The organism is Streptomyces sp. NBC_00670, assembly GCF_036226765.1.
In the GTDB taxonomy this organism is placed as follows: Bacteria; Actinomycetota; Actinomycetes; order Streptomycetales; family Streptomycetaceae; genus Streptomyces.
This window is the reverse complement of the sequence record NZ_CP109017.1, coordinates 6,493,422-6,551,092: the sequence shown is the minus strand read 5'-3', so window position 1 is coordinate 6,551,092 and position 57,671 is coordinate 6,493,422. Positions and strand designations below refer to the sequence as shown.

Here is a 57,671-nt window from a genome sequence, read left to right as displayed (position 1 = left end):
GACGTGATCGAGTACATGACGATGATGATCGGCGTGGTCTACGCCATCGTCCTCGGTCTGGCCATCGCCGGCGTCTGGGAGGCCCGCAGCGCCGCCGAGGACCACGTCCAGGCGGAGGCCCAGGCGCTGCACGAGGTCACGGAGCGGGTGCAGAACTACCCGGCGGACGTGCGCGAGAAGGTGCGGGCGGACGTCGACACCTATGTGCGGTACGTCGTCCACACCGAGTGGCGCACGATGGCGGACGACGGAGAGGTGACCGCCCGGGGCGGCAAACTCCTGCAACGCGTGCGCGACGACGTCACGCGGTACGAGCCGAAGTCGGACTACGAGGCACAGGCCTACCAGCCGCTGGTCGACCAGGTGGCCGCCGCCGACGCCGCCCGCGCCGCCCGCGCGGACTCGACGGGGGCGACGATGCCGGGGGTGGTGTGGTTCGGACTGCTCACCGGCGCGGTGGTGACCATCGGCATGGTCTTCGCGCTGCAGATCCGGCGCACCACCCGGGAGCTGATCCTCGCCGGGCTGTTCTCGGCGCTGATCGCCTTCCTGCTCTTCCTCATCTGGGACTTCGACGCCCCGTACAGCCGGGGCCTGTCGGCGTCCACGGACCCGTTCCTGGCGCTGTTCCCGCATACGTGACCCCGGCCGGCGGGAGGCGGCACGGCCACCGTGCCGGCGCGTTTCCCGCCCGAACGGCCGAGCCGCGTGACCCGTTCGTCGCACTGCGATCGCGCGGCCGGACACCCTTTCCTAGCGTTTCGGGCGACGAGGTGCATTTCTGGTGCAAGCGGAAAAGGTCCGCAGCAAGGCTCCTCGGGGACGTGGAGATTCATCATGCGCGCGATACGCGTTGCGTCGGCCGCACTGCTGGGCCTGAGCGCCCTGACCTTCACCGCTCCCGCCGCCGTCGCCTACGGCGGCGGTGAGGGCGAGGGCGAAGGGGGCCACGGGACCGGCGAGTCGGCCCACCTCAGCATCGGTGTCATGCCCGAGGAGGTCGCCCCCGGCGGCCACGTCACGCTGACGGTACGGGGCTGCGACGAGACCGCCCGGGTCTCCTCCGGCGTCTTCGACACGGTGACGGTTCCGAAGGGGCAGAAGTCGGCCTCGGCCACGGTCGACTGGGACGCCCGCCCGGGCGCCACCTACACGGTGACCGTCCGCTGCGGCCGGGAGACGGAACAGGCCGAACTGACCGTCAGCGAGCGTGCGCAGGGCGGTGGCGGCCACACCGGCTCCCACGAGATGCCGCCCGGCAACCCGGAACACGGGGTGCGCGCCGGCATCGGCGGCAGCATCGGCGGCTTCGACCTCAAGGAGATCGGCCTCGGCACCGCGCTCGTCACGGGCTCGGTGGGCGTCGCCTGGTACCGCGCCCGCCGCCGCGCCGCGGCCGGCACGGCCGCCTGACCCCTCCCGCGGCCCCACCCCTCGCCCCGGAACCCGCCCACGGGTTCCGGGGCGAGGCGCGTGTCCGGCGAACGGCGTGACGGTTGTCCGAGGAGCGGCGTGACGGCTGTCCGGCGAGCGGCGTGACGGCGCCGGCCCCCTCGCCACGGTGGTGGACGAGGGGGCCGGCCCGTTCGGCCCGCGGCGGCCGCTCAGCCCTTGTGCTCCGAGCGGCGCCGCATCCAGAACACCCCGCCGCCGACCAGCGCCCCGGCCACCAGCGTGCCGCCGATCGCCATGTCGGCCGGGGTGGCGCCGACGGTGCTGGCACCGCCGAGGCCGCCGCGGACCCCGCCGATGACGGTGAACGCGCGGGTCCGGGTGAGGACCTGCGGATCGCGGCCGTCACCGCAGCGCACCGTGACGTCGTAGCGGCCGGGCCGGGCGTTGACGTCGACGCTGACCGTGGCGGTCGCCGTCGCGTTGTTGCCCACCGGCCGCAGCCGGGTGGTGGGGAAGACCGGTGCGGAGACGCTGCCGTTGTGCCGGCAGCGGCTGCCGTCGACCGTGATGGTCAGCCGGCCGCCCCGGGAGACGACGCCCGGCCGGACGACGATGTTGCGCAGGGTGTCGTCACCCCGGCCGCCCTGGCCGTCACCGCCACGGCCGCCCTGGCCGCCGTCGCCGCCCCGGCCGCCGCCGTCACCGCCCTGGGCATCCTGACCGTCCTGACGGCCGTCACCGCCCTGGCCGTTCTGGTTGCCTTGGCCGTTCTGGTTGCCCTGGCCACCCTGGTCGTCGCGGCCGCCCTGGTTGTTCGGGTCGTTCTGGTCGGCGCGGCCGTTCCCGCCGTCCGTGGTCTCGGTGTAGCTGCTGACGCTGGTGCCGTTGACACCGCCGCCGGGATCATCGCCCGGATCGTTCCAGGCCGCCGCCGTGGGCGCGGCCAGCCCCACGGCCAGGGCCGCGGCGGCACCGGCCGCCAGGGCACGAGTGGTACGCATGTCACCTCCGCGGAAGGCGCCCCGGGACCCGGTCCCCGGTCGATCGGCGAGCAAGCACCTCCCAGACAGACCCTCAGTTGCGGTGCGGAAAGCCGCATGTCGACGCTGGTCCGTTCCGGTGGGACGACACGCCGGAGGATCTTCGCGCCGGGGAAGTCACCGCAGGTCACGCCCTGTCGGTACGCCCCGCCGCGCGGCAACTCGGATGGCGCACGGCCGTGCGGGGCACCACCCGTTCGTCCGCTCCCCCGTCGCCCGCCGCCCACGCCGCGCTTAGCGTGCTGCCATGCGCGAGTGACACGGCGACGGCCGTGCCGAGAGGGGATGGCGAATGTCTGCGTCCGTGGTTCCCACCGAGCCCGAAGCGGAGGAGAAGCCGAAGAAGCGCGCCCCGTGGGGCGTGATAGCGCTTGTCCTGCTGACCGGCCTCGCCCTCATCCGCAACGGCTCGGGCGAGTTCGACTCCGGCCCCCCGCAGCCCGCGACGGCCGCGGCCGCGCAGGACAGCGCGAGCCCGCGCCCCAGCGCCTCCGCCCCTGTCACCGGCTCCACGCCCGCCCCGCTGCCGTACTCCGCGGTCGACCGGGTGCGCATCCCGATGATCCAGGTCGACGCCCCCGTGATGCCGGTGGGTCTGGACTCCGACGGCTGGGTGGCCGCGCCGCCGCCCGACGACCCCAACCTCGCCGGCTGGTTCACCGGCGCCGTCTCCCCCGGCGAGAACGGCACGGCGGTCGTCGTCGGCCACGTGGACAACACCAAGGGCCCGGCCGTGTTCTACGGGCTCGGCGCGCTGAAGAAGGGCAATCACGTCGAGGTGCGGCGCAAGGACGGGAAGACGGCCGTGTTCGAGATCTACGGCATCGAGGTCTTCGACAAGGCGAACTTCCCCGGCGACCGGGTGTACGGCTCCACGGGCCGGCCGGAGCTGCGCGTCATCACCTGCGGCGGGGGCTTCACCAAGCGAGACGGCTACTCGGGCAACGTCGTCGTCTTCGCCCGCCTGACCGGGGTGCGCTGAGTACCCCGGCCGGGGGGCGGGCGCCTCGGTCTAGGCGAACGCGCGCCGGGGCAGCATGAGGTGGTACCCGGAGTCGAGCAGCCACGGCAGATACCGGCGCAGTGCGCGGACGCTCTGCGAGCGGTTGCCGCCGGCGTCGTGGGAGAGGACGACCACCCCCGCGGCGGCGCCCTCCTCGACCCGGTCGACGATGACGTCCGTGCCCGGCGTGGTCCAGTCCCGGGTGTCGACGGTCCAGGCCAGCGGTTCCATGCCCATGTCGGAGCCGAGCCGGAACGTGGTGCGGTTCCAGGCGCCGTAGGGGGCGCGGAACCACAGGGGGCGTTCGCCGTACGCGTTCTTGATGACCTTGCTGGTGCGGGTCATCTCCGAGCGGATCCCGTCCCGGCTCATCCGCGTGAGCAGCGGGTGGGACCAGGTGTGGTTGCCGACGAGGTGGCCCTCGTCCGCCATCCTGGCCAGCAGGTCCTTGTACTCGACGGCCATCTCGCCGCAGACGAAGAACGTGGCGCGGACGTCGTACTCGCGCAGGGTGTCCAGGATTTGCGGGGTGTAGCGGGGGTGGGGGCCGTCGTCGAAGGTCAGCACCATGCTGCGGCCGTGTCCGGGCATGCTCAGCAGCGGCTCGTGCCGGACGGGGGTGCGGGGCGGGCCCGCGGGCCCCGCCGCGTAGCCGGTCAGGGGTCGCAGCCGGTAGGCGGAGGGCCCCGGCGGACGGCTCGCGGGGGCGCCGGCGAGGGGCGCGCGCGAGGCGGAGGCGCCGGCGGCGGCGTCCTCGTTGTCCTTGTCGTCCGTGCCGAGCAGCGCGGCCGTGCCCGCCGCACCGGCCGCCCCCAGAGCGGCGGCGCCGGCCAGCAGGACCCGGCGTCGGGTGAACAGCTGATCCTTTTTCATGACTCATCAGTCGCGCAACGGCGGGGCGACACCGCTGAGCAACACCGCCGCGGCGCCGGGAAAGCACTCGCCCGGGGGAGCGGCGCGGGACCGGACCCGGCGGCGCCCGCTCCCCCGTCCGGCCCGTGGACTCCCGCCCGGGTACGGGACCTGCGGGTTCCGATAACCTCCAGCCGTGACTGATCAGCATCCCCCACAGTTCGAACGCGGTACCGACGGCCCCAAGGTCATCGTGGTCGGCGTGGACGGCTCCGAGTCCTCGCTGCGCGCCGCGGCGTACGCCGGGGGCCTGGCCCGTCGCCAGCACGCCCTCCTGGCGGTGGTGTACGTGCAGCCGGTCATGGCGGCGGGCGCGGCGATGGGAGTGCCGGTCGCCGAGACGACGGACGAGATCGCCGAGGGCATCGCGGCTCAGATCCGGCAGGAGACGGAACGGGTCAAGGACACCTTCGAGGTCCGCTGGCAGTTCCACACCTTCCGCGGCGACCCGTACGGCGGACTGGTCAAGGCCGCCGACGAACTCAAGGCGGACGCGGTGGTGGTCGGCGCCTCCGAACAGGCCGGCCACCGGTTCATCGGCTCGGTGGCGATCCGACTGGTCAAGGCGGGCCGGTGGCCCGTGACGGTGGTGCCGTAGGGCACCGGCCCGACCGTTCACCGAACCGTTCGCCGACGACTTCGACCGTCCACCGCACCGCCCCGCCCCCACCCTGTCCGAAGGACATTCCACACGCTGGCATACGGCCATGACGGCCGTAACCACCCGTACCCACCGCACGACGACCGCCGAGCACGAGTTGGCCGCGCTGCAGCGCGAGCACGGTCGGCCGCTCTTCGCCCTGCTGTTGCGGCTGTGCGACGGGGACCGGCAACGGGCCGAGGACCTGGTGCAGGAGACGCTGCTGCGGGCCTGGCAGCACCCCGAGGCCTTGCGTGCGCACGACTTCACCTCCGTGCGCCCCTGGCTGCTCACCGTCGCCCGGCGGCTGGCCATCGACGCGCGCCGGGCACGCCAGGCACGCCCGGCCGAGGTCGGCGACGCCGTGCTGGCGCACGCCCCGGTGTGCGCGGACCACGCGGAGCGCTCCGCCGCCACGCTCGACGTACGCGAGGCTGTGAAGACACTCACACCCGAGCACCGCGAAGTCCTGGTGCAGGTGTACTTCCGCGGGGCGAGTGTGGCGGAGGCCGCCGAGGCCCTCGGCATTCCCCCCGGTACCGTGAAGTCCCGCGCGTACTACGCGCTGCGTGCCCTGCGCAGAGTGCTACCGGGATACGCGGCCGACCTGCACTGAAACCGAAGAACGGGTCAAGGCTTCGCAAAGCGCCTTGCCGCTGACCATGGTTGGGCAATGGGCTGTCCTCATCGGTGACGCGCACGCACCGGAGGAAGGCGGGGAAGGATGTTGCACAGGGGCCAAGAGAGCACGGACGGCGACGACGGCGGAGATCTGGCCGTTCCCATGGCATGGATGTACGCGGAGTACATCGCCGACGAACTGCTGCGCACCGGCGACCTCATGCCGCCGACGTCCTTCGAGTTCAAGGCGGGCCGCGACGCCCTGGCGCTGACCATCTTCCTCTCCGACAGCGACCGCGAGCTCTCCGGGATCAGAGTCGTCACCCAGCTGGAGACCTGGCTGTCGCTGACGGCGTACGACCAGCCGTGGCAGGACTGGGTGAGCGAGCGGCTGGCCGATCTGTCCGCCGTGGCCGCCGAGTCCGGACGCCCGGACCCCGATCTGGAGCTGGCCGAGGCGGCCTGGCGGTGGCTGGAGGAGACCGAACTGCTCGCCCCCGACCTGGACGCGGTCCCCGGCGGCGCGGCCGCGGCGGCCGGCGAGGACGACGGCCCGAAGGTGTGGACACCCGCCTGGCAGCTGGGCCTGCCGCTGGGGCACCTGGCCATCCACCTCTTCTAGACCCTGCCCTGTCATGCCGGTGCCCCGGCACTCCCGGTGGGCGGGAGTGCCGGGGCGGTGGCGCGGGACGGGTCGGCCCTAGCCGCAGTAGTCGACCCAGCGGTGCGAGGAGATGTTGTTGTTGACGCTGGCCCCGTACTGTTCCAGCCCGGCACCGAAGCTGAAGTAGTACTCGCCGGTGGTGGTGTCGTACCAGCGGTCGCCCTGGCCGATGCACGCCCAGGCGCCGCCGGCGTTGGGAGCCGTGTACAGGTTGACGGAGTCCAGGCCGCCCGCGTAGCCGTTGTTCCAGATGTCGGAGGTCAGGTTCCGGCAGGAGCCCCAGTTGTCGGAGTTGCCCACCCACTTGCACTCCCGGCCGCCCCCGTAGGGCTGGGTGTAGACGTGCAGGTAGCCGTCGGCGGCGACGCGCGCGGGCGACTGGGCGCCCGACTCCAGCGCGGACGCGCCGGACACCGGGGAGAAGAGGGTGGCCACGGCGGCGGCCGAGGCGGCGAGGGTGAGAACACGCTTGAGGGACATGGGATTTCCTCGTTTCGTCAGTTCCATCGGTTCTGTCGGCGATGGGGCTTGGTGCGACCACGGCCCGGCGGCCGTGGTGGTCCGTGTGCGGCGGGCCCGGGTGCGGGCCGGGGTCAGTCGCCGCGGGCGACGATCGCGCGGGCCCGGGGCAGCGCCTCGCGCCTGAGGCGGGAGAGATCGGCCGTCTCCCTCGGATGACGGCGGCTCAGTTCCGCCCGGTACTCGGCGTCCAGGGTCTTCGTCACGTCCGGCAGTCCGCCGGCGACGGCGCAGGCGGCCTCGGCGGAGGCCAGCCGCACCTCCTTCGCGTGCGGCCACGGACGGCCCGGCCGCATGGCGGCGGCGCGGGACGCGGCGGGGTCGGCGTAGGTGTATCCGTGGCCGCGCATGCAGCGCGCCCAGGGTTCGACGGCCGCCTTGTAGCGCTTGTCACCGGTCACCAGGCCGAGGCGCATGCCGGCCAGGGTGTCGGTGACCCGGGTGGCGCGGAACCACGCCTGGAGGTCGCCGTACAGCTCGCGCTGCGCGGCGGCCTGGCAGCCCTGGTCGCTGTGGGTGACCCGGACGCCGTTCGGCAGCCGGGCCGACAGGCCCTGGGGCCGGGTTCCGTTGAGGTCGGCGACCAGGGCGGCCCGGGTCGCGGCGGGCGCGGAGCGGAGGTACGTCTGGTTGGGGTCGGCGCGGACCTCGGCCTCCCGGGCGCGGCGCAGATCGGTTCCGTAGCCGTGCTTCCGGGCCCATGCCGGGTCGTCGATGACGTAGGGGAAGCGGACGGAGACGTCGTCGGGCGGTGGTGGTTCGATCCAGTACTTGTGTCCCTTCTTCTCCATGCACTCCTTGATGAGGAGCTGTTCCGCCAGTCGCAGCGTCTCCTTGGCGCCGGCCGGGGCCCGGTGGGTGCCGGGCCGTCCGGCGGCCGGTGCCGACGTCCCGTGCGCGCAGCCGGTGACCGTCGTCGCCAGCAGGCCGGCGGTCAGCAGGGCCAAGGTCCAGCGGTGCATCGGGCGACTCCCTGGGCGCGGATCGGACGGGCTCGTTGCTCTCGAGTCGTTGACGGTCCGCGGGCGGCGCCCGTATGACGTCGGGCCCGGGAAAAACTTCTCGCGGCCGTTGTCATACGAGAGGCCCCCGCCGGCCGTCTTGCGTACGAGGGACCCCTGACGCTCCGATCAGGCCAAGTGACCCTCGCGGCCGGCCCCCTGAGCCGCACCGCCACCGGCCCGGATACCGAGCCCACCCCGGGTGCGGGCCGTCCCGGGCGGGGGCCGGATCCGGACACGGCGGTCCGGGCACCGGCCTGTGCGCACGCGGCCGTCGATATCGTTGCCAGGCTCCGCGGAGCGGGCGCGGCACGGCGATCGGGAGATCATGCTGGACATACGGCTACTCGGTCCGGTGGAGGTGTGGGCGGGTGGCCGGCACGCCCCGCTGGGCGGGACCAGACCCCTGGCGGTGCTGTCCGCGCTCGTCGTCCACCTCGGTGAGGTGCTCGTCACCGAGCGGCTCGTGGACTGCGTCTGGGACGAGGAGGCGCCCGCCACCGCCGGTGCCCTCGTCGCCACCCATGTCTCCGCCGTCCGCCGCGCGCTCGCCAAGGTCGGCGCGGAGGGGGTGATCCGGACCCGGCCGCCGGGGTACGTCGCCGAACTCGCGCCCTCCTCGATCGACTCCCGCCGTTTCGAGGAACTGCTCGCCTCGGGCCGGGCGGCGGCGGGCGGGGGCCGCCCGGAGGAGGCCGCGGAGCTGCTGTCGGAGGCGCTGGGTCTGTGGCGGGGCCGGGCGGCGCTGGAGGGGCTGGGCCAGTCCTTCGCCCGGATCGAGGCGGCCCGGCTGGCCGAGCTGCGGCTGGTGGCCCAGGAGGACTCCTTTGCCCTGGAGTTGACGCTCGGCCGCGCGGACCGCACGATCGCTCCCCTGCTCACGCATGTCGCCGACCATCCGCTCCGGGAGCGGCCGCGCGGCCAGCTCATAACCGCGCTGTTCCGCACCGGCCGGATCTCCGACGCCCTGCGCACCTACCAGGAGGCGCGCGAGATCCTCCGGGACGAACTGGGCGTGGACCCCGGTCCGGAGCTGCGGGCGCTGCACCAGGCGGTGCTGACCAACGACGCCGCACTGCTCGGCAAGGCGTCACGGACGGACACGGAGCGGCCGGCCGCGCCACGACAGGGGCGGGGCGGGGCGGGCCGCCCCGGACCGGGCACCGCGCGGCGGCAGGCCGCCGAGCCCGTCCCCTCCCATCTCCCGCCCGACATCTCCGACTTCGTGGGCCGCTCGGCCGAGATCGACTGGGCGGTGTCGTTGCTGGGCCGGGTCGACGACGCCGGCCGCACCGCCCCTCCGATCGGCGTCGTCTCCGGCCGCTCGGGCAGCGGCAAGACCGCTCTCGCCGTGCACGTCGGCCACCGCACCGCCGGACTCTTCCCGGACGGGCGCCTGTTCGTGGACCTGCGGGCCGCCGACGCCACCCCGGTACGGCCCGCCGACGCGCTCACCCGGCTGCTGCGCGCCATGGGCGCGGCGCCGGAGACCCTGCCTGCCTCGGTGGAGGAGCTGACCGGGCTCTACCGGACGCACATCGGCCGCCGGCGCACCCTGCTCATCCTCGACAACGCGGCCGGTGAGGCGCATGTGCGGCCGTTGCTGCCGCCCGGCGGCGGTTCGGCCGTGCTCGTCACCAGCCGCCGCCGGCTGGTCGCGCTGGAGGGCGCGGCCCATCTGGACCTGGCCGTGCCCGACGAGGCGGAGGCGCTGGAGCTCCTCGGGAGGGTGGCGGGGAAGGACCGCGTCGGTGCCGAGCCGGAGCGGGCCGCCGAGATCGTCGCGCTGTGCGGGCGGCTGCCGCTGGCCGTGCGCATCGCCGGGGCGCGGCTCGCGTCGCGGCCGCACTGGGGGCCGGGCCGGCTCGCGGGACGCCTGCGCGACGAGCGGCGCCGGCTGAACGAACTGCGGGCCGGGGACCTGGAGTTGCGCTCCAGCCTGGAGCTCGGTTACGCCGACCTCGACGCGCACGAGCGGGCGGCGCTGCGCCGGCTGGCGCTGCTCGACCTGCCCGACTTCGCCGGCTGGATCGCCGCTCCGCTCCTCGGCATCGCGGTGGAGGAGGCGGAGGAGACGGTGGAGCGGCTGGTCGACTGTCACTTCCTCCACGTCGTCGGCCGGGACGGCACCGGCCGCACCCGCTACCGCATCCACGACCTGGCCCGTGAGCACGCCCGCGAACGCTGTCTGTCCGAGGAGGTGGCCGAGGACCGCGAGGCGGCGGTGCTGCGTCTGGTGGCCTGCTGGCTGGGGCTCGCCAAACAGGCCGCCGCCCGTGGCCCCGGCGGTGTGACCAGGTACTTCCCTCAACCGGCGACCGTGCTCTCCCTCGACGCGGAGACGGAGGAGGAGCTCCTGTCCCGGCCCGCGGCCTGGTTCGCCACCGAACAGGCCTGCCTGCTGGCGGCGGTGGAGTACTGCGCCGACCACGGCGCGGCCCGGGCCGCCCGCGATCTCGCCGGGGCGCTGGCCGCCAGTTCGGCCGCGCTGTACAACCGGTTCGACGCCTGGTCCACCTCTCACGCTGCCGCCATGGCGGCGGTGCGCCGCAGCGGGGACGCCGAGGGCGAGGCCTGGCTGCTCACCGGGCTGGGGCAACTGGCCTACGAGCAGGACAAGTTCGAGGAGTCCTACGGCTGCTTCGAGCGGGCCCTGCGGCGCTTCGGGGAGTACGGGGACGTACCGCAGGGGGAGGCGGTGGCGCTCGACGGCATGGCCACGGTCCGGCGCGAGCAGGCCGGGCACGCCGAGGCGCTGGAGCTGCTCCGGGGCGCGCTGGAGCGGTACGAGCGGACGGGCGACCTCGGGGGCCGGGCCCGGACGCTGTACGGCATGGGGTACGTGCACCGGGAGCAGGGGCGCGGTGGGCCGGCCCGCGAGGCCCTGTCCCGGGCCCTGGAGCTGTATCGCGCCGTGCCCGATCCGCACGGCGAGGCGCTCACCCTGCGGGCGGTGGCGCTGTGTCACCGGGCGGAGGGGGACCTCGCGGAGGCCGAGCGGCTGCTGCGGGAGGCGCTGCGGATCTTCACCGGTCTGCTGGACGACTTCGGGGTGATGTACACGGAGCAGTCGCTGGCCAAGGTGGAGCTGCGCACGGGCCGCACGGGCAGGGCCCGCGAGCGGCTCGGCCGGTGTCTCGCGGTGGCCCGTGAGCGCCAGGACCGGTTCGGTGTGGCGCTGGTCCTGCGCACCCTGGGCGAGTGCCGGCTCGCGAGCGGCGACACCGACGGCGCCCGGGAGCCGCTGGAGCTGGCCCTGGCCGGCTGGGAGGCGTTGGGCCTTCCGGTCTGGCGGGCGCGTACGGCCTGGGACCTGGCCGAGGTGTGGTCGGCGGACGGCCGGGAGGAGGAGGCGCGGGCCGCGCGGGCGGATGCGCTCGCGGTCTTCCGGGAGCTGGACTGCCGGGAGGCGCGGGAGCGCGCGTAGCCCACGAGGGACGGCGGGCGCGGGGCACTAGGGACGGCGGGCGCGGGGCGCGGCCACCGGGGGCGCCGTGGAGCACGGGGCCGGTGGCTTGCAGAGCATCTGCAGAGGTTCTGCATCGGGTACGGCGACGCTGTCGTCCGTGACAGACATCATCACGCTCGCCGACCCCCGGGTCGCCGCGACGGCCGTGGCCGAATGCGGTGAGCCGCTGGTGGATCTGCGCGACGGCGGCCGGCTGCGGCTCGACCACCGGCAGACCGACGACGACGGCAGCTTCGCCCGCCTGCGGGCGGGAGCCCGGGAGCGGCTGCTCCGGGCGCAGCGGCTGCTGCCGACCGGCCTGCGGTTCCTGGTGGTGGAGGGCTACCGGCCGCCGGAGCTGCAACGGCGTTACTTCGAGCGGTACGCGGCGACGCTGCGCCGGGCGCACCCGGCGGCGTCGCCCGAGCGGATCCGCGAACTGGCGAGCGCGTACATCTCCCCGCCCGAGGTAGCGCCTCATGTCTCGGGCGGGGCGGTGGACCTGACACTGTGCGACACGGAAGGACGTGAGCTGCCGCTCGGCACGGACGTCAACGCGACCCCGGAGGAGAGCGACGGCGCCTGCCGCACCGCGGCGCCGGGCATCACGGCCGAGGCCCGTGAGAACCGGGCCCTGCTGGGCCGGGCGCTGTCCTCGGCCGGCTTCGTCAACTACCCGACGGAATGGTGGCACTGGTCGTACGGCGACCGGTACTGGGCCCTGCTGTCCGGGGCACCGGCCGCCCGGTACGGCCCCGCCGACCCGTTCCCGCCCACGGACTGACCACCGCGCGCGGGACCCACCGGACAACCGAACGACCGAACGACCGAGGGGGAAGAGAAGTGGCCATCAGCGACGTCACCTGTCCACCACCACCGCCGGCGCACGCCGACGAGGAGGAGATGAGTCCCAAGGAGTTCGACGCGTCCTTCATCGCGGACATCCCACGGCTGCGCAGACGGCTGGTGGCGCTGACGGGCAATCCGCACGACGCCGACGACCTGCTCCAGGAGACCTATCTGCGGCTCTCCCGCCGGGCCCACGGCCGCGGCCTGGCGCGGCAGCGGCATCCGTACGCCTACACCTGCGCCGTCGCCCTCAACCTGCTGCGCGACTCGTGGGTGCACTCCTCCCGCCGTGAGCAGACCACCGACCGGCTGCCGGAGGCCGGCTGGGACGGGGGCATGGGCTCCTACGAGGCCGCCGCGACCGCGCTCTCGCTGCTCCGCGTGCTCTCCGAGCGGGAGGCGGCCGCGGTCATCCTGGTGGATCTGGAGGGGCTCAGCCACGACACGGCGGGCGAGCGGCTGGGCGCCCACCGCGGCACCGTGCAGCGCAACCGTATGCGCGGGCTGGCGAAGATGCGTGCCGCACTCGGCCGCTGATCCCCGCCCGCCGGCCGCCGCCCGCCGGCGGTCGGCCACCGGTGCGCCCGGTGACGCCGACGTCGACATTGTGAGGAAGAGTTCCGTGCGCAAGAGTTCCCCGAGCAAGAGTTCCGTGCACACGAGTTACCTGACGAACGGCGGCACGCGCCGCCGGACCACCGGCGCGCTCCTGGGCGCCTCGGTCCTCGGCCTGTCCGCCTTCGTGTCCGTCCCGGCCCACGCCGCCCCGGCCGAAGCCGCCTCCGGCCAGGCCACCACGGCCGCCGCCGACTGCGCGGTGCTGAGCCCCGGGGCCTCGGCCACCGCGCAGGCCGCCGTGAGCGCCGCCTGCTCCCAGATCGGCGTCTGGTACAGCTGGGGCGGCGGCCACGGCGCGACGCCCGGTGCCACCTACGGCTACTACGACGGTTCCGACCCGGACAGTCTGCACGACAACGAGCGCAAGGGCTTCGACTGCTCGGGCCTGGTGCGTTACGCGTACTGGCGGGCGACCGGCAAGGACCTGCTCAACGGCACCTCCGACGACCAGTTCCACAGCTCGCAGGCCACCGCCCGGTTCTCCGCCGCGCAGGGCACGGCCCCGCTGCTGCCGGGCGACCTGATGTTCTGGGGCAACGGCCACATCCACCACGTCGCCATGTACCTGGGCGGCGGACAGATGGTCGAGGCCTACGAGTCGGGCACGCACATCCGGGTCGCGCCCGTGCGCACCGGCGGCGACTACGCGGGTGCCATCCGGGTCAACGGCTCCGGCACGCCCGTCCCCCCGCCCGCGGACGGCGGCACGGTCTTCGAGACCTGGGGCACCGGGGTGCGCACGCACTCCTCGCCGAGCACGTCGGCCTCCGTCGTGGACACCTTCGCCGGTCCCACGCAGGTGTCGGTGCAGTGCCAGGAGCACGCGGAGACCGTCACGGCCGAGGGCTACACCAACGACATCTGGTCCAAGCTCTCCGACGGCTCGTGGATGACGAACATCTACATCAAGGGCCCGGCCTCGCTGCCCGGCGTCCCGGACTGCGGCGGCAGCAGCGCCCCGCCGCCCAGCGGGGGCAGCACGGCGTTCCAGACCTGGGGCACCGGGGTGCGCACGCACAGTGAACCGAACGTCAACGCCGCCGTGGTGGACTATTTCCCGCAGCCCACCACCGTGAACGTGGTCTGCCAGGCCCACGCCCAGCCGGTGACTGCCGACGGCTACACCAACGACGCCTGGGCGAAGCTGACCGACGGTTCCTGGATGACCGTCATCTACGTCAAGGGCCCGGAGTGGCTGCCGGGAGTGGCCACCTGCTGACCGCACGCGCCGGAATCCGCCCGTCCGGGGGCCCGCTCCGCCTCCGGACGGCGCCGGAACCCGGCAAAGGAACGGCCGACCAATCCGGCGGCCCGGCCGCTCCGAATGTCTGCACCGTTTCTTCCGTTGCTTGAGTGATTCGGCGGTCAGGTCCGTACCGGTGGGCAACAGCGACACACCCCCACCCGCTCCACCGGCATGAGGATTTGGTATGAGGTCCCTGGAACGCCATCGCGACGTCGGAGCCTACGCGCTCGGCGTGCTGGACGAGGCGGAGGCATTCCGCTTCGAGGACCACCTCATGGAGTGCGCCAGCTGCACCGCGCATGTGAGCGAGTTCCGGCCCGCCGCGCGGCAGTTGATGCTCTACCGGGAGGCCACCCCGCGCTCCGTGCACCCCGCGGCGGCGCCCGGGCCGCGGCTGTTGGAGCGGCTGCTCGACGAGGTGGCCGGACGGCACCGGACCGGCCGCAGGCGGTGGCTGGTCGCGGTGGCGGCGGCCGTCGTCCTCGCGGTGGGCGGCCCGGCGGCGGCCCTGCTGGCCGACGACGACGCGGCCGCGCACCAGGTGACGGCGACGGACGCCGGCACCGGGGTGTGGGCGCGGGTCACGGCGCAGGACCGGGAGTGGGGCAGCGACATCGGCGTCACCGTCAAGGACGCCTCGGGCCCGCACTCCTGCCGGCTGGTGGCGGTCGGCCGGGACGGCTCCGAGGAGACCGTGACCAGCTGGATGGTGCCCTCCGACGACGGCGCGGCCCTCACCGTGGAGGGCGGGGCCGCGCTCGCGACCGGGCAGATCGACCGCTACGAGATCCGCACGGACGACGGCGAGCGGCTGCTGACGCTCGACTCGCGCTGAGGACGGTGTGGCGCGGGTTCACTTCAGCAGCCGGGACATCCGGCGGTCCGCCAGCGGCTTCCCGCCCGTCTGACAGGTCGGGCAGTACTGCAACGAGGAGTCGCTGAAGGACACCTCGCGGACGGTGTCGCCGCACACCGGGCAGGGCTCGCCGGTACGGCCGTGGACACGCAGTCCGCTCTTCTTCTCCGCCTTCAGCCGCCCGGCGGCCACCCCGCGCGAGCGCTCCACCGCCTCGGTGAGGATCCCGCGCAGCGCCTCGTACAGGCGGTGGACCTCCTCCGGGGTGAGGGAGGCGGTGGGCTTGAACGGGGACATCCGGGCGGCGTGCAGGATCTCGTCGCTGTAGGCGTTGCCCACGCCGGCGAGCAGCCCCTGGTCGCGCAGGGCGCCCTTGAGCCGGCGCCGCTCCCCCGCGAGCAGCCCGGCCAGCCGCTCCTCGTCGAAGCCGTCGTCGAGGGGGTCGGGGCCGAGCCGGGCGATGCCGGGGACCTCCTGCGGGTCCCGTACGACGTACACGGCGAGCCGTTTCTGCGTACCGGCCTCGGTGAGGTCGAAGCCGGCGCCGGTGTCGAGCGCGACCCGGAGGGCGAGCGGGCCCTTGCCGGGGCGGGGCGGGGTGTCGGGGAGCCGGTCGCGCCAGTGCAGCCAGCCGGCCCGCGCGAGGTGGGTGACCAGGTGCGGCCCGTCGGCGTCCAGGTCGAGGAACTTGCCGTGCCGGTGGACGGCGGTGACGGTACGGCCCTGAAGCGCGGTGAGCGGCGGGTCGTACGTCTTCAGCACGCTGACGGCCAGCGGCAGGACGCGGGTGATCTCGTGGCCGACGAGATGGCCGGTGAGGAAGTCGCGCAGCGCCTCGACCTCGGGCAGTTCGGGCATCCTCCCAGCGTGCCACGGCATGGGGCCGACTGCCCGGCGCCTCTACGGGCCCTCGTCTCCCGGCACCGCGAACTCGCACCACACCACCTTGCCGCCGCCCCGCGCCTCGACGCCCCAGACGTCGGCCAGCCGGTCGACGAGGAGCAGTCCGCGCCCGGAGACCCCGGAGGCGCCGGCCTCGCGGCGGCGCGGGAGCGCGCTGGAGGAGTCCTCGACCTCCGTGCGCAGCCGGCGGTCGGGGCCGGGGAACGAGCGCAGGGTGAGGACCGCCGCCCCCTCGGTGTGCATCAGCGCGTTGGTGATCAGTTCGTCGGTGACGAGTTCGATCTCGTCGGCGCGGTCCCGTGCGCCCCAGGCGCGGACGGCCGCGCGGACCATATGCCGGGCCTCGCGCAGTGCCTCCGGGTCGCCGGGCGCCACGTGCGCGCGGAGCCGGCCGCCCGCGCCGCGCGGCCGCGCCCGGCGGCGCAGGAGGAGCAGGGCGACGTCGTCAGCGGCGTCGCGCGCGGCGGCCCGGGCGATGAGCCGGTCGGCGAGGTCGTCCACGTCCTCGGGTCCGGCGGCGACCTGCTCCGCGAGCCCGCGCATGCCGTCGTCGGGGTCGAGCCCGGGCTGTTCGACCAGGCCGTCGGTGCACAGCACCAGCGTCTGGCCGGGGTCCAGCTCCAGGGTCTGTACGGGGTACTCCAGGCTGTCGAACAGCGCGGACAGCCCGAGCGGGAGGCCGCCCTCGACCGGGACGCGGCGGCAGCCGCCGTCGGCGTGCCGGACGAGCGGGTCGACGTGTCCGGCGCGGACGAACTGCACGACACCGGTGGCCGGGTCGAGCTCGGCGTACAGGCAGGTCGCGAAGCGGTGGGTGTCGAGCTCGTGCAGGAAGACGGAGGCGCGGGCGACGACCGTGGCCGGAGTGTGCCCCTCGGCGGCGTAGGCGCGCAGCACGATCCGGAGCTGGCCCATGACGGCTGCTGCCTGGGTGTCGTGCCCCTGGACGTCGCCGACGACGGCGCCGACCCGGCCGCCGGGCAGCGGGATCAGGTCGTACCAGTCGCCGCCGATGTTCCGGCCGGGCGAGCCGCCCAGCACGGCGGCGCGGTAGCGCACGGCCACGTCGGCGTCGGGCACCCGGGGCAGGGAGCGGGGCAGCATGGCCTGCTGGAGCTCCTGGGCGAGGTCGCTCTCCTGTTCGTAGAGCATGGCGCGCTGCAGGCTCTGCGCGATGGTGCTGCCGAGTGCGACGAGGATGTCGCGTTCCTCGGCGGTGAAGCCGTGCCGGTCGCCGTAGAGGAGGCCGATGCCGCCGATCGGGCGGGCCTGCGCGACCAGCGGCAGATAGGCGGCCGAGGTGATGCGCAGATGGCTCAGGTGCGGCCACAGGATCGGATAGCGCGCGGCGAACTCCCCCGGCGACTCGATGAACTGGGGGCTGAGGGTGCGTACGGCGTCGCTCATCGGGTACGGCTCGTCGATGCCGGTGATCTGGGTGCCGGGGATGAAGTCGCCGGTGGGTCCTTCGGCGACCAGGCGGATGCGGCCGCCCTCGACGAGTCCCATGACGAGGCTGGCGGCGCCCATCCGGGTCAGCCCCTCGCTCTCCCGCAGCACGTCGATGACGTCCTGCACGGTACGGGCGTGGGCGAGCGCGGCCATGGTGGTCTGGGCGACGTCGGCCTGCCGGCGCCGGGCGCTGTCCCGGGCGGCCTGTTCGCTGCGGGCCCGGCTGTCGCGCAGCTCCTGGGTGGCGTCGCGGACGATGCCGATGATCCGGCGGGCCCGGCCGGTGTCGTCGCGGCGGAGGTAGCCCTGGGTGTGGGTCCAGCGCAGGCTGCCGTCGCGGCGGCGGATGCGGAAGTAGGCGCCGTAGTTCTCGCCGCCCTCCTTCAGCGCGCGGCCGACCACCTCGTCCAGGCGGGGGATGTCCGGTGGGTGCAGCCGGGTGGCCAGGGTCTCGACGTGGTCGTCGAACTCGTCGGGGCGCAGGTCGAACAGGGCGAGGGCCTGCGCGTCCATCTGGGTGAGGCCGGTGTCCAGGTCCCAGTCGAAGCTGCCCATGCGGTTGAGCGCCAGGATCGGGTCCGGGCGGTCGGGCCAGTCGTCCGGGAGCGACGGGGCGCTCACTCCCCGATCAGCCATGAGGCCCACCTTGCCAGCGTTCGTCCGGATGTCGGGTGCGGGGCGGAACCGGTCCGGGCGGCGCGCCCGGAAAACGGTTGATCACTATTGTCTGCACCGGCCGTACGGGGCCCGCAAGCGGAGGCCGCGGGCGGGGCTCCGCGCGGAGGTCGCGTCGGCACCGGGTGCGGGTACCCGGGTACGGCACCGGAACCCGGCGGGACGAGAGGAGACCGGCCGCGATGGAGTGGTTCACGGCACCGGACTACTGGCTGAGCCGGCTGGTCTTCCAGCGCGCCCTGGCCGTGGTGTACCTCGTCGCCTTCCTGGGCGCGGCGCTGCAGTTCCGCGCGCTGATCGGGGAGCGCGGGATGCTGCCGGTGCCCCGGTTCACCGCGCGGGTGCCGTTCCGGCGGGCGCCGAGCGTCTTCCACCGGCACTACTCCGACCGCTTCTTCGCCGGCTGGGCATGGACGGGGTGCGCGGTGTCGGCGGCGCTGGTGGCGGGGGTGGACGGGTGGCTGCCGCTGTGGGCGGCGATGTCGCTGTGGCTGGTGCCGTGGGTGATGTACCTGTCGATCGTCAACGTCGGGCAGACCTGGTACGGCTTCGGCTGGGAGTCCCTGCTCCTTGAGACCGGGTTCCTCGCGGTGTTCCTCGGCAACGACGAGGTGGCGCCGCCGGTCGTGGTGCTGTTCCTGCTGCGCTGGCTGCTGTTCCGGCTGGAGTTCGGCGCGGGGCTGATCAAGATGCGCGGCGACGCGTGCTGGCGGAAGCTGACGTGCCTGGACTTCCACCACGAGACGCAGCCGATGCCGGGGCCGCTGAGCTGGTTCTTCCACCGGCTGCCGAAGCCGGTGCACCGGGTGGAGGTGGCCGCCAACCACGTCACGCAGCTGGTGGTGCCGTTCCTGCTGTTCACCCCGCGCCCGGTGGCGACGGCGGCCGCCGCCCTCATGATCCTCACCCAGCTGTGGCTGGTGCTGTCGGGCAACTTCGCCTGGCTGAACTGGCTCGCCATCGTGATCGCCCTGTCGGCGATCCCCTTCCCCGCCTCGCCGCCGCACACGGCTCCGGCGCCGCTCTGGTACGAGGTGGTCGTCCTCGCCGTCGCGGCGGGGCTGGGAGCGCTCAGCCTCCGGCCGGTGCGCAACATGCTCTCCCGGCGCCAGGTGATGAACCGCTCCTTCGACCCGCTGCACCTGGTCAACTCCTACGGCGCGTTCGGGTCCGTCAGCCGGGTGCGGCAGGAGGTGGTGATCGAGGGCACGGCGGACGAGGTGCCGCGGGAGTCGTCCGAGTGGCGGGAGTACGAGTTCCGGGGCAAGCCGGGGGATCCGCGGCGGTGGCCGCGGCAGTTCGCGCCGTACCATCTGCGGCTGGACTGGATGATGTGGTTCGCCGCGCTGTCGCCGGCGTACGCCGGGGCGTGGTTCGGGGGGCTGCTGGAGCGGCTCCTGGCGGGCGACCGGGACACGTTGCGGCTGCTGCGCCGCTCCCCGTTCCCGGCGGAGGCGCCGCCGCGGGCCGTGCGGGCGAGCCTGTACCGGTACCGGTTCACGACATGGCGCGAACGCCGGGAGACGGGGGCGTGCTGGGTGCGGACGTACGTCCGCGAATTCGTGCCCCGGAGGTGGTAGCGGGGGGTCCTGCGAGAGTGTCCTCACCCCGGACCCCCGAAAGATCGCGCAGTTCCCCGCGCCCCTTGAGGGGCGCGGGGAACTGCGCGAAACGGGGCGAAGCCCCGTGCCGGGGTCCAAGGGGCGGAGCCCCTTGAGGATGGGACGGGTAGGGGCGGCGGGGGCGAAAACCCTCAGTCCACGCTCGGCAGGATGTGCGGCTCCGCCAGGTCGTCCTCGTAGCCGGCCAGCCGGATGGGGGCCGACCTCGCCCACACCTCCAGACTGCCGAGCTTCTCCTCCGCAACGGCCGTCCGCCCCGTAGGACGCTCCTCGAGATTCGTCTTCTCCGGTGTCACCGCGCACTCCTTATGTGTCGGATCACCCTCGGGGGCGTCGGCCCGGCCTGACCTCTGTGCGGCCGCCGCCCGCCTCGGGACTGAGGGAACAGTTCTGACGCGGTGGCGTCGGCGTCTTGTGCGAGAGCAGACCGTGGTGACCGGCTTGTCCCGGGACGGACCGTTGGGTGTGGGTAGGACCCGTGCTGCTGTCCGTCCCGTACAGGTTAACCAAATGAGCGCCCGCCTGCTCGATAGGGAGGCAAACACTGTGTAACTTCCATGAAAGGCCGAACGGCAGGAGAACGCGTCCCGAACGGCCGAAGGGCGCACCCGCACGGGTGGAAACCCGGTGGATGCGCCCTTCGACAGGGGTGGGAAGCGACGGCCGCTCAGGGGAAGAACCAGATGCCCGCGAAGATCACCACGATGACGGCGATGACGATCAGCGCGGTGGACCAGGTCGCCCGGTGCTGCACGGCGTCCCGCGGCTCACCTCCGCGCGGGCGGTCCTCCGGCAGGGCCGGGTTCTCGGGACGGTCGCTCGCGTAGAACTCCTCGTCGGTCGGGCGGACATCGCGCCGACCGGCGTTTCGGGGATCGATGTCGTGATGGCTGGCCATGTGAACTCCTTGCGCGGTGCTCGGCACAGTCCGGGTTCCCCCGGGTCGGCCGGACATGCGCCGGGCCCCGCGGGCGTCACCACTTGCCGGGCGCGTAGTCCTTCAGGAAGACGCCGTACAGGTCCTCGCCCTGCTCGCCGCGGACGATGGGGTCGTAGACCCGGGCGGCACCGTCGACGAGGTCCAGCGGGGCGTGGAAGCCGGCCTCGGCCATGCGGACCTTGTCCGGGTGGGGCCGCTCGTCGGTGATCCAGCCGGTGTCGACCGCGGTCATCAGGATGCGGTCCTTGTCGAACATCTCCTGGGCGCTGGTGCGGGTGAGCATGTTGAGGGCGGCCTTGGCCATGTTGGTGTGCGGATGTCCCGCGCCCTTGTAGCCACGGCCGAAGACGCCCTCCATCGCGGAGACGTTCACGATGTACGTCCGCCGGGCCGCGGACGCCGCCATCGCCGGGCGCAACCGGCTGATCAGCAGGAACGGTGCCGTGGAGTTGCACAGCTGCACTTCGAGGAGTTCGACGGGGGTGACCTCCTCGACCGTCTGGATCCAGCTGTTGGTGTCGTGCAGGTCGGGCACGAGCCCACCGGCGTCGATCGCGGTGCCGGCCGCGATCCGCTCCAGGGAGGCGGAGCCGGAGACCAGCGCGAGGCCGGTGACGTCCCGCGCGGCAAGGGCGCCGCCGCCGGCCACGGGCAGCTCGCCGACGGCGCCCGAGCCGAAGGTGCCGATCACCTCGGCGGCGGGCAGCTCGCCGGCCGGCAGCGGGGCCGACTCGGCGGTGACCAGCTCGCTGTAGGCGCCCGGGGAGCGGCGTACGGTCTGGGCGGCGTTGTTGATCAGGATGTCCAGCGGGCCCTCGGCGGCGACGGAGTCGGCCAGCGCCATGACCTGGGCGGGGTCACGCAGGTCGATGCCGACGATCTTCAGCCGGTGGATCCAGTCGGCGCTGTCGGGCTGCGCCTTGAAGCGGCGGATCGCGTCATTGGGGAACCGGGTGGTGACAGTGGTGTGGGCGCCGTCGCGGAGCAGCCGGAGCGCGATGTACATGCCGATCTTGGCGCGGCCGCCGGTGAGGAGGGCGCGCTTGCCGGTGAGGTCGGCGCGGGCGTCGCGGCGGGCCCGGTTCTCTGCGGCGCAGTTCGGGCAGAGCTGGTGGTAGAAGTAGTCGACCTCGGTGTAGCGGGTCTTGCAGGTGTAGCAGGAGCGGGGGCGCTGGAGTATCCCCGCGATCTGGCCGGCCTCGGTGACGGAGGAGGGCAGGACGCCCTCGGTCTCGTCGTCGATGCGCTGGGCGGAGCCGGTGGCGGTGGCCTCGGTGACGGCCTTGTCGTGCGCGGTCTTCGCTGCGCGGCGTTCTTGGCGGCGGCGTTGCTTGACGGTGCGGTAGATGTGCGAGGTGGCACGCCGGACGGCGATCGCGTCGGGGTGGTCGACGTCGATGCCGTCGAGCTCCTTGAGCACGCTCAGACAGACGGCGAGCCGCTCGGGGTCGATCCCCGGCCCGTACGACGCGCTGTCGGGGGAGGTCTCGTGGGGGTGGGGGATCCGGGGCGCGGCCGGGGGTGTGGCCGCCGGGCCGTCGTTCGCCGGGGCGGTCTCTGTCACCGTCATCGCGCTGCCGTTCCTCGCTCGCCTGCGGCGCGCGGGTCGCGCTCGCCTTTCGAACGGGGGATTGTACGTAGCCGCGACGCGAACCACCAAAACGGGGGGTTCGCCACAGTCTTTTCCTCGCCCCCGCCGCCCCTACCCTTCCCGTCCTCAAGGGGCTCCGCCCCTTTGACCCCGTACGGGGCTTCGCCCCGTCGCGCAGTTCCCCGCGCCCCTAAAAAGCAGGGGGCGCCCCCAGCTTTTAGGGGCGCGGGGAACTGCGCGACCAGCCATGACGCACCCGCACCCGCCGACGGACCCCACCCGCCCGAGCTCTCCCGCGCCTCCTCCCCCCCAGGTTGGGGATGGGACGGGTAGGGGCGGCGGGGGCGAGGAAAACCCGGGCGAACCGCTACGCGTCGCAGGCTTGCCGCAGGGCGTCGAGTTCGTGGTGGATCGCCGCCGCGAACAGCTCCAGGTCCGGCACCGCCTCCGCATCCGCCACCAACCCGTAATGCACCCGCCCCCGATACGTCGACACCGCCACCGCCAACGACTGCCCCCGCGCCAACGGCGCCAACGGGAACACCTCCACCAGCGGACTGCCGCCCAACCGCAACCCCAGACTCGGCAACGGCACACTCGTCACGAGGATGTCGAACCACAGCCGCGCCGCCTGGCTGACCAGCGGCCCCCCGAGCCGATGCCCCAGCGCCGGCACATGGTCGGCGAGCAACGCCACCGCCCCGGCCCCCCGCCCCGGCCCCGCGTCCTTGTTGCGGTCCATCGCCGCCCGCACCACCCGCAGCCGCCGCACCGGATCCGCCTCGTCGACCGGAAGCCGTATCAGGTACCCGGAGAGCCGGTTCCCCTGCGGCGAGGCGCTGCGCGGCCGGCGCCGGGAGACGGGGATGAGCGCCCGCGGCGCCACCCCCTCGCTCCCGTCGCCGCGCTCGTCCAGCCACCTCCGCAGCGCCCCCGCGACAACCGCGATGAGCACGTCGTTGACCGTGCCGCCCGCCGTCTTGCGCACCCGGTGCACCTCGTCGAGGTCGAGGACGACCCCCGCGGTCCGCCGGGTCCCGGTGGGCCCGGCGGTCAGCGCGGGCGAGGAGCGCACCCCGAGCGTGGACAGGGCGACGGACGCGCCGATGTCCAGCGCGCGTCCCACGTCGGACACCACGCCGGACAGCGCACCGCGGACCAGCCCGGGCAGCCGCCGCGGGTCCGCGAACGGGAACGCGCCGAACGCGCTCCGGGGCGCTTCGACGGGCCGCGGCCGGGACGGCGGCAGCTCCGTCGGGTCCATGATCGCGGCGGCCAGCGTCAGCGCCCGCAGCCCGTCGGCGAGCGCGTGGTGGAACTTGAACAGCACCGCGAACGAGGTGCCGTCCGCCCCCGGCAGGACGTGCGCCTCCCAGGGGGGCCGGCCGCGCTCCAGGGGCCGCTGCATCAGCCGGCCGGCGACGGCGTGGAAGTCGTCGGCGGGGGCGTGCAGCCGGACGTGGTCCAGCGGGTCGAAGTTGGGGGCGGGCTCGCGGGCCGCGCCGCCGAAGGCGAGCGGGAGACGTACGCCGGCGCGGGCGAGACCGGTGGCGCCCCCGGCAGCGGCATCACCGCCCGGCAGCCACACGTCACGGATCCGCATCCGCAGCCCCGTCACCCCGGCGGCACGGGCGGCGAGCAGATCGGCGGCGTGGGCGCCCGCGGTGGGCGAGTGACAGGCGAAGACGCCGAGCGCGCCCAGGTGCATGGGGTGCTCGGCGGACTCGATGTTCCAGAACGCCAGGTCGAGGGGGGCGAGCAGATCGGAAGTCAATGGCGTGCCCTCGCGTGAACGACGGGGTGTGCGGGTGCCGCGGCGGACGAGCCCGTTGAACCCCAAGTCAAACCCCGACCGCCGATTACGGTCAAGTACGATCACGCTACGCACAGTAAAGAACGCATGAAGTCCCGCCCCGGCAAGGGGGCGGGACTTCACCGCCGGAGCCGTCCACCGACGTCCGAACCCGGTCCGGACCTCAGCGGACGCCCGGTGTCACTTCAGCGCCGGCGGCGCCGCGTCGGCCGACGTTCCCCACTCGGACGGCTGCGCGCCGACCGTGAACGACAGGGAACGGATCCGGCGCAGATCGCCGGTGGTCAGATACGTCTTGCCGTAGTCCTTGCCGTTCACCCGGGCCGACTGCACATAGCGGTCGGTGTCCGAGGTGCCGGACGCGGTCACCGTCAGATGGCCCTTGGGGTAGTAGCGGTGGTCGAGGGTGAGGTCGACCCGGTCGAAGACGGGCGTGGAGAGCCCCCACGTGTCGTAGCCGGGCTGGACCGGGAAGATTCCGATCGACGACAGCACGTTCCAGGCGGACATCGTGCCGAGGTCGTCGTTTCCGGTCATGCCGGTCGGGGTGTCGGTGAACAGGGTCAGCGCGGCGTGCACCACGTCGGTGGTCTTCCACGGCTGGCCGGTGGAGAGGTAGGTGTACGGGGCGATCAGGTCGGGCTCGTTCTGCGGGTTGTACTTGTCCGCGTTGTAGTACTCGTACGGGCCGTTGACCCACACCTCGCGGGCGGTCTTCGCCGGGTCCTGCACGAGCTGGTCGTAGGCGAAGAAGGAGTCGAGGCGGTCGTTGGCCGCCTGCCGGCCGCCGATCAGGTCGATCATGCCGGGCAGGTCCTGCGGGACGAGCCACTGGTACTGCCAGGCCGTGCCCTCGTGGAAGCCCGCGCTCTGCGCCGGGTCGTCCGGGCCGGTGAAGGCGCCGGAGGCGTCCCGAGCGCGGAAGAAGCCGGTGCTCGGGTCGAAGATCGAGTGGTAGTTCTGCGCGCGCTTCGCGTAACGGGCGGCATCCGCCTTGTGGCCGAGGTCACGGGCCATCTGCGCGAGCATCGCGTCGGACAGGGCGTACTCCAGGGTGGCGGAGGGCCCGTGGTCGTAGTCGGAGTCGCCGGGCTTGGCGTGCGGCCGGCCCTCGATGTACGGGGCGAAGCCGTCTCTCAGGTACTCCTTGTTGGCCTCGCGGCCGACGTAGGGCGAGTCGGTGGGCGGCACCCCGTCGGCGTTCTTCTTCAGCGCCCGGTACGCCTTCTCCTCCCAGCCCTTGAGCAACCCCTGCTGGTAGGCGTTGGTGAGGAACGGGGTGACGGGGTCACCGGTCATGATGTTGGTCTCGACCGTGCCGTAGCCCCACTTGGGCAGCCAGCCGCCCTCTTCGTCGATCTTGATGACGGAGATCGCCATGTCCCGGGCCTGGCGCGGCGCGAGCAGCGAGAGGAGCTGGGACTGGGTGCGGTAGGTGTCCCACAGCGACCAGTTCTGGTAGTACGTGAACCCCTTCGCCCGGTGGATCTCCTGGTCCCAGCCGGTGTAGCGGCCGTCGGTGTCGCTGCCGATGTTGGGCGCGAGGAAGGACCGGTAGAGGGACGAGTAGAAGGTGCGGTTCAGCGTGTCGTCGCCGCCCTTGACGCGGACGTCGTCGAGCCGGTGCTCCCAGGTGCGCTGGGCGGCCTCGCGGACGTGGGCGAAGGAGTGGCCGCCCTCGGCGCGCAGGTTGCCGGCGGCGCCACGCGCGTCGACGTAGCTCAGCGCGGTGGTCGCCTCGACCGTGCGGTCCTTGGTGGTGTCGAACCGCAGATAGGCACCGTTGCGCCCGGTGCCGGAGGAAGTGTCCGAGCCGGCGGTGACGGTGTCGCCGTTCCAGGTGCCGTGCGCGGTGAACGGACGGTCGAAACGGGTGATCGTGTAGACGGTGTACGGCTTGGTGTCCTGGCAGAAACCGCTGCCCGTGATGGCGGTGCGCACGGTGCGGTTGTCGAGGACCTCGACCTTCGTGTTCACGGTCTTGTGCAGCGACTGTCCGGCGTTGAGCAGGACGTTGGCCTTGTCGGTGGCCGGGAAGGTGTAGCGCTGCACACCGGTGCGGGCGGTGGCGGTCAGCTCGGCCTTGATGCCGCTGTCCAGGCCGACGCCGTAGTAGCCGGGGCTCGCCTGCTCGTCGTCGTGGGAGAACTTCGCGGCGTACTTCGCGTAGTCCGTCTGCGTGACGTCACCCGTGGTCGGCAGCACCGGCAGGTCGCCGCCGAGTCCGCAGCCGACGCCGGAGAGGTGGACGAGGGAGAAGCCGCGGATGTGGTCCTCGGCGTAGTCGTAGCCGGTGTTGTGGCCGGTGTCCGGGGAGAGCTGCACCATGCCGAAGGGCACGGCGGCACCGGGATAGGTGTTGCCCTCGTTCTGGGTGCCGATGAAGGGGTTGACCAGGTCGGTGAGGGCGCCGCCCCGGCCGGACGCGGCGGCCGGCTCGGCGGCACCCGTGGCCATGGCGGCCTGGGCGGGTGGCAGGGCGGAGAGCGCCGTGGCGGCCACCGCGCCGGCGGCGGCCAGGCGCAGACGCCGGGTCCATCTCATCTCGGAAATCCTCCGGGAGGGTCGGGGGTTCCCGGCCCGCCGCGCCTGGGGCGCGGCGGACCGGTCCTGTCTGAGGCGGTCACCTGTGCGGCTCTCGCGAGACGCTCAGGTGATCACCCGTGCATGGTGCTGTCGGCGCGTCAGTTTTCCGTGCAACCGGCGACCGTCGGCTGCGACGCGTCGTGGATGAGGGACCGCTGGGCCGCCCTCACCCGGTCGACGTCGGGCTTGAGCACCCGGCGGTCGTAGGTCAGCAGGCCGTTGAGCTCGCCCTCGACGTCGCTGATCTGGGTGTAGACCGCGCCGTTGCCGCCCTTGCAGGCCAGCGCGTGCACCTCGTCGAGCTTGGTGAGGTAGTCGTCGGTGTACGTCGAGGGGTCGACGTCCACGTACGACTGCTGCACCGACCAGGCGTGGCCGGGCACCGCCAGGCCGAGGCCGCCGTACTCGCCGCTGACCAGGGCGCGCCTGCCGTCCGGGTTGGGTGGCAGGGCGGGGCTGGGATAGCCGTGCTCGTCGATGATGTCGCCGGTGCCGCCGTCGGCCCCGAGGTTGATCCCGGACATGCTGTTGACCAGCCGGGTCGGGTCCCAGGCCTTGGCCTGGTCGGCGATGCGGGCCATGTCGTACTGGCCCCAGCCCTCGTTGAAGGTCACCCACATGACGACCGACGGGCTGCTGATGTGCTCGTCGATCATCTGCTTCAGTTCGCGCTCGAACTCGGCGCGGGCGGCGGTGGACGGGCTGGTGCCGGCGTTCATCGCGGGCATGTCCTGCCACACCAGCAGACCGAGCCGGTCGGCCCAGTAGAACCAGCGGTCCGGCTCCACCTTGATGTGCTTGCGCACGGAGTTGAAGCCGAGCTGCTTGTGCACCTTCAGGTCGTAGGCGAGGGCCTCGTCGGTGGGTGCGGTGTAGAGACCGTCCGGCCAGAAGCCCTGGTCGAGGGTGGCCATCATGAAGATCGGCTTGCCGTTGAGGATCGTGCGCGGGGTGCCGTTCACGTTCTTCACGGAGATCGAGCGCATCCCGAAGTAGCTGCCGACGCTGTCGGAGCCGACGCGCACCTTGAGGTGGTAGAGGTACGGGTCGTCCGGCGACCACAGGTGCGGGTCGCGCAGGTGCAGGGTCAGCGGGTGACCGGTGCGCCCGGTGACGGTGCCGACCTTGCGCTTGCCGGCGTACGCGGTCGCGGTGACCGGTACGCCGTCACGGACGCCCTGCGGCTCGATGGTGAGGGTGCTCTTGTCGACGTCGGGGGTGAGCTTGAGGTTGTCGACGTGGTCGGCGGCGACCGGCTCCATCCACACCGTCTGCCAGATGCCGGAGGTCGGCGTGTACCAGATGCCGCTCGGGTCCAGGCGCTGCTTGCCCATCGGCTGGTTCTCGCCGTTCGCCGAGTCCGTCGGGTCGTAGACGCCGACGATCAGCTCCTGGGTGCGGCCCGGCTTGAGCGCCTTGGTGATGTCGGCGCTGAACTTGTCGTAGCCACCCTGGTGTTCGGCGACCTTGGTGCCGTTGACGTAGACCTCGGCCCGCCAGTCGACGGCGCCGAAGTTCAGCTGGAGCCGCTGGTGGGAACCGACGTGCCAGTTCTTCGGCACGGTGAAGGTGCGGCGGTACCACATGCGGTCCTCGTGCCGCTCGAGCCCGGAGAGCTGCGACTCGACCGGGTACGGGACGAGGATCCGCTCGTCCAGCGTCTTGCCGACCGGCGGCTGCTCACCGGAAGTGGCGGCGGCGAACTGCCAACGACCGTTGAGGTTCTGCCACTTGGTACGCGTCAGCTGCGGGCGCGGGTACTCGGGCAGGGCGTTGTGCGGGCCGACCTGCTTGGCCCACTTGGTGGTGAGCTCGTACGTCGACTTGTTGGGGCCGCTGGTCCAGAAGGCACCGACGGTGTGCGTGCCGGTGGTCAGGCCGCCCTTGCCGTCGTAGCGGACGTCGGCGGTGCCCTTGGCGGTGCCGGTCTTGTTGCCGACGACCGGCTCGTCGAGGGCGATCAGCAGCGACGCCGGGTTCTTGGGGTCGAGCTTCGCCCTGCCCAGCGGCCAGGTGGCGCCGCCGACGACCGCGCTGAGGTGGTCGGTCAGGCCGGCCGGGACGCCGGCCAGTGGGCCGGCGAAGTCGAGCTGGAGGGTGCGGCCGTCGGCGCGGACGGTGGTCGCGACGGGGCCGTCGTAGTCGTAGCCCTCCGGGAGGCGGAACGCCGACTGCGGGATCGCGGTCTTGCTGCCGCCGGGCGGGGTCCAGCGCACGTGGAGGTTGGAGCCGCCGTAGTGCTCGAAGTACTCGACCTTGATGTCGACGGCGTGACCGGCGGTCAGATCGACGGGCTCGCCGGTCTGCTCCTGGTCCCAGTCGTCCACCCAGTGGTCGATGACGAGTTTGTCGTCCACCCAGAGGCGGAAGCCGTTGTCACCGATGATCGAGAAGGTGGTCGCGCCGGTCTTCTCGGGGACGAGCCGGCCGGTCCAGCGGGCGCTGACATCGTTGTCCTGACCCGTCGTGGCGCGCAGCCGGGGTTCGAGATCGGCGAAGTCGAGGGTGGGGTCGAAGGTGGTCGCCTTGAGGGTGGCGAAGTCGAAGGCGCCCTCGGCGGACTGGGTGTAGTACTCGCCCTTGAGGCCGTGGGCCTCGGTGGGGGTGGGGGTGTCGGCGGCGGTGGTGGCCGCGGCCGGGGAGGTCGCCGTCGCCGCGAGGCCCGTCGCGGCCATGGCCGCGACGAGGAGCAGGGCGAGACGGTCTCTGACTCTGAGGCGTCTGGTGCGCACGGATCCTCCGTGGGTGAGGACGGGTGGCGGATCAGGGCTCGTGGTTGGGGGGATTACAACGTTGTCATCAGTCAGGCAGAGGCATGACAACATGATTGCCGGGCTGTGTCCAGGGTGTTGACGGGTCTCGTTCGCCGGGCGGGTTTCTTCGCCCCCGCCGCCCCTTCCCAGTCCCGTCCCCGGGGGCAAGCCCCCGGGCCCCCGAAAGATTGCGCAGTTCCCCGCGCCCCTGATCAGGGGCGCGGGGCTGTGTCCATATGTGGCTCCGCCGCGTGGGCGCGAAACTACAGAACCCTCTGCCCCTTGCCCAGCGCGATGACGCCGCTCTTGGAAACCGTGTACAGCTCGGCGTCCCGGCTCGGGTTGACGCCGATCGTCGCACCCGGCGGCACCTCGACATTCTTGTCGAGAATCGCCCCCCGCACGATCGCCCCCCGCCCGATGTGCACGTTGTCGTGCAACACCGACCCCTGCACCACCGCCCCCGGATCCACCCGCACATCCGGCGAGAGGACCGACCGCGTCACCTGCCCCCGGATGAGACACCCCGCACTGATGATCGACTCACTGGCGATCCCGCCCGCGTTGAAGCGGGCCGGCGAGAGCTGCGTGGAGTGGGTGTAGATGGGCCAGTTGCGGTTGTACAGGTTGAAGGCGGGCCGCTCGGCGATCAGGTCCATGTGGGCCTCGTAGTACGCGTCGAGCGTGCCGACGTCCCGCCAGTACCCCTGGTCACGGCTGGTCTCGCCGGGCACATGGTTGGCGCTGAAGTCGTAGAGCTGCGCCTCCCCCCGGTCGGTGAGCATGGGCAGCAGGGAGCCGCCCATGTCGTGGACCGACTTCTCGTCCTCGGCGTCGCGCTGGAGCGCCTCGATCAGCACCTTGGTGGTGAAGATGTAGTTGCCCATCGAGGCGAACACGCAGTCGGGGTTGTCCGCGAGGCCGGGCGGGTCGGCGGGCTTCTCCAGGAAGCGGTCGACCGTGCGGCCGTCGGAGCCCGGGGTGATCACGCCGAAGGAGGGCGATTCGGCGCGCGGCACCCGGATCCCGGCGACGGTGACGCCCGCACCGGAGTCGATGTGCTGGGCCAGCATCTGGCGCGGGTCCATGCGGTAGACGTGGTCGGCGCCGAAGACCGCGACGTACTCCGGCTGCTCGTCGTAGATCAGGTTGAGCGACTGGAGGATCGCGTCGGCGCTGCCGAGGTACCAGCGCGGGCCGAGCCGCTGCTGGGCGGGGACGGGGGTGACGTAGTTGCCCAGCAGGCTGGACATCCGCCAGGTCGTGGTGATGTGCCGGTCGAGCGAGTGCGACTTGTACTGCGTGAGCACGCAGATGCGCAGGATGTCCGCGTTGACCAGATTGGAGAGTACGAAGTCGACGAGCCGGTACGTCCCGCCGAAGGTCACGGCCGGTTTGGCGCGGTCGGCGGTCAGCGGCATCAGCCGCTTGCCCTCGCCACCCGCCAGTACGATTCCCAGCACCGAAGGTCCACCGCGCCGCATGCCGCCGCCCCTCTACGCCCGGTGGTGCCGCGTTCGCCCGTACGCGTGTGCGGCACCCTGTCTTGTCTGTATTCCCTACCCGCGACGGGCGTCGATTGCCGCCCCGTCGAGGACTTCCTCGTAAAGACGGACCGTACGGCGGGCGACGGCGTCCCAGCCGAACTCGCCGACCGCCCGTGCGCGGCCGGCCTCGCCCATGCGCCGGGCCGTCGAAGGATCGCCGAGGACGGTGTCCAGGGCGTGGGCGAGGCGGGTCTCGAAGCCCGTCTGGTCCTCGCCCGGGTCGAGGTCGACGAGGAGGCCGGTGCGGCCGTCGTCGACGACCTCCGGGATGCCGCCGACCCGGGAGGCGACGACGGCCGTGCCGCAGGCCATCGCCTCCAGGTTGACGATGCCGAGCGGCTCGTAGACCGAGGGGCAGACGAAGACGGCGGCGTGCGTGAGGAGCTGGATGACGTCCGGGCGGGGCAGCATCCGGGAGATCCAGTGCACGTCCGCGCGGGTCCGGCTCAGCTCGTCGTACAGCTCGCGGAACTCGCGGTCGATCTCCGGGGTGTCCGGGGCGCCGGCGCACAGCACGACCTGCGCGGCGGGGTCGATGTGCCGGACGGCGCGCAGGAGGTGCGGGACGCCCTTCTGGCGGGTGATGCGGCCGACGAAGACGACGTACGGGCGGCCGGGGTCCAGGCCGATCCGGTCCAGGACGTCGGTGCCGGGGTCGGGGCGGTAGAGGGTGGTGTCGATGCCGTTGTGGAGGACGTGCACGCGGGCGGCGTCGAGCGCGGGGTAGCAGGCGAGGATGTCGTCGCGCATGGCGCCGGAGACGGCGACGACGGCGTCGGCGGCCTCGATCGCGGTGCGCTCGGCCCAGCTGGAGAGGGCGTAGCCGCCGCCGAGTTGCTCGGCCTTCCAGGGACGCAGGGGCTCCAGCGAGTGGGCGGTCATCACGTGCGGGACGCCGTGCAGGAGCTTGGCGAGGTGGCCGCCGAGGTTGGCGTACCAGGTGTGGGAGTGCACGAGCTCGCGGTCGCGGAGCCCGGCGGCCATGGCGAGGTCGACGGAGAACGTGCGCAGCGCGTCGTTGGCGTCGTCGAGGGCGGGCCAGGGGCGGTGCCGGGTGACGGCGGGGCTCGCGTGCGGAGTGGCACCCTCGCCCCAGCAGTGCACGGCGAGATCGACGAGCGGCGCGAGCTCCCGGGCGAGGAATTCGACGTGGACCCCTGCCCCGCCGTAAATGTCGGGCGGATACTCCCGACTCAACAGTCCCACCCGCACCTGCGACCTCCTGGGTTGCCTGAGCCCATGGTCACCCATGGCGGCGGGGAGGGGAAGAGGGGTTGGCTCTCAGGGGCGCGGGGCTGTGTCGATATGCGGCTCCGCCGCGTGGGCGCGAGAAGCCCCACCCACCCGCACGTCTGGGGGTTCAAGGGGCGGAGCCCTTTGAGGGATGGGAAGGGCAAGGGCGGCGGGGGCGGGAAAAAACGCGTGCGCTCCCCCACCCCCGTCACCCACCCTGGGGAGGACCCCGTGGGCCCCGTACTCCATCGGCAGTAGGACCCAATGAGTGCTCAGGTACGACGACGTACGCCGATCCACGAGGCAAGGTGGTGACATGAAAGCAGCCAGACCACCGCACCGGCCCCTCGGGGCCTCCCCCCGAAGGAGCCACGCATGAGCGCCTTCGCGGTCTCCGTGCTGCTCTCCCTCGTCTCCGCCGTCGCCTACGCCGCCGGAGCCATCGTCCAGGAACGCGTCGCCGCCACCACCCCCGACCGCCCCTACGCCCCCCTCCGCCTCCCCGCCTGGTGGGCCGCGATCGCCCTCAACGGCCTCGGCGCCCTCCTCCACGTCGTCGCCCTCGCCTACGGCCCCCTCAGCCTCGTCCAGCCCCTCGGCGCGCTGACCATCGTGTTCGCGCTCCCGATGGCCGCCCTCTTCGTGGGCCGCAGGGCGGGCGCCACCGCCTGGCGCGGCGCCCTGATGGCGACGGTCGGCCTCGCGGGCATGCTCGCGCTGACCGGCAGCGCCGAGGCGCAGTCCCTGGACAGCACGGAGCGGGTCCTGCTCGCGGCGGTCACCGCCGGCGCGGTCGTCGCGCTGATGACGGCCGCCCGCGCCGCCCACCGCCACCCCGTGGTGCGCAGCGTGCTGCTCGCCGGCGCGTCCGGCATCGCGTTCGGGATCGCCTCGGTGTTCACCAAGACCGTCGCGGAGGACTGGGAGCACGGCGTGACGCTCGCGTCGCTGCTCAGCGTGGCGACGATCGCGGTACTGGCGACGGTCGGCACGCTGCTGTCGCAGGCGTCCTACCGGGGGGCGGGCCTGGCCGCCCCGCTGGCCACGGTCACGGTCGTCAACCCGGTGATCGCCGCCGCGGTGGGCCTGACCATGTTCGGCGAGACGTTCCGCCACGGCACCACGGGCACCGTGCTCGCCCTGGCGTGCGGGGTCGTCGCGGCGGGCGGCCTGATCCTGCTCACCACGGAACGGCTCGGCGGGGAACGCCAGGAGACGGCCGCCGCCGGGGCGGCGCCGGAAGGGCAGCGACAGGCGACGGCCGTCACCGGAGAAGCACCGTCGGCCACCGGAACGGTGCCCGCCCGGCCGCTTCCCGCCCAGCCGCTGCCGTCCGAGTCCGCGCCGCGCCCGCTGCCGGAGCCGGCGCCCGCGATCCCGGCACCCCTGACCGCGGCTCCGCTCCCCGCGTCCCTGCGGGGCCCGTCCCAGTGCACCCCGCCGTACACCTTCGGCCCGTTCTACAGCGGGCCGTTCATCCCGATGCCCCTCCCCGGCCGGCACCGCAGCCGCGTCGGATCCTGACCGGGACCACCAAGGCGGGCGCGCGCTCGCTCAGAGCCGTACGCCGCCGGCCCGCAGATACGCCACCGGGTCGATGTCCGACCCGAACCCGGGCCCCGTCCGCACCTCGAAGTGCAGATGCGGCCCCGTGGCGTTGCCGGTCGAACCGGAGCGGCCGAGGCGCTGGCCGGCGGCCACGCTCTGCCCGGCCCGGACGGAGATGGCGGACAGATGACCGTACTGGCTGTACCGGCCGTCGTTGTGCCGTACGACCACCTGATAGCCGTACGAGCCGCCCCACCCCGCGCTGACCACGTGCCCGGCGGCGACGGACCGCACGGAGGTGCCGGTGGGCACGGGGAAGTCGACGCCCGTGTGGTAGCCCTTCGACCAGGACGAGCCGGAGGCGTGGTAGCGGGTGCCGATGCTGGTGTCGGCGACGGGGGCGACGACCGTACGACCGGACGTCGGCGCGGCGGACCGGTGGGTGGAGGTCTCGCTCTTCCTCTCCGCCTCCTTCTTCGCCGCACCGGACTTCTGTCGCTTCTCGGCGGTGTGCTTCTCCTTGGTGTCCGCCTTCCCGGCCGGACTGGTGGCGCGCGCGCCGTCGAGGGTGAGCCGCTGCCCCGGCAGGATGAGGTCGGGGTCGGAGCCGACGGTCGTGCGGTTGGCGGCGTAGAGGCCGTGCCAGCCGTCGCGCACGTCGTGGGAGTCGGCGATGCCGGAGAGGGTGTCGCCGTGGACCACGGTGTACATCTCGGCGGTGCCGGCCCGCGACTGGGGGGTGGACTGCGGGGCCACGTCCTTGTGCGACGCGCGCTTCTTCGCCGGGGCCTGCGGAGCGGCGGGGGCCTGTTTCCGCGCCGTCTGCCGGGCGGTCTGCGTGTGGGTGCCCGTGTCGACGTCGGGGCCGGGCCCGCCGCGGGCCAGTCCGGCGCGGCCCGAGCAGACCGGCCAGGCGCCGGGGCCCTGGCCGTCGAGGACCTTCTCGGCGACGGCGATCTGCTGGTCGCGGGTGGCGAGGTCGGCGCGCGCCGCGTAGGCCCGGCCGCCGTACGCCTCCCAGGTGGACTGGGTGAACTGCAGCCCGCCGTAGAACCCGTTGCCGGTGTTGATGTGCCAGTTGCCGCTGGACTCGCAGGCGGCGACCTTGTTCCAGGTGTCGGCGTCGGCGGCGTGGGCGACCCCGGTGCCGATGAGCGGCAGGGCCATGCCGGCGCCGCCCGCCGTGACGGTGAGCGAGGCGCGGTTGATCCTGTTCGGCTGATACCGGCGGTGCCGGCCGCGTACGGCCATGGGGAGCCCCCTTGACAGGCGTCAGGAGCGGGCACCGTAACCGCTGCGCGCGGAGCGGGACAAGACCGGTGTCGGCCGCTCCGGCACGTCAAGTGGCCGGATTTCGCCGCCGGTTCCCGTACGCACGGGAGCCGATTCACCGGACGGCTGAGGCGGGCGGCCACCCGCGCACGTACACATGGGCGGACGCGCGGCCGTACGGAGCGCGAATCACCACGTCGGGAGGGGCCGGAGGCAATACTGGCGCTCTCGGCCTTGTTGCACGACACACGGCTTTTGTTGACGACAACCTGAGGAGCCCACGCATGAGCAGTTCAGCCCAGATCGGCGTCACGGGTCTCGCGGTCATGGGCCGCAACCTCGCCCGCAACTTCGCGCGAAACGGCTACACGGTCGCCGTGCACAACCGGACGGCGTCGAAGACGCACGACCTCGTGAACGAGTTCGGGCACGAGGGCGACTTCGTCGCGGCCGAGACCGCGAAGGAGTTCGTCGCGGCGCTGGAACGGCCCCGCCGACTGGTCGTCATGGTGAAGGCCGGCGGGCCGACGGACGCGGTGATCGAGGAGTTCGCGCCGCTCCTCGAGCCCGGCGACATGATCATCGACGGCGGCAACGCGCACTTCGCCGACACCCGGCGCCGCGAGCGCCAACTGCGGGAACAGGGCATCCACTTCGTCGGCATGGGGGTCTCCGGCGGCGAGGAGGGCGCGCTCAACGGCCCGAGCATCATGCCGGGCGGCCCGAAGGAGTCGTACGACTCGCTCGGCCCGATGCTGGAGAAGATCTCGGCGAAGGCTGCGGACGGCACCCCGTGCGTGACGCACGTCGGCCCCGACGGCGCCGGGCACTTCGTCAAGATGGTGCACAACGGCATCGAGTACGCGGACATGCAGCTCATCGGCGAGGCGTACCAGTTGCTGCGGGACGTGGCGGGCTACTCCCCCGCGCAGATCGCGGACATCTTCCGCACCTGGAACACCGGGCGGCTCGACTCGTATCTGATCGAGATCACGGCGGAGGTCCTGTCGCACGTGGACGCGGCGACGGGCAAGCCGTTCGTGGACGTGGTGGTGGACCAGGCGGAGCAGAAGGGCACCGGCCGCTGGACGGTCCAGATCGCGCTGGACCTGGGCGTGCCCGTGTCGGGCATCGCCGAGGCGGTGTTCGCGCGCTCGCTGTCCGGGCACGCGGCGCTGCGCGAGGCCTCGCGCGGTCTCGCGGGCCCGAAGGCGTCCGCGCTGTCTCCGTCCGAGGCGGCGGCGTTCGCGGACCGCGTCGAGCAGGCGCTGTACGCGTCGAAGATCGTCTCGTACACGCAGGGCTTCCACGAGATCGCGGCGGGCAGCGAGGAGTACGGCTGGGACGTCGACCTGGGCGCGGTCTCGGCGATCTGGCGGGGCGGCTGCATCATCCGGGCCGCGTTCCTGGACCGCATCCGCGCGGCGTACGACGCCCGCCCGGACCTGCCGAGCCTGCTGTCGGACGAGACGTTCGCGCAGGAGATCGCGGCGGCGCAGGACGACTGGCGCGAGGTCCTGATCGCGGCGACCCGCCAGGGTGTCCCGGCCCCCGGCTTCGCGGCGGCCCTCGCGTACTACGACGCCCTCCGCGCCGACCGCCTCCCCGCGGCCCTCACCCAGGGCCAACGCGACTACTTCGGCGCCCACACCTACCACCGTACGGACCGCGAGGGCACGTTCCACACCCTGTGGGGCGGCGACCGCACGGAGGTCGAGGCGTAACGGCACCTTCGGCGAGGGGGCGCGTCCCGTCGCCGAGGGGGCGCGGAGCTGTACCAACCTGCGGCTCCGCCGCGCGAGCGCGAACGCAACCCGTGCCCCGTCAGGGGCGCGGGGAACTGCGCGACAAGCCACGACGCACCCGCACCCGGCCCACCACCGCACACCCCCCGAGCCATGAGGCGCACCGGGGGTAGAAGGGGCGCAGCCCCTGGAGGAGGGGAAGGGTAGGGGCGGCGGGGGCGAGAAAATAGCCCCCCGTCCCCCCGCCCCCCGTCAGGACAACGGCCCCGGCGGCTCCGGATCGGGCCCGGGAACGGGCCCCGGCTCCGGAACGGGCCCCGGCCGATCGGGCCCCGGCCCGGGCGGCACAGGCCCGGGCCCAGGCGGCACAGGCGCCGGCCCCGGCGGAGTGGGCGCGGGCGGAGTCGGCACCGGCGGCGCGGGCGCCGGATCCGGCGGCACCGGATCCGGCCCGGGCGTAGGCGTGGGCCCCGGCGGCGTCGGCGCGGGCCCCGGCGTGGGCCCCGGCGGCACAGGATCGGGATACGGCTGCGTCATGCTGTCCTCCAGCCATCGACACGTCGGCTCTGGACTACTCCCCCGCCTACCCGAACCCCGACCCCCCAGTCACCCGGTCGCGCAGGGCGACGGCGGAACACGGAAGGGCGGCTCCGGGAACACTCCCGAAGCCGCCCTCACCGGCAGGACGCCCGTCCCCTTCAGAACCGCCCCGGATGCGCGGCCAGCCACTCCTCCGCCGCCCGCACCAACGCCGCATCCGCCGCCGGCGCCTCCTGAGGATGACGCGCGGCCCACTTCACGACATACGGACACAACGGCGCCACCGCGACACCCTCCCGCCCGGCGATCGCGTAGAGCTCCCGAGCGAGGGACCCTCCGATGCCCTGCCCCTCGTGCGCCGGCTCGACGATCGTGTGCACGGGCACGAGCGCACGGCCGGGCTCGTCGAGCACGAAGTACTCCACCCGCCCGACGACCTCACCCCCGGCGCGGGCTTCGAGCCGCCCCGCCGCCCGGTCGTCACGGATCTCGATGTCGTCACTCACGACCGCACTCCTCGTCCACTCGAAGTCGATGACCACCCGAAGTCGAACCGTCAGGCCGACACGGCCTGCGGGCTGCGCTCCTGGTCCGACCCCGGCACCGGCTCGGACGGGTCACCGCCCAGGGCGACGATACGGTTGTCGCCGTCCACGTGCACGACCCGCGGCCGCAGCGACCGCGCCTCGGCGTCGGACACCTGGGCGTAACTGATGAGGATCACCAGATCCCCGGGGTGCACGAGATGCGCGGCGGCCCCGTTGATCCCGATGACCCCGGACCCCCGCTCCCCCTCGATGACATACGTCTCGAGCCGGGCCCCATTGGTGACGTCGACGATGTGCACAAGCTCACCCGGCAGCAGATCCGCCGCATCCATCAGATCGGCGTCGATGGTCACCGATCCCACGTAGTGCAGGTCGGCCTGGGTGACGGTGGCACGGTGGATCTTGGACTTGAGAACAGTGCGCAGCACTTTGGACTCCTATGTGACGGCTCCCCGCCGCTTTCTGCAGGTCAGGGGCGCTGTTCACTGTACACCGACGCTCCTCACACTCGAAGATGCTGAGGAACATCGATCCTTCTTGGGCAAGAAGGTTCCCCACCTGCGCTTCCGCGTAGAACCGGCTGTTGTGCCATCGCCGTCCAAGAACCCGCTCAAGCACCTGCCTCGGAGTATGCGAGGACTCATGCTGACCAGATGCTGACTTACCTGACGATGCACCAGGTAAGCACTGCGTTGAGCACAGAGCCATCCTCTGCATCGACCTGGAAGTCGTTCAACGAACCCGGCAGCCTGGGGCTTCATCCGGCACCAAAGCATTAGGCGGTCGAGTGGACCCGCCACTGGCTGCCCCACCGCCGCCTGCGGAGCACTCGGTCCGGGCAGCCTCGTGGTTCAAACCTAACCAGGCTCCCGACTGTGACCGATCGATCGCGATCGCTACAACCTGGTGGGCAACTGCGTTCCGGCCGCCTGCCCAGACTGCTACTCCAAGCCGCAAGGCAACGACAAGGAGAAGGCAGTGGAAGAACCCGAGTCGCAGAACGTCCCGCTGCACGTCTCGACAACAACCGGCGCACCTGCGAGTGATGACAACAGGATGTTCGTCGAGGTGCAGCGCGCGGATACGAAAGCAACAGCACTGAGTGGAGTAACCGGTGCCCTACTTGCGATCACGGCAGGGATGGCGCTGGCCGCACCGGTGAGCTCGTCGCGCATGCTCAGCGTGGCTGTGGCGCTGGTGGGCGCACTGCTCGGGGCAGCCCTGGTATCGGCACTGATGGCCCTGCGCCCCATCTTCCCGAAGGACAACGGGCTCGTTTGGCGTGAGGAGTTCGTCGGTGGAGGCAGCGGAAGCAGGCACTCGTCGGCAGCCCTACCGCCACGTCCAGTGAGCTGCGCCGAGATACCGGAACGTGAGGCTGCCCTGACCACCCTTGCGCGCCGAAAGTTCCGGGCAGTCAAGGTGGCCGTCGATCTCACCGTGGCCGCAATCAGTGTGGCCGGATTGGTCCTGTTGCTCACCTTCCTTACCTCCTGAAAATCTCACCCTCTATGGGTTGGTCCCTACGTTTGGGGGGATATGTATCAGTCGCACATGGCAGTGATCGGCGAGAGTCTGTGGTCGCAGTTGCGTACCCTCGCCCCCATGCGGGTGCGCCCGGCCCGCAGTGTCCTCCTGCGGCAGGGGGATCCCGGTACCCATGTGGTCTTGCTGGCTTCGGGGTCGACCCTCGTGACGTTGACGGGGCCGAACGGGGAACGGGCCTTGCTCGCGATACGCGGCCCTGGTGAGCTGCTCGGCGAACTGGCCGTCCTGGATGCGCAGCCCCGTTCGGCTTCTGTGATCGCCGCGGAACCCTGCCACGTGCACCTCATTCCGGCCCCCGATTTCCTTTCCTTTGTCGAGAGCAACGACCTACTCAACCCGCTGCTACGCCATGCGATCGCGCGGGTCAGGGAGTCCGAAGCCGTCAGGCTCGAACTCGCCACCGCGTGTGTTCCCGTACGCCTGGCCGGTGCCCTTCGCCGGCTCGTGGACGCCGCTGCAACGAATCAGCCAGCGGTCAGTGTCCGACTGACTCAGGAAGAGCTCTCCCAGATGATCGGTGCGTCCCGCAACGCCGTCGGTACGGCGATCAAGCCGTGGCGGGAAGAGGGCTGGCTGGAGACGGATCCGGGCGGCGGACTACTGATCCATGACATCACATCGATCACGGCCCACGCCCGCAGCACGATGTGACCGGCCGCACCCGGGCGGTGCCCAGTAGTGGGCACCAGAGCGTGCCCGGGCCGATCAGCATGGGGCACTCGATTCCTCCGTCGTGACCGAAAGGTCGGTGACAGCGTGCCCATTGCCTCACCTTCGTCCGTCGACGTGCCACCGGAGCAGGCACTCCTGGCCGTGGATATGCAGGGCTACAGCCAGATTCCGGAAGCGAAGATGGCGCCCATCCGTTCCGATCTGGATGACGTCCTCACCAATGTGCTGACCCACGTTGGACTGCAGGATCCACGAGACCGGCCCGGTGCATTCAAGGACACCGGAGATGGAGCCATCTTCGTCATGCCGGCCAAGGACATCGCACGGCTGGTCGACCCACTGCTGGAACACCTGCACACAGCGCTCGTCCGCTACGACCGTGAACGGCTCGCCAACGCACCAGCGATCCGACTGCGTGCCGCTTTGCATGTCGGCCCGCTCTCCCTGCCCGACCATCGTGGCGATGCCATCAACGAAGTGTGCCGACTGCTCGACAGCCAGGTCGTGCACGCGGGCCTCACCGTGGCCCGGGAACACCGAGGCGGCTTTCTGGCCGCCGTCGTCTCAGAGGCGGCGTTCCGGCGGACCGTCCGCGCGGGACGGACACCGGACCTCGACGAGGAACGCTTCCTCAGCGCCACGGCGCGGGTGCACGGCAAGACATTCGAGGAGCCGTGCTGGCTGTTCGTTCCCCAGATGACACCGCAAGCCCTCGCACCGCTCATCAGCCCGGAGCCCCTCGGAGGCGGAGGTGGAACAACCGCGCCGACGTCGTCGGCCGGTTCAAACAGCCCGACTGGCGCCATCTTCCAGTTCAACGGCGAAATGACCGACACCACCGTGATCAACACCGTCGGAACGATGCGCATCGACCGGCGCCGGATCTGACCGTGCCCGTGCCCTCGCACCGAGCCGCATCGAAAGGAACCAGAGAGCGCATGTCCGATGACCAATTCCCTTTTCCGCGCCGCTCTCCCGGCGAGCTCGAGTCTCCGTCGACGGGAGCGGATGGCATGGCTCCGCGTCCGCTGGACCCAAGCAATAGCGCCCCTGAAGGCACGGAGCCCGTTGGCGCCAGCCGAGCCACCCCGGCAGCGTTCGTCGTGCCCCCCGTACCGGACACTGGGCCGGCACCGATCACGGTGAACCGGCCGGAGTTTTTCGTCAACCACGCCGACAAGATCATCAACGAGACCCGCAAACCGGGCATCCTCGAAGGCTCCACGCTTTCTCGTCACCGGATCAAGCAGGAGCCGATCGCCCGCGAAGCCCAATGGGCAGAGACGTGGCAGCAGGCTCTGGATCCGGCGGGGTTACACCCGCGGAAGCACGTACTGATCATCGTCGCCCCGCGGTCGTACGGATCGACCACCCTGGCCCTGCACCTCCTCGCCGAGCACACGGGCGAGGAGACCGACATCGTGAAACTGGACGCGGACTGGAAGACACCCAAAGTGGGCTGGCTTCCCGCCGAGGAGCGCCACGCCTACCAGGTCGACCTCAAGGACCCTGAGCACGACCGGATCTCGGCCGATTTCCTCACCATGTTGGAAGAGCATGCCGGGCTTCTGGAAAGACTCGGCTCCTACCTCGTCCTGAACGTGGCCAAGGATCTCTGGACTGATCACTACGCCTCGGTCCAATCCGGCATTCACGTCGTCCACGTCACCGAGCCGCCGCCGGCCCAGGGTGTCGTGGAAGCGCGGCTGAGGGCTCGCGAGGCCGCTGGGCTGATTGCTTACCTTCACTCCGTCGACAAGAGCAAGGCTTCGATAAGCCGTCTCGACGCCGTGGAAGCGGTCCGCACCGCGGACTCGATCATGCTGGCTTGGCGGGAACACGAACGGCTGACTGACACGTCGCTCCCCATGGACGCCCCGTCGTCATGGTCCGCGCTCGATGCCGGACTGCTCGAACGGATCACGTCCGCCATGTCCGACTGGCGAGACAAACTCGACACCCTGTTCGGAGAGACGGTCTCCGGGCATGGAGGCAAGGACACGTCGCTGCCACTGGAAGACCGCTGCCTCCTCCTGGCCCTGGCTGTGTGCCAATCCGCGCCAATGCCCGTAGTGGCCAAAGCCGCCCGCGACCTGCAGCGCATCATCAGCGCCGATGTCGCCAGTGGCAGCGACTTCGCCTCGTCGACAAGTGCGGCATTCGCCGGCCGCGGGTTGCGCCGCCGTGTTGTCGATGTCGGCGCCGGAGTTAGCAGCAACGACGAAGCCATCTTCGACCAACCCGGCTACGGCAGGGCCATCCTGACCTACGTCTGGGACAACTACGAGGTCATGCGCGATCCCTTGCTCAAGTGGCTTATGTCTGGGGACAGCAGCGAGGCGAACGAGCACGTCGTGGATGCCATCGCCGCTCTGACCCTGCGGCACGGGAACGTCGACCACCTCGTACAGCTCGGCTCCAAGAGCTACCCAGTGAAGGATGAACTCCTCAGCGCCCTTTTGGTCCAGGCAGTACAGGACGAACATATCGGCCGCCAAGCGTGGGGCATTCTGTACGGCTGGGCTTCGGGCAAGGAACGGGCGGCCACGGTGGTCGCCGCCTGCCGACAAGTCCTGAACTCCCCGGACGTCACGTCTTCTCAGGCCAGGATGGCCATGGTCCGGCTGCGGCGAGCCGCCAACAGTGGGCACGAATCAGCCTGGCCTGAGGCCCTCGCAGTCTTCATCGAGCAGGCTCAGCACCCCGCCGGGGTGGCGCGGCTCATCACCGAAGTACGAACATGGCAGCAGTCAGGTCGGTCCCGCGGGGCCGGCACCGCAGCCTTCCTGGCCCTGATGTCCGTACCAGGCAGCACCACCCCGTGGCTGCTATCCGATGAAATCCCTTCCGAAGTGAACGTGAAGCGGGCTTTGCAGGATCTATTGGGAGACATCGATACGGCTCCCGACGCCATCAACCGCCTCACCACATGGGTCAGGCAGTCAGCGACCGACCCCGACACCTACGCCCGCGTCCGCGACGGGTTGCTCCCCGTCCTACGCGGCCAAAAGATCTTCAAGGCTTCCGTGAGCCTGATGCAGGCACTGGAGCACGTCTCGGTCGACGGGGAGACGAACGCGGCCAACGACTTCTGGGACCGTCTCGTAGACCCACGTGTCCGTACGGTGTTTCAGCTCAACAGGGATTCGGCGTGAGGTGGTTCTGGCAGCGCCGGGCCCGTACGATCCACTGCGCCCAGCCACGGATGCTCCGCTGCGCGACCCCCGGTATCAACTTCGAGGCCACGTTCACGATCGAGTGGCGCCCCGCGTTACGGACCCGGCTTAATCTCGAAGACCTCGTAGTCAGCCAGACCCTAGCGCGGGCCAGCGAGGTTGCGCAGCTCTTCCCAGCCGTCGAGGTGCGCACCGCGCAGGACACCATCAACGCCGAGCTCGGCGCCCCGGAACACACCCGCGCCACCGGGTACCGGTGTCTGGCTGCCCGTGTGGAACTGGCGCTCTCGGAGAGCTCACGGGAGGACCTTGCTCAGCAGCAGGCTGACGAGGCACGGGTACGGCGTCTGCGGTTCCTCCGCAGGAACCTTTACGAGCAACCCGACCTTTTCGTGCTGGACCGGATCGAAAAGCAAGGCGATTGGCCGGGCGCTCAGCAGGTTGCCGAATGGCAGCGCCTGGCACGGTGGATGGTCGCTGCTGACGAATGGTGGCAGCCCATTCTCGACCAGTGGGAAAAGGTCGGCCAGGGTTTCAACGACATTGAGCTGCAGAACCGGGCCATGCTCGCGCTCTGCGACGCGCTCCAGAAGCTGAAGGGCGATGACTCATCAGACGACTCCTCCGTCGCTTCTAGTACTGCGGAAGGGCGGCGCAAGGAATGAGCCCCGCGCTGTGGCGGATCGTCCTGGACCCCCTCTCTTCCTGGCGTGCACTTCGTCTGCGACGTGAAGCGGACAGCCAATTGTCATTCGATGCAGCCTGGCGGCAGGCACGGATGCTGGCTGCTCCAGACGAGATGGTCTACCGGCTGCACGGCCACCAGTTCCCCATCGAGGACGAAGGAGACCCTGCACAACCGGACAGAGGAACGTACCGTCACCCGTGATGGTGACGGTGAAGGCGTCCCATCCTCCACGCTTCCGGCCGTCGGCGGGCGCCTGAGCCCCGACGAGAAAGCGAGTCTCAGAGCGATGGCCGTATCCAAGCGGCCTGTGGGGAGCTGGCGTCAGTTCCGCTCTCGACGCAGTAGGCCGTCATAGTTCGTTTGCCGGGACAAGTACGGTGCGTGTTCTGGCCCGAGTGAGAGCTACGTAGAGCTTGCGATGGTCTTCGCTGTCCGCGCGGAGGCCTTGTCGTAGTACTGCGCACTCCGCATCAGTCAGTCGGACTCCGACGACGTCCCATTCTCGGCCCTTGGCCTGATGGGCGGTGAGGCCAGGGACCAGGCGCGAGGAGTTACGGAGGCGAGTACTCAGGTTCTTCAACCGCGCTATGTGGGTGGCGTGTGGCCTTTTGGGGAGAGGGCGGTCGGTTTCGGTGGCAACAGCCGCGTTAAGGGCGGACCAGACTTTAGCTGTGTCGGTCGTGCCCTCAAGGTCGTCAACGATGGACTGAAGGAGAGGGCGCAGGCGTTGCGCCGCGTCGTGGGTGATGCCGAGGGTGATGAGAGCGTCGGCGTGGAAGGTGGCGTCTTCACCGAACATACGCTGGGTGACTTCGCTGAGCACCAGGGTGCAGGCTGCTTCTTGAATGTTTCCGGTGGTTGACTTGTAGGCGAGGGGCAGGACATGAGCGCCTGCCTCCCACAGGCTCTTCCATTGCAGAGCGATTAGGACATCCGTGGTCTCGGCCGGGCCCTTGGGGAGTATCTGGCCCAGTCCTGCGCGCAGTTCGGCGGCCAGCAGGGCTTGTCGCGGGCTCGTCCATCGAAACGAGGTGTGCAGGTCCCGCTGGACAAAGCGGGCTTCGTGCGTCAGGGCGGGGACTTCTTCGGGGCGGGCGCCGCGGAAGGCGTAGAGGGCCTGCCACGGATCGCCGACAACGGTGACTTCCAGACCTGCGTCGGCGGCGAGTCGTACGAGGGCCAGGTCGAGTGCGTTGGCGTCAAAGATTTCATCGACGATCAGAGCTCGCGCTGTCTGGGCGAGGCGGGTGCGTACCACGTCGCGTACGCCGGGCGCGTCCAGGGCTGTTTCGAAGACGTGGCGTGCGTCCTGGTGGGTGCAGTACCCCTCGCTCAGCGCCGTGCGGACGTCGTCTGCGTTGGGCCTGTTTGCTTTGCTGGCACGGCGAACGGTCTGGGCCACGACCTGTCCTGTCCTCAAGATGACGGTGGGCTCCCAGTCGCTCCACCGAGTAGGCAGCAGGACCCGCCAGTGGTCGACGACCGTGAGCTCGCGGTGGCCTGCGGGCCAGCGCACGTGGCCGGTGTGCAGAAGGTGGGTGAGCAGCTCACACACGATGGTGTCGAGTGTGACGACGCGATGCGGCCAGTCAAGGACGCTGCGCCCCCAGTGGCGCAGCACACGGTCGCGGAGCTCGGCGGTCGCGGAGCGGGTGAAGCTGACGGCGACAACCGCCCGTTGGTCATTGCCGTTGAAACGCTGAACGCCGAAGCGTTGAGCGGCCACGGTGGTCTTGCCGGAACCGGGGGCAGCTTCGATGTAGACGCGACGGTGCGGCGTCGCCGCCGCGATCAGTTGCTCAGTGGTGAGCCAGTCGGCGGTGTCAGCTCTGGTCATCGCCATCCCCGTACGGGGGGTCCCCCCAGGGAGCGTCTGCCCACGGATCAGGGTTCCGAGTTGCGACTGCCCAGGGATCGGGATCTGCGAAATGTGTCGGAGCGGTGGGCCACCCTCCGGTCGGCGCAGACTCCGGTGGCGGGGCCGGTGGGTCGAACGGCGCAATGTCAGGAACGGCAGGAGACAAGCCAGAGGAGACGTCCTCGCGCTCTGCTTCATCCGTCTTCGAACCATCGTCGCCCGGCGGGTCTGCGGGATGGGGGAAGAGAAAGTCGAACAGCTGCTGTAGATGGTCCGGGACGTGGACGGGGTCACCGCGGTCGATCGCGTCGCTCAGGCGGAAGGCCAGTGCGTCGGCGAAGGCCGCCTTGTCCTTCTTGTGCGGACCCTCAGAGGTATCAGGGGCTCCCTTCTTCCCTTTCCGTTTGCTCTTGAAGAGATCATGCACCGTTTGCGGGGTGATCGGTACAGGAGCCGCTGCGTCGATGTCACGCAACGCTGTCTTGATGAGCTGCTCGTTTCCCTGCGTGATGGACGGCTCCAGCGTCGGGTGGCTGATGAAGGCCTGTACGACCGCCGGATCGTGCTCGTCGAGCCAGCTAGGGGGTTCGGGCTGCTCGGCGAACGGCTTGTCACTGTCCCGCAGCACCGCCAGCCGGGTACAGATCTCTGAGCCCTTCGTCGCCAAGAGGCGAGAGGTCCATGGTCCCACCTTGGTTCCGACATGCATGATGCTGAGCGCCTCGACAAAGGCGCGCTTCGCCTCGTCCGTGCCGGCCCAGGCTCGGCCAAAGTCCCGCAGCAGGGCTGCCTCGGTCACGCCCTCGACGACGACGAGCCGTTCGGCGAACAGCGCGGCAGAGCGGCTGGCGTCCATGTGCAGGCGGGCCATGCGCAGCGTCTTGCCCCGCTCGGTCATAGCAATCCCCGCGATGGGCCGGCAGACCCGCTGGCCCTCCGGCGTGCGCCGCACGACGACGAGGTCTTCGGGGGCGCAGGAGGTGATGATGTCGGTAGCGTGACTGGACAGCACGATCTGGAGTTCGGGACGCTCCCGCACGGTTTTCCGCAGATAGCGCACCAGAGCATGCTGCAGTTGAGGATGAAGATGGGCTTCGGGTTCCTCGATGACGACAGTGGCGTGGAACGGGGCGCGAGGGAAAAAGGAGTCTGCCTCGGACTCGGCCTCTGCCGTGGCCTGTGTGTTTCTCTCTCTGGCCAGTCGCTCCTCATCGGCCGGGGACAATCCCTCGACATCTTCGGCCGGGTCCGGCGCCTTCGCTGCAGCCGCAGCGCGGGCAGCAGAGTCGGGTATCGCAGCCAGCGTCACCGCCATATGCAGCAGGTTTACGTAACCCAGGCCCGAGACCTCCAGCGGGCGGGCCGACGAGCGCCCTTCGACAACGGCCAGCATCAGTTCCAGCACCCGCGCGAGGTAGGAATCGTCTATCACTTGACCCCGCACGAATGGCCACTGACGCTGCACCCCGGAAGTAAGCGCGGCGAGATGCGCGCTGACGCGCTCCTCAACGGCCGCGATGAGCCCGTCCTTGGCAAGGTTCTCCAAAAGTCGGGAGGCCTTCACCCGCAGTGGCACCAGGCTGCGGCTGCCGTCGAGACGCTCCTGCTGGGCTCGAAGCAGCTCGATAAGGATCCGAGTCTCACGACGAGCCAGCTCGTCCAGCGGATGCCGCCAAGCCGGCAGGTAGATGAACTTGAACGGGTCAGTCCCCAGCCCGCGTTGCAATATGCGGTCGTGGTCGACCCGGGCACGGACTGTGCCCAGGTTTCGCTCGAGGTCCGAGAACCACTTTTGGGCGACGCCGTCGGCAGGACTGTGCCAGGTGTCGCGGATGTGCTGCCCCAAGGGGCCCTCGGCCTCCATCGCGGGTTCCAGCCGGTACTGCACCTCGACTCTCGGCGTGCCACCGGTGCCCAACACGGCCGAACTCTGCCGGGGCAGCAGGGGGAACCGGCTGGTGTGCGCCAGGTACAACGAATCGGTGATCGTCGTCTTTCCAGCCCCGTTGGCTCCGAGCAGGACACTGAAACGCCCGGGCAATTGACGCTCGATCTCCCCTTCGGCGCTCGCCCTCAGACCAGCAACCTTCACGCGGTTCAAATACAACAGTTCCCCCAGACGCTGATGGTGCAACAGCTCTTATCATCCCTGCCATGACCGCTGCCCCCAGCCCCGCACCCCGCGGCGGCCGGGCGCAGACGACTCGCCGTTCTCGGCCTGGCGGGATTTGCCCGAACGCTATGGCCCGTGGAAGACGGTCTTCGAACCCTTCCGCTGCTGGTCGGCCGATGGCACCTAGGACCGCCTGTTGGCCAACGCCCAGCAGCATTGCGATGCCGTGGGCACCGTCGACTGGCGCATCGTGACTCCACCACCGTGCGGGCCCACCAGCATGCGGCGGGGCCCGAAAAGGGGGCTCTGGCCGGGCGAGGCGATCGGCCGGTCTCGCGGCGGACTGACCACAAGGATCCATCTTCCCTGCGACGGACACGACCGCCTTCTTGCCTTTGCCTTCGCCCTCACCGCCAGGAACGTCAACGACTGCACCCAGTTCGAGGCAGTAATGGCCCGCATCAGGATCGCGCGCCCCGGGCCGGCCACGGTCCAGACCGGAGCAGGTCGCCGCGGACAAGGGCTACTCGTCCGTGAAGATCCGCGCCTACCTGCCCAGGCGATGCACCAGGGCGGCCATCCCGGAACGGATCGACCAGATCAACGGCCGTATCCGGCGCGGTGAGCGACGCTACTACCTCGACCGTGCCGCCTGCCGGTGCCGCAATGTCGTCGAACGCTGCTGCAACAAGCTCAAGCACCACAAGGCCCTGGCCACCCGGTACGACAAACGCGGCCGCCACTCCCAAGCCATGGTCACCCTCGCCTGCCTGCAACTCAGGCTCCCTGACATTGCGGACACGACCTGAGATTTGTTCTACCGGACTCGCACCAAGACGCGGACACTGTGCCGGGGGTCCTTGCCAAGACGGTCCAGAAGTCCCGCGACTACTGGTGGGGCGTCACGGCCTGCATGAGCTGTCGCCGCTTCGGCCAGAGTACGGCGCACTCGGACGCTCGGGTCTGCGGCAAGACGAGCCGTGGTATCGGCAAAGCGCTGGGGCTGCTGCATACACAGCACTGCGCTGAGCTGCCGAGCCGTGACATGGCTGTGGTCGGCCAGAGCGCGGGCGTCAATGTCCCTTGTGACGTCGCTTGGGAGGCTGTTGAGTGTCAGGGCTGCTTCCTGGACGTCATGGGCATCGTCGCTGCGCAGGAGTTCAACTGCCTGTTCTTTGACCCATTCCTGCTCGTCAGCTGTTGTCGCTGAGGCAGCAGCCAGGCGCAGTCCGGGGCCGCGCAGCGACGCGGATCCCAGGTTGATCTTCAAGGTACTGAGGGGGTGGGCCTGGCCCGTGAACTCGTCGAGTCGGCTTCCGTCGAGCGCGCCCAGGGCGAAGGGCTGACTTGCACGGAAGGTGGTGCCCTTGGTCTCCGATTCCTGGTCGACGACGAGATTGCGGGCGCCGATCAAAGCGTCCTGCCGGTTGGACGCCGACTCTCGTCGATCACTCGCCACGGCAAGGAGCTTGTTCAGGCAGGCTCGCTGATCATCGGAGGCGAGGTGACAGACCATGGCCGAGTCGGGAACCATCGTGCTGCCCAGGGACATGGAGTTGGGCTCCGGCTCAGGCCGACTCAGGATGCGATCCCGAGCCGTCCTGGCGCGCTCCTGCACGTCGGGATGGCCGGGGGTGAGGGCGGCCTGGATCACGTTGGACAGGTAGTGTTCCCGCTTGACCAGCTCGTCGGCTCGCCTGCGCAGGGTGTTCTGTTCGTCATCGCTCAGCGGGCTGCAGGAGGCAGTGCCGACAGCCGAGCTGTCGCCCTGCGGCCAGGCGCCCAGTAGGCGCAGCGTCTGATCCCTTAGAAGTACGTTCAGAGCTTTGTCGGTGTGGACGTCGGCGAGATCGAACAGCCTGGTGAGGGCGCGCATGGCGAGTTCGGGGTGTGCCATGGCGATGGCCACGCATGCGGTCGCGTGCTCGTCGTCGGTGTAACTGTACTGATGGGGTTGGCGGGGGACGTCGGAGCTGAGCAGGTCCAGCAGTGCTGCGGCCTGTTCAGGTGAGCTGCGCGAGGCGAGAGCGCAGGCGCTCTTCGCGGCCTGCACGGCCAGGGACCGTGTAGGTGAATCGACGAGTTCACCAGCCCTGCCGCGTACGGCCAGGTCCAGCATCTCCTCGAACAGCTCGTGGGCCGCCGCGTCCTCGCCCAGGTCGGCTTGTGCCGCAATGAGGGCTGCCCGTGCACGCAGGACCCACCACGGCTGGCTCACGCCGGGCACCAGGGGAAGCAGTTCATCTCCCATGCCCTTGGTAAGCTGTTCGAGCTTCTCGCTGCTTCCGGCGCGCTGGTAGTAGGCCGCCGCCAGGGCGGGTTCGCTGTGGTCGCGGTAGAGGTCCGCGAGCACCGTCACGGCTTCGCTCTCGTCCGCCCAGCTCCCGGTGACCACGCTGTCGGCCAGCCAGCGCCGGGCCGCAAGGACCGCCTCGGTGGGCTTGCCCCTCACCAGCGCCGACATCGCCTGTGCTCTGGGGTCCCGGATGCGGTCCAACAGGCGACCGGTGCCCGTCGTGCGCAGTGCCTGGGCAAGGCGATGCTCGTCATCGATCTCGGTCATCCACGGTCCGTACCGTGCGTTGGCCGCGCGGATGGCGTAAAGCCAGTCGGCGGCCTCTTCGGCAAGTCCCGCGTGGATGCCGTCCTGGACGGCATCCCTCCAGTTCTCCACTGCTTCCTCTGCCCGGCCTTCGAGGGCGCAGCGTCGCGCCTCGCGCGCACTGACGAGTGCTGCGTGCCGGCCCTTCATCCGGTGCCGTCTGGCCTCGCGGAGCAACTCCTGCCGTTGCGCGATGTCGTATTCGGCTCGCAGCAGACGCAGGCGCACAACAATGTCCTGCGTCTGTTCCGTTACTGGCTGGTCTTTTGCCTGTGCGAGGGCTGCGCTGATGAGGCCGTCGAGTTCCTCGAGCGTATGGAACTCGGTGGCGAGCCGGTACTCGCCGAGCATGAGGACCAGAAGCGGCCGGTAGTCGGGGGCGTGTTTGTCGCCGGCTTCCAGGGCGGGGGCCAGACGGCTCATGGTCAGAGGGTGGGCGATGTCCTGGGCGGCCGCGTTGATGAGGGTGGCGTGACGTGCCGTGGCCGAAGCCTCTGGGGTGCGGGAGCTGGCCGCGTCGCGGGCGAACTGCTCGAGCTGGTGGGCCAGGATCCGTGCCTGATCGCTGTCTCCGTGGTGGAGTGCGGCTGCGGCAACTTCGGCCGCCAAGCCGGCTGCCTCGTCGAACAGACCGCCCTCTTGGAGCGCCTCGAGCTGCTTTTTCCGCAAGACGGTGGCATGTCCCCGGTACCCGGCGACGTACAGCCGGTGCGCCAAGTCTCCGTAGAGCCTGGCTGACTCCGCCGGTGCCTCGGTCCGCCTGCTGTCCGCGGCCCGCAGCATCGGCGCCACATCATCTGTGTTGAGGGGCCCGATGAGGACCCTCTCGGCTTGCTCCTGCCGGTCCGGCGGTGGAGCCGGCACCCCTGGCAGCGGAGCGCCCGTGCAGAAGTCGGCCGCCGTCTCCCGCGTCCAGAACTGGGCGACGATGTCGCCGCAGTAGCGCAGGTGCTGGTTGATCTGCTCGGCTCCCCACAGGTCCAAGTCGAGATCAGAATATTGGAGCTGAAGCGCGGCCAGCTCGTCGGCCAGCTGCGTGGCCTCGGTGGAGGCAGAAGTCGCCACAATCAGACGGCCTGCATCGAAGGGACGCCGACCGACGGCGAACTTCTCGACCGCCTTGCGCAGGTCCCCGGCGGTGAACGCCGCGTAGTCCTTGCACTGGATGACCGCGTAGTCACCCGTCGGCTCCCGACCAGCCAGGTCGATGCCGTGCTGCTCTTGCCCCTGGACCCCGTAACGCCGAAAGCGGATGTCCCGCAGGCCCAGTGCACGGCGGGCCAGGGCCAGCATCAGCTTCTCGAAACGGTCCCAGCCAAGATGCAGATCCAGATCCGCTCCCGCAGGCGTGCGCCCCGGGGAACCAGCCGGAGGAGGAGTGCGCAGGTTCGGATCTCCGGCACATGGCGCCCAGACGTCCGCGGCCGGTCCGCGATCACCGCTGGTGCCTTCAGGCTCTCGCAGTGTGCCGGATTCGGAGAGGTTCGGCTTTGTCACGACTGCATCGTCGCACCCGGCACTGACAACGCCCGAGACGCGGACAGGCGCGCGAAAGCGCACGACGATGCGAAAGCGCACGATCAGGCGCTGATAGCTCAGAGATCGGCGGTGGATGCTGGCTTCAGCCGGCGTGCCGCTGCGTGGGATCGAGCGGCTCAAGACAGCGCGTACGAGAGGCGGCTGAAGGCGGGCCGTGGTGCGCTGGCCGGGGTGGGGCCCATCCAGGGATGCGGGGGTGACCCTGTCGTCACCTGCGACAGCCAGAGCCTGCTTCAGATGGGCCAGGTCAACCGCCCCGGCGTCGGGGGAGGAGGCCGCACCGACATCCACATCCAGGCCGCCACTGCTCCCGACGACCCGGCCCCGGTCACGATTTTCCTCGAGTGCAAGGGGTGCTGGAACCCCACACTCCCCACGGCACTGACCGACCAGCTGGTAGCCCGCTACCTGCGCCACTCCCGCACGGCCGGCATCCTCCTGGTCGGATTCTTCGACTGCGACATCTGGGACACCAACAGGCGGCCGGTCTGCTCCCCGGCCCACAGCCGGGAGCAGATCGAGCAGCAACAGCACCAACAGGCCACAGCCCATCGGCTTCCCGTGCAGGCCAAAGTGCTGGACTGCAGGCCACCAGGGCAGCAGACCTGACCATGACGACCCGCCATCCCCCCACCCGCTGTGCGTCCGGTTCAAGCCTCCACATCGATGCCGTAGTCGGTGGCCAGACCTGCCAGTCCGCTGGCGTAGCCCTGCCCGACTGCGCGGACTTTCCAGCTACCCGTACGGCGGTAAACCTCCACCGCGACGGCCACCGTCTCTCCCCCCGTGAACGGCGGCGGCACGAAGGACAGCCGGGCGCCGGACGGCTGAGTGATCTGTGCCTCCCACACGGTGTTCTGGTCCAAGACTGCGCCGGGCGGACCCTCGGGATCGACGCTGACGACGATGGCGATGCTGCTGACGCCTTCCGGGATGAGGCCCAGCTCGGCAGTGACGGTCCCGCCGTCAATGCGAACCCCGTCTTGGAAGGGGTGGTTGTAGAAGACCAGGTCGTCATCACTGCGGACTCTGCCCTCGTCGGTGAGTAGCACTGCGGACACGTCCACGGGCACGCCGGAGGCAGTGACGCGGATGGCGGCCTCTTCGGGTGCCAGGGGCGCGTTGGCTCCCTTGGCCAGCATCTGCTGTCCGCCGTCCCGAGGGCGGACCACCATGGTCGAGCCGTCAGCGAGGGAGAGGCTTTGTTCCGAGGCAGAGCTGATGCCGGTGAGCGCAGCGAGAACCTGCTGGAGGCGAGGCCAGCCCTCTGCCTCCTCGCCGGGCCAGGGCCAGCGCAGACGATGGGCACCGAACTGCTTGGCCGTCGGGGGCTGCCCGAGGGCCTCCTGCAGTTGCAGATAGCGCAGACTCTCGGCGGCCAGCCGGCCAAGCTGCCACTGCCGCTGGGTCTCCTCCGGCCTGTTCAACCACGTGTCGTGGTCGACAGGCTCACCCCCCAGTGCCCGATACACCCGCCGGGCCACGTCATAGCCGTCACCTGTCAGCAAACGAGCAGGCCGTTCCTGCTCGGACGGTGCCGGCTCGCCGATGGCTGTGTACAGCGCTCCCAGGTCGCCGCCGGTCCAGTGGTTGGCGGTTTCCGTGGCGAACCGGGAGAACTGGGTGAGTGTGGGCGGCTTCCCTTTGGCCGCGACGTGGCGGTGGAGCTGGTGCGCGACGTTCTCCAGCTCGGTGCGCCACCGGTGCTGCAGGTAGGTTGCGAGGTGCTGTTCGGCCCAGGCACGCCGGTATCGGGTGATGAGGTCCCGCACCCCTTCGAAGCCCTTGCGGCGGGTGCGGCCGCTCATGCCGGAGGTGAAGATCACCTGACCGTAGGGAGTTTCGACCGTGCTGCTTGTGCTGTCGGTGATGTCCTCCTCCGGCCCCAGCATCTGTTCGGCAGCAGCCAGCTCGCGGAAGAAGGTCGGGTCGACGGGGCAGCCCGCCGCGCGCAGGGCCGCCAGAGACTTGCTGTAGTAGCGGTTGGCGCGGTCCAGGGTGGTGCGGGAGTAGGGTCCTTCGCACACGAACCAGGCGGTCAGACCCATGCCGTGCCAGAACTCGCCCGCCGGGCCCAGTGCGTCGGCCATGATCCGGTGCGGCCGCGGATTGCTGACGATCCGGCCGGGATACCGCTGCAGCGTCACTGTCGCCCACAGCCGTCCGACCTCCTTGAGGACGTCGGCGGGCAGACACTGCTGGTACAGCTGAGGGGTGAAACCCTGCTCGGTCCGCGACAGGCTCATCAGTTCCTCGTCGACCAGACCCCACAAGGAGGGCATCCCCGGCGCCTGGACCGCATGCGCCTGGTCGAAACCCGTCCACCAGCGACGCAGGGCAGCAGTCCGCTCCTCCACCGGGGACACGGAACTGCCCCCGCCGAGGAAGGCGGCCAGCATGGCCTGCACCTCGGCTTCCGCGATGCCCGCCTCGGCAGCAACGTCGGCTGTCTGGACGGACGTGCCCACATACAGGCGGGGCTCAGGAAGAGCGGTGATGATTTCCTCGTCCGGGTGGACAGGAGCCTGAAGGTAGTCCAGAGCGGCCAGCCAGTCGCCTGCGAAGTACGCGGAGACGACCGGCTGCAGTTCTTTGGTGAGTATCCGGCGCGCCAGGGCCGTGCCGGCCCTGGCCTTCTTGGCGAAGCCGGACATCAGGGCTTGGAGCTGCTGGATGCGGTGGCGGGCGACGAGTTGTACCAGGTCGGCAGCGGCGAGGGTGTCCAGCAGCTCCAGGCGGGCCTGCTGCTGTCCCGCCCGGTCCAGAGTCGGCCAAGCGCCGCCGTAGCGGAAAGCTTCCAGCGCACCGTCCCCAATGCCCAAAAGCCGGTAGCGCTCTTCGATCACAGTCCAGAACCGCTGCTGCTGCGTGGGCGGGAAGATGTCTCCCGCCGCTCGCAGCCGGACGGGCTGCAGCAATGTCTCGAACAACGGCACCAGCAGCGCCCACAGCAGGATGGTGTCCGCGCCCTCCACGGCGGTGAGCCGGGCGGTCTCATCGGCGGCCAGTGTCAGAGCGTGGCCGGGACGTTCCCGCAGCAGATGCGGCAGGTTGACCGCCCCCGCCTTCACGGACAGTTTCGCCGGCAGGTACCACGCGCCGCGCTTGTGCTGCTCCTGGACGCTGAAGAAGCCGGCACACAGGGCTGCTTCTGCTGGGGTGAGGGCCGTCACCTCGGCCCTGTCGGGGGTGTCGCGTCCCCGGCCGGGAGTGACGGTGGCCAGCGGCTGTCCGGCCAGGGCAGCGCCGAGCAGTCGGGCCGCCAGGGCGTCGAGCTCGGCGAACCGCCGCTGCTGCCCGGCCGCCGCCTCCAGGCGGAGGGCTTCTCCGGGGTCGGCCTGGATGGCCGGATGCCACCAGTACGACGGGTCACGTACCACCGGTCAGCCTCCGCATGTAGTCGACGAACTGCTCGAACGGGACCGGGGAGGCAGTGCTCTGCGCGTAGACGGCGTAACGCTGAGCCAGCAGCCGCTGCTCCCGCTCCGCCCGCCGTGCCTCGACCCGGTCCACGCCGTGGATCACACGCTCCTCGACCCGGCCCCGCTCGTACAGCACGAACGCGTCCATCCCGCCCTCACCCGCCGGGTTGGTCCCGTCCGGGGCACCGCCACGGCCGTCGAGAACGCTCTCCAGCATGCCGGTGTCGATCAGCGGTGCCTCGAGCAGAACCGTAGGGTCCATGTCGTTGTCCGCGCACAAAGCCTCCAAGTGCTCCTCCAGGCCGAGCTCTGTGTGGCAGACCATGTCCAGGTACTGCTGGTCAGGGGCGAGACGGGAGTGGCGCAGGACGCGGACGCCGCGGCCGACGAACTGGTAGAACTCGCCAAAGCTGCCATACGGCCGCAACGGCACGACGACGGTGATGGGCGGGAAGTCGTAGCCCTGGCCGAGCATCCGCAATTGCACGATGCCCTCGAGGTCACCCGCCTCCGACTCGAACCGCCGCCGTGTCGCGGCGATCGCCGAGGCCGGCATGCTGTGGTGCAGCGTGGCGCAGGCGATGCCGTGCTCCTCAGCGATCCGTGCGATCTGCTCAGCGTGGGCCTGGCCCATCGCCGCGAACAGCACCCGCGGCCTGATGGGGGCCAACAGCTTGGCCTGCATGTCCAGACACGCCCGGGTCACCGCCATCACCTGCCGGATCGGCGCCTCGGACTGCGCGGTGATCCGCGCCAGCTTCCGCTCGTCCCCCAGCACACGCAGCAGCGCATCACGGCCCACGACCTGCTCGCGCCGCCCGTCCGGCCACACCGCCTCATACACCGTCGACGCCGTCTCGGGTGCGAACCGGTGCACCCGCAGGTTCTTCGCCACCCCGTCCGCGACGGAGTCCACCAGCCGGTAGCGATAGACGACATCCGCGTCGATTGGCCTGCCGTCCAGGCGTGTGAAGCACGCCGACATCAACAGCGTCCGCGCCTGCGGGAAATGCGCGAACAGCCGCTGGTAGGAGTCGCTGGCCGCGATGTGCGCCTCGTCGACCACGATGAAGTCGACGTCCTCCGGCTCCAGCTTCGCCAGCAGGTCCCCGCTCTTGTCCCCCGTGCCCAGTGCGTGGAAGTTCGTGACCACGATGTCCGCGGCCAGCAGCCGCTCGCGGCCGACCCGGCTGATCTGCTCCCCGTCCGCATCCAGCACCAGCGTCGACGGCGGGCGGGCGCCGGGCAGCATCGGCCCGCCCGCCAGCCCGTACAGCACATTGCCCGGCGCCCCCGCATCGAGCGCCGACGCGAAAGTGCCGCGGATCACCGACCCCGGCGTCACCACCAGCGCCCGCCGCCGGGTAAACGACAGCGCCGCCGCCACGCCCAGGGCCGTCTTGCCGGCCCCGACCGCCATCACCGCGGCCGCATTCCGGCCGCCGCCGGCGTAGTAATTCGCCAGCGCGACCAGCGCTTCGTCCTGGCAGGACCGCAGCGGCCCCCGGTCGACCCGGTCACGCACCTCGTCGAAGTAGGAGCTCTCCGCCACTGGCCCGAACGCGCCCATGCCACGGGGCGGGCCGGCGGCAAGCATCGGGTTGCCGGCCATGTCCGGAACCTCGACGACCGGCACCGCTGTCACCAGCGCAGCGAGCACCGGATCGCGCCGCAGCATCGCCTGCAGCTGGGCCACGCAGCGCGCCGTGTCCGTGCGCACCGCGTCGTAGGAGAACCGCAGAACCGTCAGGCCAGTGGCGGCCAGGTCGTTCTGCCGCAGCCGGTCGTAGGTGAATGCTGCCCGGTCGCTGTGGAACGCGAAGCCGTCCAGCTCGACAGCCAGCCGCAGCGTCTGGCCCACGATTAGATAGTCCAGCCGGTAGGTGCGCTCCTGCACGGTGACCGGGTACTGGCTGTGCACCCGCTGCACGATGGCCGCATCCGCGGCAGGGGTGAGAACCCACCGCAAGAAAGCTTCCTCAAGGTAGGACGCGGCAGGCACGAGCCGTTCCAGCCCAACGCTCACCGTGCCCCGCCCGCCGTCGTGGTCTCGGCTGCCAGCGCACCGGCCTTCTCCGACAGCCGGGCCACTGCGTCCTCGCCCTGACCGAAGCGGACCAGTCGCCTCGACACCGTGAGTGCCTCGACGAAGGCACCCTCGCGCTCCAGCAGACCGATCAACCGGGGCACAGACGTAACCCGCACAAACCTTCCCGCCTCCATGTCCTCGAACGACACAGCCTCGGGCGCAGCCTCCATCAGCTCCAGATCCAAGAGGGCGAACACTTCGAGCAGTTCCAGTGCCGCAGGGTGCGCACGGCGTGTACTCCACAACCTCTCGACCGCGTTCTGCAAGACGAAGTGGTAGTCCATCGCCGAACCCGGAAGCTCCAGAGCCTCCCACACTCGAGCGATCAGCTCCTCGCCGTGTACGTCGTGCGCTACGTGCCGGCTGGCCGGCGTCGCAGAGGTG

General features: G+C 71.0%; 43 protein-coding genes and 1 pseudogene (2 of these 44 cut by a window edge). 21 read left to right on the top strand and 23 right to left on the bottom strand.

Annotated elements, in window-relative coordinates:
* On the top strand, nt 1-642 hold the 3' portion of the coding sequence (locus OIE12_RS28845; protein WP_329140304.1) for a bestrophin-like domain. The gene continues 117 nt to the left of window position 1, outside the view; 642 of the gene's 759 nt are visible here — the last part of the coding sequence; its start codon lies beyond the left edge, outside the window; it ends in the stop codon at nt 640-642.
* Between the two features lie 195 nt (nt 643-837).
* The gene (locus OIE12_RS28840; protein WP_329140302.1) at nt 838-1,413 is read left to right on the top strand and encodes a hypothetical protein; all 576 of its coding nucleotides are present in this window, start codon (nt 838-840) and stop codon (nt 1,411-1,413) included.
* A 191-nt stretch (nt 1,414-1,604) separates the two neighbouring features.
* On the opposite strand, the gene OIE12_RS28835 is transcribed toward OIE12_RS28840, so the two are convergent.
* The gene (locus OIE12_RS28835; RefSeq protein ID WP_329140300.1) at nt 1,605-2,396 is read right to left on the bottom strand and encodes a hypothetical protein; all 792 of its coding nucleotides are present in this window, start codon (nt 2,394-2,396) and stop codon (nt 1,605-1,607) included.
* A 331-nt stretch (nt 2,397-2,727) separates the two neighbouring features.
* Here OIE12_RS28835 and OIE12_RS28830 point away from each other — a divergent pair, with 331 nt between their 5' ends.
* Entirely contained in the window at nt 2,728-3,417 is a 690-nt protein-coding gene (locus OIE12_RS28830; RefSeq protein WP_329140298.1) for a class F sortase, read from the top strand.
* Between the two features lie 30 nt (nt 3,418-3,447).
* Here the strand turns inward: OIE12_RS28830 and OIE12_RS28825 are convergent, their stop codons facing one another.
* Complete coding sequence (locus OIE12_RS28825) at nt 3,448-4,311, bottom strand: polysaccharide deacetylase family protein (protein ID WP_329140296.1); 864 nt, start codon at nt 4,309-4,311, stop codon at nt 3,448-3,450.
* 175 nt (nt 4,312-4,486) lie between these two features.
* Between OIE12_RS28825 and OIE12_RS28820 the strand changes: the two genes are divergently transcribed.
* From OIE12_RS28820 to OIE12_RS28810, 3 genes are all read left to right on the top strand, one after another.
* Complete coding sequence (locus tag OIE12_RS28820) at nt 4,487-4,948, top strand: universal stress protein (protein ID WP_329140294.1); 462 nt, start codon at nt 4,487-4,489, stop codon at nt 4,946-4,948.
* A gap of 109 nt (nt 4,949-5,057) precedes the next feature.
* Nucleotides 5,058-5,606, top strand: coding sequence for a sigma-70 family RNA polymerase sigma factor (locus tag OIE12_RS28815; protein ID WP_329140292.1), 549 nt, complete (start codon nt 5,058-5,060; stop codon nt 5,604-5,606).
* Between the two features lie 108 nt (nt 5,607-5,714).
* Nucleotides 5,715-6,233, top strand: coding sequence for a hypothetical protein (locus OIE12_RS28810; RefSeq protein WP_329140290.1), 519 nt, complete (start codon nt 5,715-5,717; stop codon nt 6,231-6,233).
* Nucleotides 6,234-6,311: 78 nt separating this feature from the next.
* Here OIE12_RS28810 and OIE12_RS28805 read toward each other — a convergent pair whose 3' ends face one another.
* On the bottom strand, nt 6,312-6,755 hold the full coding sequence (locus OIE12_RS28805; protein ID WP_329140288.1) for a hypothetical protein: 444 nt from the start codon (nt 6,753-6,755) through the stop codon (nt 6,312-6,314).
* 113 nt (nt 6,756-6,868) lie between these two features.
* A complete protein-coding gene (locus tag OIE12_RS28800; RefSeq protein ID WP_329140286.1) occupies nt 6,869-7,756 on the bottom strand; it encodes a hypothetical protein in 888 nt (295 codons plus the stop codon).
* Nucleotides 7,757-8,123: 367 nt separating this feature from the next.
* Between OIE12_RS28800 and OIE12_RS28795 the strand changes: the two genes are divergently transcribed.
* From OIE12_RS28795 to OIE12_RS28775, 5 genes are all read left to right on the top strand, one after another.
* Nucleotides 8,124-11,222 (top strand): AfsR/SARP family transcriptional regulator, encoded by a 3,099-nt coding sequence (locus tag OIE12_RS28795; protein ID WP_329140284.1) that lies wholly within the window; start codon nt 8,124-8,126, stop codon nt 11,220-11,222.
* A gap of 139 nt (nt 11,223-11,361) precedes the next feature.
* On the top strand, nt 11,362-12,027 hold the full coding sequence (locus OIE12_RS28790) for a M15 family metallopeptidase (protein ID WP_329140282.1): 666 nt from the start codon (nt 11,362-11,364) through the stop codon (nt 12,025-12,027).
* A gap of 119 nt (nt 12,028-12,146) precedes the next feature.
* The gene (locus OIE12_RS28785) at nt 12,147-12,629 is read left to right on the top strand and encodes an RNA polymerase sigma factor (RefSeq protein ID WP_329142293.1); all 483 of its coding nucleotides are present in this window, start codon (nt 12,147-12,149) and stop codon (nt 12,627-12,629) included.
* Nucleotides 12,630-12,714: 85 nt separating this feature from the next.
* Nucleotides 12,715-13,929, top strand: coding sequence for a C40 family peptidase (locus tag OIE12_RS28780; protein ID WP_443053946.1), 1,215 nt, complete (start codon nt 12,715-12,717; stop codon nt 13,927-13,929).
* A gap of 211 nt (nt 13,930-14,140) precedes the next feature.
* Nucleotides 14,141-14,791 carry a zf-HC2 domain-containing protein gene (locus OIE12_RS28775; RefSeq protein WP_329140281.1) on the top strand — a complete coding sequence of 217 codons (651 nt, stop codon included), beginning with the start codon at nt 14,141-14,143 and terminating at the stop codon, nt 14,789-14,791.
* 18 nt (nt 14,792-14,809) lie between these two features.
* Here the strand turns inward: OIE12_RS28775 and OIE12_RS28770 are convergent, their stop codons facing one another.
* Entirely contained in the window at nt 14,810-15,670 is an 861-nt protein-coding gene (locus OIE12_RS28770; RefSeq protein ID WP_329140279.1) for an Fpg/Nei family DNA glycosylase, read from the bottom strand.
* 42 nt (nt 15,671-15,712) lie between these two features.
* Nucleotides 15,713-17,803 (bottom strand): SpoIIE family protein phosphatase, encoded by a 2,091-nt coding sequence (locus OIE12_RS28765; RefSeq protein ID WP_329140278.1) that lies wholly within the window; start codon nt 17,801-17,803, stop codon nt 15,713-15,715.
* A gap of 221 nt (nt 17,804-18,024) precedes the next feature.
* Between OIE12_RS28765 and OIE12_RS28760 the strand changes: the two genes are divergently transcribed.
* Nucleotides 18,025-19,422, top strand: coding sequence for a lipase maturation factor family protein (locus OIE12_RS28760; RefSeq protein WP_329140276.1), 1,398 nt, complete (start codon nt 18,025-18,027; stop codon nt 19,420-19,422).
* Between the two features lie 173 nt (nt 19,423-19,595).
* On the opposite strand, the gene OIE12_RS28755 is transcribed toward OIE12_RS28760, so the two are convergent.
* From OIE12_RS28755 to glgA, 8 genes are all read right to left on the bottom strand, one after another.
* Complete coding sequence (locus tag OIE12_RS28755) at nt 19,596-19,760, bottom strand: hypothetical protein (protein WP_329140274.1); 165 nt, start codon at nt 19,758-19,760, stop codon at nt 19,596-19,598.
* 371 nt (nt 19,761-20,131) lie between these two features.
* The gene (locus OIE12_RS28750; protein ID WP_329140272.1) at nt 20,132-20,362 is read right to left on the bottom strand and encodes a hypothetical protein; all 231 of its coding nucleotides are present in this window, start codon (nt 20,360-20,362) and stop codon (nt 20,132-20,134) included.
* 76 nt (nt 20,363-20,438) lie between these two features.
* Nucleotides 20,439-21,974, bottom strand: a complete 1,536-nt coding sequence (locus tag OIE12_RS28745; protein WP_329140270.1) for an SDR family NAD(P)-dependent oxidoreductase — start codon at nt 21,972-21,974, stop codon at nt 20,439-20,441.
* 388 nt (nt 21,975-22,362) lie between these two features.
* Nucleotides 22,363-23,769, bottom strand: coding sequence for a wax ester/triacylglycerol synthase family O-acyltransferase (locus OIE12_RS28740; RefSeq protein ID WP_329140268.1), 1,407 nt, complete (start codon nt 23,767-23,769; stop codon nt 22,363-22,365).
* Nucleotides 23,770-23,988: 219 nt separating this feature from the next.
* Nucleotides 23,989-26,352, bottom strand: a complete 2,364-nt coding sequence (locus OIE12_RS28735; protein ID WP_329140265.1) for a GH92 family glycosyl hydrolase — start codon at nt 26,350-26,352, stop codon at nt 23,989-23,991.
* A 140-nt stretch (nt 26,353-26,492) separates the two neighbouring features.
* A complete protein-coding gene (locus OIE12_RS28730) occupies nt 26,493-29,126 on the bottom strand; it encodes a PA14 domain-containing protein (protein WP_329140263.1) in 2,634 nt (877 codons plus the stop codon).
* A gap of 284 nt (nt 29,127-29,410) precedes the next feature.
* Nucleotides 29,411-30,631: a glucose-1-phosphate adenylyltransferase gene (glgC, locus tag OIE12_RS28725; protein ID WP_329140261.1), complete on the bottom strand. Its 1,221-nt coding sequence runs from the start codon at nt 30,629-30,631 to the stop codon at nt 29,411-29,413.
* 75 nt (nt 30,632-30,706) lie between these two features.
* A complete protein-coding gene (glgA, locus tag OIE12_RS28720; protein WP_329140259.1) occupies nt 30,707-31,906 on the bottom strand; it encodes a glycogen synthase in 1,200 nt (399 codons plus the stop codon).
* A 396-nt stretch (nt 31,907-32,302) separates the two neighbouring features.
* Between glgA and OIE12_RS28715 the strand changes: the two genes are divergently transcribed.
* The gene (locus OIE12_RS28715; protein ID WP_329140257.1) at nt 32,303-33,451 is read left to right on the top strand and encodes a DMT family transporter; all 1,149 of its coding nucleotides are present in this window, start codon (nt 32,303-32,305) and stop codon (nt 33,449-33,451) included.
* Nucleotides 33,452-33,481: 30 nt separating this feature from the next.
* Here the strand turns inward: OIE12_RS28715 and OIE12_RS28710 are convergent, their stop codons facing one another.
* A complete protein-coding gene (locus tag OIE12_RS28710; RefSeq protein WP_329140256.1) occupies nt 33,482-34,726 on the bottom strand; it encodes a transglycosylase family protein in 1,245 nt (414 codons plus the stop codon).
* A gap of 305 nt (nt 34,727-35,031) precedes the next feature.
* Between OIE12_RS28710 and gndA the strand changes: the two genes are divergently transcribed.
* Entirely contained in the window at nt 35,032-36,471 is a 1,440-nt protein-coding gene (gndA, locus tag OIE12_RS28705; RefSeq protein ID WP_329140254.1) for an NADP-dependent phosphogluconate dehydrogenase, read from the top strand.
* Between the two features lie 719 nt (nt 36,472-37,190).
* On the opposite strand, the gene OIE12_RS28700 is transcribed toward gndA, so the two are convergent.
* Together OIE12_RS28700 and panD are read right to left on the bottom strand one after the other, a co-directional pair.
* On the bottom strand, nt 37,191-37,538 hold the full coding sequence (locus tag OIE12_RS28700) for a GNAT family N-acetyltransferase (protein WP_329140252.1): 348 nt from the start codon (nt 37,536-37,538) through the stop codon (nt 37,191-37,193).
* 50 nt (nt 37,539-37,588) lie between these two features.
* Nucleotides 37,589-38,008 carry an aspartate 1-decarboxylase gene (gene panD / locus OIE12_RS28695; RefSeq protein ID WP_329140250.1) on the bottom strand — a complete coding sequence of 140 codons (420 nt, stop codon included), beginning with the start codon at nt 38,006-38,008 and terminating at the stop codon, nt 37,589-37,591.
* Nucleotides 38,009-38,558: 550 nt separating this feature from the next.
* Here panD and OIE12_RS28690 point away from each other — a divergent pair.
* From OIE12_RS28690 to OIE12_RS28670, 5 genes are all read left to right on the top strand, one after another.
* Complete coding sequence (locus tag OIE12_RS28690) at nt 38,559-39,077, top strand: hypothetical protein (RefSeq protein WP_329140248.1); 519 nt, start codon at nt 38,559-38,561, stop codon at nt 39,075-39,077.
* Between the two features lie 57 nt (nt 39,078-39,134).
* Nucleotides 39,135-39,779, top strand: coding sequence for a Crp/Fnr family transcriptional regulator (locus tag OIE12_RS28685; protein ID WP_329140246.1), 645 nt, complete (start codon nt 39,135-39,137; stop codon nt 39,777-39,779).
* Nucleotides 39,780-39,884: 105 nt separating this feature from the next.
* Entirely contained in the window at nt 39,885-40,688 is an 804-nt protein-coding gene (locus OIE12_RS28680) for a hypothetical protein (protein WP_329140244.1), read from the top strand.
* A gap of 254 nt (nt 40,689-40,942) precedes the next feature.
* Nucleotides 40,943-42,955, top strand: coding sequence for a hypothetical protein (locus OIE12_RS28675; RefSeq protein ID WP_329140242.1), 2,013 nt, complete (start codon nt 40,943-40,945; stop codon nt 42,953-42,955).
* Entirely contained in the window at nt 42,952-43,641 is a 690-nt protein-coding gene (locus OIE12_RS28670) for a hypothetical protein (protein WP_329140240.1), read from the top strand. The genes OIE12_RS28675 and OIE12_RS28670 overlap by 4 nt, the downstream gene beginning before the upstream one ends.
* A gap of 372 nt (nt 43,642-44,013) precedes the next feature.
* On the opposite strand, the gene OIE12_RS28665 is transcribed toward OIE12_RS28670, so the two are convergent.
* Both OIE12_RS28665 and OIE12_RS28660 read right to left on the bottom strand, forming a co-directional pair.
* Nucleotides 44,014-45,501, bottom strand: a complete 1,488-nt coding sequence (locus tag OIE12_RS28665) for a UvrD-helicase domain-containing protein (protein WP_329140238.1) — start codon at nt 45,499-45,501, stop codon at nt 44,014-44,016.
* Entirely contained in the window at nt 45,488-47,656 is a 2,169-nt protein-coding gene (locus OIE12_RS28660) for an ATP-dependent nuclease (protein ID WP_329140236.1), read from the bottom strand. The genes OIE12_RS28665 and OIE12_RS28660 overlap by 14 nt, the downstream gene beginning before the upstream one ends.
* Before the next feature lie 79 nt (nt 47,657-47,735).
* On the opposite strand from OIE12_RS28660, the pseudogene OIE12_RS28655 reads away from it, so the two are divergent.
* Nucleotides 47,736-48,444 (top strand): annotated as a pseudogene (locus tag OIE12_RS28655) (IS5 family transposase); the annotation flags it as partial.
* Nucleotides 48,445-48,452: 8 nt separating this feature from the next.
* On the opposite strand, the gene OIE12_RS28650 reads toward OIE12_RS28655, so the two are convergent.
* Nucleotides 48,453-51,896, bottom strand: coding sequence for a hypothetical protein (locus OIE12_RS28650; RefSeq protein ID WP_329140234.1), 3,444 nt, complete (start codon nt 51,894-51,896; stop codon nt 48,453-48,455).
* A 117-nt stretch (nt 51,897-52,013) separates the two neighbouring features.
* Here OIE12_RS28650 and OIE12_RS28645 point away from each other — a divergent pair, with 117 nt between their 5' ends.
* A complete protein-coding gene (locus OIE12_RS28645; RefSeq protein ID WP_329140232.1) occupies nt 52,014-52,385 on the top strand; it encodes a hypothetical protein in 372 nt (123 codons plus the stop codon).
* Nucleotides 52,386-52,426: 41 nt separating this feature from the next.
* On the opposite strand, the gene OIE12_RS28640 is transcribed toward OIE12_RS28645, so the two are convergent.
* From OIE12_RS28640 to OIE12_RS28630, 3 genes are all read right to left on the bottom strand, one after another.
* Nucleotides 52,427-55,156 (bottom strand): TerD family protein, encoded by a 2,730-nt coding sequence (locus OIE12_RS28640; RefSeq protein ID WP_329140230.1) that lies wholly within the window; start codon nt 55,154-55,156, stop codon nt 52,427-52,429.
* Nucleotides 55,146-57,119: a DEAD/DEAH box helicase family protein gene (locus OIE12_RS28635; RefSeq protein ID WP_329140228.1), complete on the bottom strand. Its 1,974-nt coding sequence runs from the start codon at nt 57,117-57,119 to the stop codon at nt 55,146-55,148. Before OIE12_RS28635 ends, OIE12_RS28640 begins: the two co-directional genes overlap by 11 nt.
* A 101-nt stretch (nt 57,120-57,220) precedes the next feature.
* A protein-coding gene (locus OIE12_RS28630) for a hypothetical protein (protein ID WP_261383763.1) crosses the window boundary here: on the bottom strand, nt 57,221-57,671 show its 3' portion. It continues 125 nt past the right edge of the window; the window shows 451 of its 576 coding nt (coding positions 126-576); its start codon lies off the right edge, out of view; it ends in the stop codon at nt 57,221-57,223.

Coding starts and splice junctions, on each gene's coding strand:
- OIE12_RS28785 (WP_329142293.1), top strand. CDS start 12,147: ATGAGTCCCAAGGAGTTCGACGCGTCCTTCATCGCGGACATCCCACGG.
- OIE12_RS28770 (WP_329140279.1), bottom strand. CDS start 15,670: ATGCCCGAACTGCCCGAGGTCGAGGCGCTGCGCGACTTCCTCACCGGC.
- OIE12_RS28715 (WP_329140257.1), top strand. CDS start 32,303: ATGAGCGCCTTCGCGGTCTCCGTGCTGCTCTCCCTCGTCTCCGCCGTC.
- OIE12_RS28795 (WP_329140284.1), top strand. CDS start 8,124: ATGCTGGACATACGGCTACTCGGTCCGGTGGAGGTGTGGGCGGGTGGC.
- OIE12_RS28765 (WP_329140278.1), bottom strand. CDS start 17,803: ATGGCTGATCGGGGAGTGAGCGCCCCGTCGCTCCCGGACGACTGGCCC.
- OIE12_RS28825 (WP_329140296.1), bottom strand. CDS start 4,311: ATGAAAAAGGATCAGCTGTTCACCCGACGCCGGGTCCTGCTGGCCGGC.
- OIE12_RS28810 (WP_329140290.1), top strand. CDS start 5,715: ATGTTGCACAGGGGCCAAGAGAGCACGGACGGCGACGACGGCGGAGAT.
- gndA (WP_329140254.1), top strand. CDS start 35,032: ATGAGCAGTTCAGCCCAGATCGGCGTCACGGGTCTCGCGGTCATGGGC.
- OIE12_RS28760 (WP_329140276.1), top strand. CDS start 18,025: ATGGAGTGGTTCACGGCACCGGACTACTGGCTGAGCCGGCTGGTCTTC.
- OIE12_RS28800 (WP_329140286.1), bottom strand. CDS start 7,756: ATGCACCGCTGGACCTTGGCCCTGCTGACCGCCGGCCTGCTGGCGACG.
- OIE12_RS28685 (WP_329140246.1), top strand. CDS start 39,135: ATGGCAGTGATCGGCGAGAGTCTGTGGTCGCAGTTGCGTACCCTCGCC.
- OIE12_RS28830 (WP_329140298.1), top strand. CDS start 2,728: ATGTCTGCGTCCGTGGTTCCCACCGAGCCCGAAGCGGAGGAGAAGCCG.
- OIE12_RS28815 (WP_329140292.1), top strand. CDS start 5,058: ATGACGGCCGTAACCACCCGTACCCACCGCACGACGACCGCCGAGCAC.
- OIE12_RS28735 (WP_329140265.1), bottom strand. CDS start 26,352: ATGAGATGGACCCGGCGTCTGCGCCTGGCCGCCGCCGGCGCGGTGGCC.
- OIE12_RS28775 (WP_329140281.1), top strand. CDS start 14,141: ATGAGGTCCCTGGAACGCCATCGCGACGTCGGAGCCTACGCGCTCGGC.
- OIE12_RS28805 (WP_329140288.1), bottom strand. CDS start 6,755: ATGTCCCTCAAGCGTGTTCTCACCCTCGCCGCCTCGGCCGCCGCCGTG.
- OIE12_RS28750 (WP_329140272.1), bottom strand. CDS start 20,362: ATGGCCAGCCATCACGACATCGATCCCCGAAACGCCGGTCGGCGCGAT.
- OIE12_RS28835 (WP_329140300.1), bottom strand. CDS start 2,396: ATGCGTACCACTCGTGCCCTGGCGGCCGGTGCCGCCGCGGCCCTGGCC.
- OIE12_RS28645 (WP_329140232.1), top strand. CDS start 52,014: ATGGGCCAGGTCAACCGCCCCGGCGTCGGGGGAGGAGGCCGCACCGAC.
- OIE12_RS28745 (WP_329140270.1), bottom strand. CDS start 21,974: ATGACGGTGACAGAGACCGCCCCGGCGAACGACGGCCCGGCGGCCACA.
- glgC (WP_329140261.1), bottom strand. CDS start 30,631: ATGCGGCGCGGTGGACCTTCGGTGCTGGGAATCGTACTGGCGGGTGGC.
- OIE12_RS28840 (WP_329140302.1), top strand. CDS start 838: ATGCGCGCGATACGCGTTGCGTCGGCCGCACTGCTGGGCCTGAGCGCC.
- OIE12_RS28710 (WP_329140256.1), bottom strand. CDS start 34,726: ATGGCCGTACGCGGCCGGCACCGCCGGTATCAGCCGAACAGGATCAAC.
- OIE12_RS28665 (WP_329140238.1), bottom strand. CDS start 45,501: ATGACCAGAGCTGACACCGCCGACTGGCTCACCACTGAGCAACTGATC.